The organism is Mycolicibacterium chubuense, assembly GCF_001044255.1.
In the GTDB taxonomy this organism is placed as follows: domain Bacteria; phylum Actinomycetota; class Actinomycetes; order Mycobacteriales; family Mycobacteriaceae; genus Mycobacterium; species Mycobacterium chubuense.
In genome coordinates this window covers 97825-153565 of sequence record NZ_JYNX01000038.1, presented here as the reverse complement: position 1 = coordinate 153565, position 55741 = coordinate 97825, and the positions used below count along the sequence as shown (strand labels likewise).

Here is a 55741-nt window from a genome sequence, read left to right as displayed (position 1 = left end):
GCTGGTGGTCGTCGTCGCCGTCGCAGGGTTGGCGGTGTGGCGCATCCGCGGCATCTTCGGCTCGCACACGCTGCCGACGTACGCGGACAGTGCCTCCTCCGATGCGAACAGGTCCGACCCCAAGGTCGTGCGCTACGAGATCTTCGGCAACCCGGGCGCGACCGCCGACATCAACTACATCGACGACGAGGGCGACCCGAACCAGATCGTCGGCGCCGCCCTGCCGTGGGCCATCGAGGTGCAGACCACGTCCCCGGCGATGGTGGGAAACGTTGTCGCCCAGGGTGACAGCGACTACCTCGGCTGCCGCATCCTGGCCGACGGCGTCGTCAAGGACGAGCGCACCGCTTCGGACGTGACCGCCTACGTCTACTGCTTCACCAAGTCGGCATGACGGTCGTTTCGCGGTGGATCCGCCGGCTGGCGGTCCCGATCATCCTGGCCTGGCTGCTGGTCGTCGTCGCGCTGACGCTGCTGGTGCCCCAGCTCGAGGTGGTGGCCGCGCGCAACGCGGTGTCGATGAGCCCCAGCGACGCGCCGTCGATGCAGGCCATGGCCGACATGGGCCGACTGTTCGGCGAGTCCGAATCCGATTCGATCGCGCTGGTCGTGCTCGACGCCGACCAGCCGCTGGGTGAGGACGCGCACGCCTACTACGACACTCTCGTCGATCGGCTCGAAGCGGACCGCGCCCATGTCCGAAACGTCCAGGACACCTGGGGTGACCCGCTCACCGAGGCCGCGGCCCAGAGCTCCGACGGCCGGGCCGCCTACGTCACGCTGTACCTGGCCGGCAACATGGGCGAGACCGCGTCCAACGAGTCGGTTCAGGCGGTGCGGGACATCGTCGGCGGCCTGTCGCCCCCGCCGGGCGTGCGCGTACACGTCACCGGCCCCGCGGCGCTGACCGCCGACGTCAACATCGCCGGCGAGAGCAGCATGGCGCGGATCCTGGCCGTCACGTTCGCCGTCATCGTGGTGCTGCTGCTGTTCTTCTACCGCTCCGTGACCACCGTCGTGCTGCTGCTGATCATGGTCGGCGTCCAGATGTCGGTCGCGCGCGGCGTCGTCGCCGCGCTGGGCAACGCCCAGATCATCGGGCTGTCCACCTTCGCGGTGAACCTGCTGGTGTCGCTGGCCGTCGCCGCGGGCACCGATTACGCGATCTTCCTGGTCGGGCGCTACCAGGAGGCGCGCGCCTCGGGCGCCGACCCCCTGCATGCCTACGACGAGATGTTCCGTGGCACAGCGCATGTGGTACTCGGGTCGGGGCTGACCATCGCCGGGGCGATGTTCTGCCTGAGCTTCACCCGGATGCCGTACTTCCAGAGCATGGGCATCCCGTGCGCGGTGGGCATCGTCGCCGGCGTGGCGGTCGCGCTGACCCTCGGCCCGGCGATCATCACCGTGGCGAGCCGCTTCGGCATGCTGGAACCCAAGCGCGCGTTGCGGATCCGCGCCTGGCGGCGGATCGGCACCACGGTGGTCCGCTGGCCCGGCCCCATCCTGGTCGCCTCGCTGGCGCTGGCCCTGATCGGGCTGGTGGCGCTCCCGGGCTATCAGACCAGCTACGACGACACCCGCTACATCCCGGCATCCATTCCCGCCAACGCCGGATTGCAGGCCGCCACACAGCATTTCTCCCTGTCCCGGATGAGCCCGGAGGTGCTGATCGTCGAGGCCGACCACGATCTACGCAACCCGTCGGACTTCCTGATCCTCGACCGCCTGGCCAAGCGCGTCTTCGCCGTGGAGGGAGTGGCCCGGGTGCAGGCGCCGAGCCGGCCCGACGGCGCGCCGATCGCGCACACGTCGATCCCGTTCCTGATCAGCATGCAGGGCGTCGGTCAACAGCAGAACATGAAGCTGATGAAGGACCGCATCGCCGACATGCGCACGCAGGCCGACGGCATCGCCAAGACGATCGACACGATGAAGACGATGTACGGACTGATGACGAGGTTCTCGGGCATCACCACCGAGATGATCGACGACATGGCCGAGATGCGCGACACCGTGCACCAATTGCGGGACATGGTGGCGAATTTCGACGACCAGTTCCGGCCGATCCGCAACTACTTCTACTGGGAACCGCACTGCTACGACATCCCGTTGTGCTGGTCGTTCCGCTCGCTGTTCGACTCGATGGACGGCATCGGCACGATGACCGACACGTTCGACAAGGCCGTGGTGAACATGGACGAGATGAAAACCCTACTGCCGCAGATGCTCGCGACGTTCCCGCCGATGATCCAGACCATGGAGAGCATGCGGCAGATGATGCTGACCACCTACGCCACGATGGGTGGGTTCTACGACCAGATGGACGAACTCACCCGCAACTCGACCGAGATGGGCAAAGCGTTCGACGCCGCCCGCAATGACGACTCGTTCTATCTGCCGCCCGAGGTGTTCTCCAACAAGGACTTCCAGCGGGCCATGGAGAGCTTCTTCTCACCCGACGGCAGGACCGTGCGGATGCTCGTCGCGCACCGCGGCAACCCGACCACCGAGGAGGCGCTGCGCCGCGTCGAACCCATCAAGATCGCGGCGATCGAGGCGCTCAAGGGCACCCCGCTCGAAGACGCGACGATCCAGCTCGGCGGCACCGCGGCCACGTTCAAGGACATGTCGGACGGCTCCCGGTACGACCTGATGATCGCGGTCGTCTCGGCGCTGGGCCTGGTGCTGATGATCATGCTAGTGCTCACCCGCAGCCTGGTCGCGGCCCTGGTGATCGTCGGCACCGTCACGCTGTCGCTGGGCGCGTCGTTCGGCATCTCGATCCTGATCTGGCAGCACATCGTCGGCATCGAGCTGCACTGGATGGTGCTCGCGCTGTCGATCATCGCGCTGATCGCGGTCGGATCGGACTACAACCTGCTGCTGGTCTCCCGGTTCAAGGAGGAGGTCGGCGCGGGCATCAGGACCGGCATCATCCGCGCCATCGGGGGGACCGGTTCGGTGGTCACGGTCGCGGGGGTGGTGTTCGCGCTGACGATGGCGTCGATGGTGGTCAGCGACCTGCGGATCATGGCGCAGGTCGGGACCACGATCGGGCTGGGACTGCTGTTCGACACGTTCGTCGTGCGGGCCTTCATGATGCCGGCGATCGCCACCCTGCTGGGCCGCTGGTTCTGGTGGCCGGTGCCGGTCCGCTCCCGGCCGGCCCGCATAACGACTGGACCTGTTTCGCCGCGGCGCTAAACTGGGGCGTCGAAGGACTCGATCAGCACAGGAAGCAGGCAGAAAAGCCCACGTGACGCCCCGCGAGACGAACGCTGGCTCGGACGCATCACAGGTCCGCAGCACCATTACCGTTCCGCCCGACCTGGTCGTGGGCCTGCTGGGCCGCTCCGACGAGAATCTGCGGGCACTCGAGACGCTGCTCTCCGCCGACATCCACGCCCGCGGCAACGCCGTGACCCTGTCCGGTGAACCGGCAGACGTCGCGCTGGCCGAGCGGGCGATCTCCGAGCTGATCGAGATCGCCGGCAGTGGCCAGCGGCTGACGCCCGATGCGGTACGCCACAGCGTCGCGATGCTCACCGGTATGCAGGACGGCACGGTCGACGAGTCGCCGGCCGAGGTGCTGACGCTGGACATCCTCAACCGGCGCGGCAAGACGATCCGGCCCAAGACGCTCAACCAGAAGCGCTACGTCGACGCGATCGACAACCACACCATCGTGTTCGGCATCGGCCCGGCCGGCACCGGCAAGACGTATCTGGCCATGGCCAAGGCCGTCAGCGCCCTGCAGACCAAGCAGGTCAGTCGCATCATCCTGACCCGGCCCGCGGTGGAAGCGGGGGAGCGTCTCGGCTTCCTGCCCGGCACGCTGAGCGAGAAGATCGATCCGTATCTGCGCCCGCTGTACGACGCGCTGCACGACATGATGGACCCCGAGCTGATCCCGAAGTTGATGAGCGCCGGGGTCATCGAGGTCGCGCCGCTGGCCTACATGCGCGGCCGCACGATCTCCGATGCGTTCATCATCCTCGACGAGGCGCAGAACACCACCGCCGAGCAGATGAAGATGTTCCTGACCCGGCTCGGCTTCAACTCGAAAATCGTTGTCACAGGCGATATCACGCAGGTGGATCTACCCGGCGGCGCGCCATCGGGGCTCAACGCCGCGACACGCATCCTCGCCGGCATCGACGACATCCACTTCGCCGAGCTCACCAGTGCCGACGTGGTCCGGCACCGGCTGGTGTCCGAGATCGTGGACGCCTACGCCCGGGCCGAGGAGCCGAGCCTGATGAACCGGGCGCAGCGACGCTCGGGCACCGGGAACCGGCCGAGGCGGTAACGCGAACCATGACCATCGAGGTGTCCAACGAGTCGGGCATCGACGTCTCCGAGTCCGAACTCGTCAGCGTCGCGCGCTTCGTGATCCGGAAGATGGACGTCAACCCCGCCGCCGAGCTGTCCATGGTGCTGCTCGACTCCGCGGCCATGGCCGATCTGCACATGCGCTGGATGGATCTGCCGGGTCCCACCGACGTGATGAGCTTCCCGATGGACGAGCTCGAACCCGGCGGGCGGCCCGACGCCCCCGAGCCGGGTCCGGAGATGCTCGGCGACATCGTGCTGTGTCCCGAGTTCGCCGCCGGCCAGGCCGCCGACGCCGGCCACACCCTCGGTCAGGAACTGGCGTTGCTGACCGTGCACGGCGTGCTGCATCTGCTGGGCTACGACCACGCCGAACCCGACGAGGAAAAAGAGATGTTCGCGCTGCAGCGGCAGCTGCTCGAGGAGTGGGTGGCCGAGCAGGTCGAGGCCTACCACCAGGACCGGCAGAACGAGAAAGACCGCAGGCTGCTGGACAAGTCCCGATACTTCGATGATTCGAACGACGGCGATGATCTGAACCACGGCGACACTCCGTGACCGGGCTCGGACAGCTGATCGGCGCGATCTTCCTGATCGGCTTCGCCGGCCTCTTCGCCGCGATCGACGCGGCCATCAGCACCGTGTCCATCGCCCGCGTCGAGGAGCTGGTGCGCGACGAGCGCCCCGGCGCCGTCCGGCTGGCTCAGGTGATGGTCGACCGGCCGAGATACATCAATCTCGTTGTGCTGCTGCGCATTGCGTGTGAAGTCAGCGCGACGGTGCTGCTCGCGGCCTACCTCGACGACTACCTCGGTGTCAGTGGCGGCCTGATGACCGCCGCGGCGATCATGACGGTGATCAGCTTCGTGGCCATCGGGGTGGGTCCGCGCACCGTGGGCCGGCAGAACGCGTACACGATCGCGTTGGTGTCGGCCCTTCCGCTGCAGGGCATCTCGGTGGTGCTGGCCCCCGTCAGCCGGCTGCTGGTGCTCATCGGTAACGCGCTGACGCCGGGCCGCGGGTTCCGCAACGGACCGTTCGCCTCGGAGATCGAGCTGCGCGAGGTCGTCGACCTGGCCCAGCAGCGCGGCGTGGTCGCCGACGACGAACGTCGGATGATCCAGTCGGTGTTCGAACTCGGCGACACCCCGGCCCGCGAGGTGATGGTGCCGCGCACCGAGATGGTGTGGATCGAGAGTGACAAAACGGCGGGGCAGGCCACGTCGTTGGCGGTGCGCAGCGGGCATTCCCGCATCCCGGTGATCGGGGAGAACGTCGACGACGTCGTCGGCGTGGTCTACCTCAAGGACCTCGTGCAACGCACCTACTCCTCGAGGAACGGCGGCCGGGACACCAAGGTGTCCGACGTGATGCGCAAGCCGGCGTTCGTGCCCGACTCCAAGCCGCTGGACGCGCTGCTGCGCGAGATGCAACTCGACCGCGTGCACATGGTGCTGCTGGTCGACGAGTACGGCGCGATCGCCGGGCTGGTGACGATCGAGGACGTGCTCGAGGAGATCGTCGGCGAGATCGCCGACGAGTACGACACCGACGAGGTCGCGCCGGTCGAGGAACTGGGTGACCGCCAGTACCGGGTGTCGGCACGGCTGCCCATCGAGGATCTGCGCGAGCTCTACGACCTGGAGGTGGACGAGGACCTCGACGTCGACACCGTCGGCGGCCTGCTCGCCCTCGAACTGGGCCGGGTGCCGCTGCCGGGCGCCGAGATCACCTGGGACGGGCTGATGCTGCGCGCCGAGGGCGGACCGGACCCCCGCGGCCGCGTCCGTGTCGGCACCGTGCTGGTCAGTCCCACCGAACCCGAATCGGAGCCGGACAGCGACGGACAGGAAGGACGGGAATGACCGAACTCGATACCGAGGACGCCAAACTCGTCGTGCTGGCGCGTGGCGCGATGGGCCGCGCCGAGGCCGCGAGCGGCGCGGCGGTGCGTGACGCCGACGGCCGCACCTACGCGGGTGCGCCGGTGACGCTGGCCGCGCTGGAGCTGACCGCGTTGCAGGCCGCCGTCGCGGCGGCGGTGTCCAGCGGCGCGACGGGTCTGGAGGCTGCGGTGCTCGTCGGCGGCGCGGACGACGACCCCGGCGTCGCCGCGGTACGCGAACTGTCCGCCGATGCGGCGGTCATCGTCACCGACAGGGCCGGCAACCCGCGATGAGCGACGAATTCCGGTCCGGGTTCGCCTGTTTCGTCGGGCGGCCCAACACCGGCAAGTCCACGCTGACCAACGCACTGGTCGGTGCCAAGGTCGCGATCACGTCCAACCGCCCGCAGACCACCCGGCACACGATCCGGGGCATCGTGCACCGTGACACCTTCCAGATCGTGCTCGTCGACACCCCGGGTCTTCACCGGCCGCGCACCCTGCTCGGGCAGCGGCTCAACGACCTGGTCAAGGACACCTACTCCGAGGTCGACGTGATCGGGCTGTGCATTCCCGCCGACGAGAAGATCGGTCCCGGAGACCGCTGGATCTACGAACAGATCCGCGCCGTCGCGCCGAAGACCACCCTGATCGCGATCGTCACGAAGATCGACAAGGTGTCCAAAGACGCTGTCGCGCAACAGCTGATGGCGGTCAGCGAGCTCGTCGGCCCCGACACCGAGATCGTGCCCGTGTCGGCCACCTCGGGTACCCAGCTCGACGTCCTCACCGACGTGATCGTCGCGCAGCTGCCGCCCGGCCCGGCGTTCTACCCCGACGGAGAACTCACCGACGAACCCGAAGAAGTGCTGATGGCCGAGCTGATCCGCGAGGCCGCGCTCGAAGGGGTGCGCGACGAGCTGCCGCACTCGCTGGCGGTGGTGATCGACGAGGTCGAACCCCGGGAGGGGCGCGACGACCTGATCGACGTCCACGCGATCCTCTACGTCGAACGCGACTCCCAGAAGGGCATCGTGATCGGCAAGGGCGGCGCCCGGCTGCGCGAGGTGGGCACCGCCGCGCGCACGCAGATCGAGAAGCTGCTCGGCACCAAGGTCTATCTCGACCTGCGCGTGAAGATCGCGAAGAACTGGCAGCGCGATCCCAAACAGCTCGGCCGGCTGGGTTTCTAAGTCGGCTGCCCGTACACCGCGACCACCACGGTGCGGTCCAGGCTGTTCTCCGACCACACACCGATCTGGGTGTTGGCGCAGTTGCTCATGATCGCCATGTAGTCGGGCCGGTAGTACCACTGGTTCAGGATCTCGATGCCGCTGATGGCCAGCGCCGGGTTGATCGCCACCGTCTCCGAGACCGTACCGACGAAGCCCGCCTTGTTGGCACGGTCCTGTGCGGTCGAGCCGTCGGAGCCGATGTCCCCGTCGAGTGCGCGGTTGTTGAGCACGTCGTTGGTGTGCCACTGCGCGGCCAGCCGCAGCTGCGGGTTGATCTTGATCTCGGTCGGGCAGCCGTGCTGCTTCTGGATCGTGAAGACGTTGACCACGACGCTCTCGTTGAGGCGCTTGTTGTCGGCGTGCGCGGCCGGAGTCCCGACGATCGCGCCCGCCACCAGCGCCGCGGCAGGCAGCGCGCGCAGGATCGAGAAGGCGGTCACAGCCGGGAGACTACGCGACCTCGTCGGCGACCGAGTGCGGAGCGGGCAGATTGGTCTCCGCCGGCGGGGCCGCGGCGCGGGTGTCCCACCAGGTCTCCGGCTGATGGACCGCCCAGCCGTTGACCGCTTCCAGGGCGGCCGCCAACGACACCAGCAGCGGTTCGCTGTGCGCCGGGCCCATCAGTTGCACGCCGATCGGCAACCCGTCGGTGGTGAACCCCGCCGGCACGTTGATGGACGGCCAGCCCAGCAGATTCCACGGCCACGTGGCGGGGCAGGCGCGGATCATCGCCCGGTCGGTGGCCAGGCCGCTGCGCCCGTCGAACGCGTCGACCCGGGGCGGGGGCAGTGCGGTGGTCGGGGCGAGCACCACGTCGGCCAGGTTGAAGATCCAGCCGATCCGCTGCCGGGTGACCGCCTCGTGGGCGCGGGCCTTGCGCAGGACGTGCTCGGACAGCAGCCGCCCCATCCGGGCGTTGGCCACCGTGCGCTTGTCCCAGACCACGCGGTGCCCCAAACGGTCCACCCAGTGCGGGATCCCGGCCGTCGAGCGGGCCAGGAAGTTCCACGACATGCGCAGGTCGTAGTCGGGGTCGGCGGCGACGATCGTGTGGCCGAGCTGTTCGAGTTGCTGCGCGACCGCCTCGAGCGCCGCGCGGATCTCCGGGTGCAGCGTCGCCCGGAACACGGTGTACGGGAACTTCGTCGACAGCGCGACCCGCAGCGGACCGGGCGCGCGCGACACGTGGTCGGACACCTGCACCGGCGGCGGGGTGTGCAGATCACCCGGGGCGTTGCCCGAGGCCGCATCGAGCACCAGCGCGGCATCGGAGACCGTGCGGGCGAGCACCCCGTTGACCGTGATCCCGTTGAACGCCTCGGCAAGTGGCCAGGTGGAGATCCGTCCGCGCTGCGGTTTGATGCCGACCAGGTGCGTCCACGCGGCGGGGATGCGCACGCTGCCCGCCCCGTCGGAGCCGATCGCCGCGGCCACCAGACCCGCCGCGACGGCCGCGGCGCTGCCGCCCGACGATCCGCCCGGGGTGTGCTCACGCGACCACGGATTGCGGGTGTGTCCGAACGCCGGCCCGCTGGTGAACGGCCACTGACCCAGCTCGCAGGTGTTGGTCTTACCGACGATCACCGCGCCGGCCGCGCGCAGGCGCCGCACCACCTCGGCGTCGGCGTCGGCCTCGGTCACCTCACCGTCGGCGCCGAACCGGGTCGGCACGCCGGCGACGTCGACGTCGTCCTTGACCGCGATCGGGATGCCGAGCAGGGGGAGTGCCGAATTGCTATGTCCGGCAGCGCGTTTGCGATCGGCGGCGGCAGCCTCGGCGAGCGCGGACTCGCGGAGCACCACACGGAAGGCGTTGAGGGTCGGCTGGCTCGCCTCGATCGCGTCGAGAGACCGGCGGACCAGGTCGACGGACGTCGTACTGCCGCTGGCGAGGGCGAAGAGCTGGTTTCCCAGGGTGGGGAAGCGGGTGCGGGGAGCGGGAGTTGCGGCCATCACTGTCCAGAGTATCGGCGCTGCGAACTCGGTTTCACCCGCGAACAGTGGAAGACTGTCCAGATGCGTCTGTACCGCGACCGGGCGGTGGTGCTGCGTCAGCACAAGCTCGGTGAAGCCGATCGGATCGTGAGTCTGCTCACTCGCGATCACGGGCTGGTGCGCGCGGTGGCCAAGGGGGTGCGGCGCACCCGCAGCAAGTTCGGGGCGCGGCTGGAACCGTTCGCGCACATCGATGTTCAGCTCTATCCCGGCCGCAATCTCGACATCGTCACCCAGGTGGCCGCGATCGACGCGTTCGCCTCGGACATCGTCAGCGACTACGGCCGCTACACCTGCGCCTGCGCGATGCTCGAGACCGCCGAGCGGATCGCCGGGGAGGAACACGCGCCCGCGCCCGCCCTGCACCGACTCACCGTGGCCGCGCTGCGCGCGGTCGCCGACGGGGCCCGCCCCCGCGAACTCGTGCTCGACGCCTACCTGCTGCGCGCGATGGGGATCGCCGGATGGGCGCCGGCGCTGACGGAGTGTGCCCGGTGCGCCGCCCCGGGCCCGCACCGGGCTTTTCATGTCGCCGCGGGCGGCAGCGTGTGCGTGCACTGCCGGCCGTCGGGCTCGGTGACCCCGCCCCAGGGGGTGGTCGATCTGATGGCGGCGCTGTACGAGGGCGACTGGGAGCATGCCCAGACGTCCACTGCGTCGCATCGCAGCCAGGCCAGCGGACTGGTGGCCGCGCACCTGCAGTGGCATTTGGAACGACAGTTGCGAACTTTGCCCCTCGTGGAGCGGGTGGACCGGAAGAGCGGGCAGACCATCAGGCAGGATGTGGCGCATGGCAACGGAACGGACCGGGAGGCGGAAGGGCAAGAACAGCTACCCTCAGCTGCCCCCGGCGCCTGACGACTATCCGACGTTCCCGGACAAGTCCTCCTGGCCGGTGATCTTCCCGGAGTTGCCCCCCAAGACCAACGGCAAGTTCGCCCGCCCGCCGCAGCACACCTCCAAGGCGGCAGCGCCGCTGATCCCGGCCGACCAGGTGCCCCAGCACGTCGCGGTCGTGATGGACGGCAACGGACGGTGGGCCACCCAGCGCGGGCTCGGCCGCACCGAGGGCCACAAGATGGGCGAGGCGGTGCTCATCGACATCACCTGCGGAGCGATCGAGCTCGGCATCAAGCACCTCACGGTGTACGCGTTCTCGACCGAGAACTGGAAGCGCAGCACCGACGAGGTCCGCTTCCTGATGGGCTTCAACCGCGAGGTGGTGCGCCGGCGCCGGGAGAACCTCAACGACATGGGCGTGCGGATGCGCTGGGTGGGGTCGCGGCCCCGGATGTGGCGCAGCGTCATCAAGGAATTCGACATCGCCGAGGAGATGACCGTCGACAACGACGTCATCACGATCAACTACTGCGTCAACTACGGCGGCCGGACCGAGATCGTCGAGGCGGCGCGTCAACTGGCCCAGGAAGCGGTCGAGGGCAAGATCAATCCGGCCCGCATCAGCGAGGCGAGCTTCGCCAAACACCTGCACCGCGCCGACATCCCCGATGTGGACCTGTTCATCCGGACGTCGGGGGAGCAGCGGGCGAGCAACTTCCTGCTGTGGCAGGCCGCCTACGCCGAGTACGTCTTCCAGGACAAGCTGTGGCCCGACTACGACCGCCGTGACCTGTGGGCGGCGTGCGAGGAGTACGTGCACCGCAACAGGCGCTTCGGCAGGGCGTGATGGAGCTCGCCGAGCGTCTGCCCGCGGTGCTGGCCGAGATCCTGCCGGTGCAGCGCGAGGACGACGGCGCGCTGACCGTCCAGCACGAGCAGACCTTCGCCTCGCTGCGGGTGGTGACGATCGCCGAGGGTCTGGAGATGGTGTCCCTGACGCAGGTGCTGGCCTGGGATCTGCCGCTCAACGCGGCGATGCGCGCCGAGGTCGCCAAGCATGCGCAGGACACCCTGCTGGGGACGGTGTCGATGGTGGAGAAGATCGGCGCCAAAGGCTCGGGCGGGCCGAAGAAGACCGGCGATGTGCTGCTGCGGTACAACTTCCCGGCCGCGGGGCTGGCCGACGACGCGCTGCGCACCCTTGTGCTGATGGTGCTGGCGATCGGCGCCGATGTGCGCCGCGCGCTGGTGGCCTAGGGTCGTTGGCGTGCGTATTGGTCTGGTCGTCGTCGGGATCGTGGTCGCGCTGTTCGGCCTGCTGTTCACGCTGCAGGGCGTCGGAGCGGTGGGCGGCAGCCCGATGAGCAATACCACCACCTGGTCGGTGCTGGGCCCGATCATCGTCATCGTCGGGGTGGTCGTCGCCGTCGCCGGCTGGCGCCGTCGGCGCTAGCGACTCGAAGCGCCGCAGCTCCCACAGATCCCGAAGATCTCGATGGTGTGGCTGACATCGGAGAAGCCGTGATTGCGGGCGATCTCGGCCGCCCACGTCTCGACCTCACCGCCGGAGATCTCGACCGTCGACCCGCATTGCCGGCACACCAGGTGATGGTGATGCTGCTCCGAACAGAGCCGGTACACCGATTCGCCGGTGTCGGTGCGCAGCGTGTCGACGGCGCCGGCGGCGGCCATCTGCTGCAGCGTGCGGTACACCGTGGTCAGGCCGACGCCCTCGCCCCGCTTGCGCAGCTCGTCGTGCAGTTCCTGGGCGGAGCGGAAGTCGTCGATGTTCTCCAGCAGCGCGGTCAGCGCGGCGCGTTGCCGGGTCGCGCGGATCGCCCCGGTCACGGTTGGTGCTCCTCGTTCTCGGCCGAGTGCGTCACCGCGGCGACGACGATCTCGGCGAGATGATCGTCGACCAGGCGGTACACCACTTCCCGGCCCGAACGCTCACCGGCGACCACGCCGGCCGCCTTCAGGATCCGCAGATGCTGGCTCACCAACGGCTGCGGCACATCGAGCGCGTCGACCAACTCGTGCACGCAGCGGGCCTCCTGGTGCAGCTGCAGCACGATCGCGATGCGCACCGGTGCGGCCAACGCGCGCAGCAGATCGCCCGCGGTGTCGAGGACCGCGCGCGGCGGGAGCGCGGGCGCCGGGGCGCCGGCATGATCGTGCCGCTGCTCCCCGATACTGGAAACGATTTTCATTAGGATTCACGATACATGCGTGCCTGTGCATGTCAATCGGCATGTGAGGCGCGGGGCGGCGCAGCGGCCCCACTACGCTGTGGAGCCGTGGCCCGAACTTCCTCGATCATCGACACCGTTGCAAACCTGGCCAAGCGGCGCGGGCTGGTGTTCCAGTCCGGCGAGATCTACGGCGGCACCAGGTCGGCGTGGGACTACGGGCCACTCGGCGTCGAACTCAAGGAGAACATCAAGNCGTGCAGGGCATCGGCGGTGCACTGCTGGAGAACCTGGCCAAGCGGCGCGGGCTGGTGTTCCAGTCCGGCGAGATCTACGGCGGCACCAGGTCGGCGTGGGACTACGGGCCACTCGGCGTCGAACTCAAGGAGAACATCAAGCGGCAGTGGTGGCGGTCGGTGGTCACCAGCCGCGACGACGTCGTCGGCCTGGACAGCGCCATCATCCTGCCGCGCGAGGTGTGGGTGGCCTCCGGCCACGTCGAGGTGTTCAACGATCCGCTGGTGGAGTGCCTGAACTGCCACAAGCGGCACCGGCAGGACCACATGCAGGAGGCGTACTTCGAAAAGGGTGGGGCGAAGAAGGGCTTCTCCAGTCCCGATTCGGTGCCGATGACCGAGGTCGTCTGCCCGGACTGCGGCACCAAGGGCCAGTGGACCGAGCCGCGCGACTTCAACATGATGCTCAAGACCTACCTCGGTCCGATCGAGACCGAGGAAGGGCTGCACTATCTGCGGCCCGAGACCGCGCAGGGCATCTTCGTCAACTTCGCGAACGTCGTCACCACGGCGCGCAAGAAGCCGCCGTTCGGTATCGGCCAGATCGGCAAGAGCTTCCGCAACGAGATCACCCCGGGCAACTTCATCTTCCGCACCCGCGAGTTCGAGCAGATGGAGATGGAGTTCTTCGTCGAGCCGGACACCGCCAAGGAGTGGCACCAGTACTGGATCGACACCCGGTTGGCCTGGTACGTCGATCTCGGCATCGACCGGGACAACCTGCGGCTCTACGAGCATCCCAAGGAGAAGTTGTCGCACTACTCCGACCGCACCGTCGACATCGAGTACAAGTTCGGTTTCGCGGGCAACCCGTGGGGCGAGCTCGAAGGTGTGGCGAACCGGACGAACTTCGACTTGTCCACGCACTCCAAGCATTCCGGTGTCGACCTGTCGTTCTACGACCAGGCCAGCGACACCCGGTACGTGCCGTACGTCATCGAGCCCGCAGCGGGTCTGACCCGCTCGCTGATGGCGTTCCTCGTCGACGCCTACCACGAGGACGAGGCGCCCAACGCCAAGGGCGGCGTCGACAAGCGCACCGTGCTGCGGCTCGACCCGCGGCTGGCGCCGGTGAAGGTGGCGGTGCTGCCGCTGTCCCGGCACGCCGACCTGTCGCCCAAGGCCCGCGACCTGGCGGCTGAGTTGCGCCGCTCCTGGAACGTCGAGTTCGACGACGCCGGCGCGATCGGCCGGCGCTACCGCCGCCAGGACGAGATCGGCACGCCGTACTGCGTGACCGTGGACTTCGACTCCCTCGAAGACCACGCGGTGACGATCCGCGAGCGCGACGCGATGACCCAGGAGCGTGTCGCGATCGACGCGGCGAGCGACTACCTCGCGACGCGACTCAAGGGCTGCTGAGTCTCTCCTTTCCCGGCGAGCGTGCGTGTCTGCAGCCGACACGCCATGCATTTCGGCGACTTCGCGCACGCTCACGCCGCCTGCGCGCGCTCGAGGGCGATCTCGATGCGCCGCAACATGTCCCATGAGCGCACACGGAGGTCGTCGAACACCACCGACAGCAGCCACCATCCCGCCTCGTTGAGCGCCGCACGCTTCTGACGGTCGCGCCGAAATTGCTCCTGGTCGCTGTGCCAGTCGAAGCCGTCGTACTCGACGGCGACGCGCAGTTCCGGCCACGCGAAGTCGAGGCGCCACGTGCGGCCGTTGCGGTCGACCAGTTCGTACTGCAATTCCGGGGCAGGCAGACCGCCGTCGTGCATCACCAGTCGGGTCTCGCTCTCCATGGGCGATTCCGCCCGAGCGTCGGCGAGCGGGATCAACTCCCGCGCCGCGACGATGCCGCGTCTGCCCGCCTGCCCGGCTGCTGCGGCGAGGAGTTGCCGACGGTCGCAGGTCCCCGTACGGAGCGCCGCGTCGAGGGTGGCGAGGGCGCGGGGGCGACGCAGTGATCGCGCCACTTCGACCGCTGTCCACGCGGCGGCGGTGGCGGGCCGCCCGTCCACCAGGGTCAGCGGTGCGCCGTCGCGCCGGTGCACCACCAAGCCGTCGCTGTCGCGGAGTTGATGGCCGGGCGGGGTCAGCACGTGCAGGTCATCAGTGTCCTGAACGTCGAACCCGAAGGCGGCCGCCGCGGTGCCCAGGCAGATCGCGACCGGCACACCGGCGCGCAGGTCGAGGCCACGCAATCTGGTCATCGCGTCGGGCACGGACGGGCTGTAGACGCCGGGCCACACCTTGATCAACTCTCCGCTGAGGATGTCTCGGTCCAGCCGGCTCCGGCTGAGGTGCTCGAGCAGCTGGGCGGTGGTCGCGACGCCGTCTTGGGCGGCGAACAGCGACTGAAGTTCGGTCATGACGACGATCGTGCGCACACCCGCGGGCGCCCGAGTGACACCGGATGGGTCGTCTGTGGATAACAGTGCGGTTGGGGATGACGAGCGTGCGCGAACTCAGGGAATCACTCGGCGTGTTGCCTGCAGACACGCACGCTCGCGGCAGAACCTAGAAGCGGCCGCCGCCGCCGCTCATCCCGCCGCCTCCGCCGCCGAAGCCACCGCCGAAGCCGCCGCCACCGAACCCACCACCGAACCCGCCGCCGCCGAAGCCGCCGCGCATCGCGCCGGAGAGCACGTTGCCGAGGATGATGCCGCCGATGACGGCACCCATCTGGCCCCCGCCGCCACCGCCGTACGGTCCGCTGTAGTGGCGCTGGGCGGCGACGACGTCGTCGTTGGCCAGCGACTGCGCCTGCGCGGCGAGCATCGCGGCGCCGTTGGCGTGGGCGATCGCCTCGTTCAGGTTGACCGCCCGTTTGTCCTGCGCGGCCTGCAGCTGGCGCACCGCCTCGGACAGTCGCGTGCGCGCCTCGGGGCCGATGACGCCGCGGCGTGTGTCGATGTAGTCCGACACCGCGCGCACCCGCGACTGCGCGGTGAACAACGCCTGGTCGTAGGTGCGCGTCAGCCGCTCGGTGGTCTCGCGCTCCTGCGCGACGTCGTGAAGCAGCCGGTCGAGTTCGGCGTCGGCCTGCGTCAGCCGCGTGAACGCGCCGAGCGGATCGGCGGCGCCCGCGCTCTGGGCATGCGAGACCGCCTGCACGGCGGCGTCGCGGGCCGCGCTGAGCTGGGTCGCCACGGCGATACTGCCCTGCGCCAGTTGAGCACCCGCGGCGGTGATGCCGTTCTGCGCGTCGGCGATCGCAGCGGGGAGCCCGGCCACCGCCCGGTTGATGTCGGTCGACGCGCTGTCCACCGCGTCGAGCAGTGTGCGGGCCTGCCCCAGCGCGGCCTCGGCCCCATGAATGGCGTCGACGAGGCCGCCCTGCCGGTCGGCCGGGCGGGCCACCAGGTCGCGGGCGGTGTCGATGTTCTGCTCGGCGAAGGTCAGTCGCTGCCGGGCCTCGTCGATGTTCTCGGCGACCGACACCAGGGCCGTCTCGGCGAACTGCGCCTTCAGCCGCGCCAATGTCTGGCCGGCGGGGTCCAGCCGCGCGGTCAGGTCCACCACCTGCTGGGTCAGTGTGTCGAGCCGGCTCGGGGCGTTGATCACCAGATCGCGCAGCTGGGCGAACGCCTCACGCTGGGCCTCGAGTTCCTGGTCGGCCTTCGCGGCGGCGACCACCACACGGGTCAGCAGGTCGCGGCGCTGCAGCGGTGTCTCGGGGACCGCGTCGTCGAGGATGTGCCGGACGTTGAGCGCCTGCGCCAGCGTGGTCTTGGCGCTCGCGACCGCGCGGCTGAACGCCGCGGTGTCCTGCTCGCCGAATTCCTCGACCGCCAGCGCCAATTCGCTCTCGCTGGTGCGCACCTCGTTGTCCACCTCGACCACGATCCGGCGGGACAGCTCGTCGAGCGCGTCGAGGGACACCCCGGCCAGCGCGGCCGGATCCGACGGGTCCACCCGCTCGGCGGCGGCGATCTCGGCCTCCCGGCGGCGCCGCCGTCGACGGCGCTGCCAGAAAACCAGCACCACGAGCGCCACCACGATGACGCCCAGCGCGATGACCATCCCGAGCCAGCTGCCCGAACCGCCCGAACCGCCCGTCTTGTTCAGGCCGTTCGCGGCGGCGACGGCGGCGCCGGCCCAGTCGCCGTCGCGCAACAGGGGTTCGACCTCGTCGCGGCGGAGCGTGTCGATGTCGACGCCGCCCAGCGCGCCCGTCGGCACGAGAAACGCATAGGCGCGGTCGACGGTCGCCACCGCGAGGATCGCGTCCTGGTCACCCAGATCGCTGCGCTGGCGGGTGCTCTGCGCCCAGGCCTGCGCGTCCTGGCCGGAGAAGTCGTCGACGTAGACCACCCACAGCCGGATGCGCCGGTCGTTGTACAGCCGGTCGATCGCCCCCTGCACCTCACCGGTACCCGCGGCGTCGAGCGCTCCCGCCCGGTCGGTGAGGTAGGTCGGCAGCCGCAGCGGCGGCTCGGCCGCCGCGCCGGGGGCGAGCAGGCCCGCAGCGATCCACAGGACGCCGAGCAGGCCGAGCCATCGGGCAATGCGCATGTACGTCAATGTAGTGGGCTGCACCGGGAGGCGAGCGTGCGTCGGGAACGCTGCGCCGTGCTGGCAGACTGTGGTTCGGTGAACCCACGACAGCAGGACCGCTATGACGCGTCCGACCGCCAGCGGCTGGTGGCCGAGCCGGCGAAGAGCGCCGCCCTGCCCGGGACAGACACCGAGCACCGCTCCGACTTCGCCCGCGACCGCGCTCGTGTGCTGCACTGCGCGGCTCTGCGCCGGCTCGCCGACAAGACCCAGGTGGTGGGCCCGCGCGAGGGCGAGACACCCCGGACCCGGCTGACGCACTCGCTGGAGGTGGCTCAGATCGGCCGCGGCATGGCCATCGGGCTCGGCTGCGATCCCGACCTCGTGGACCTGGCCGGCCTGGCTCACGACATCGGCCATCCGCCCTACGGGCACAACGGCGAACGCGCCCTCGACGAGATCGCCAAGACGTACGGGGGTTTCGAGGGCAATGCGCAGAACTTCCGGATCCTCACCCGGCTGGAACCCAAAGTGCTTGACGCACAAGGGCGTAGCGCAGGTCTGAACCTGACCCGGGCCGCCCTGGACGCGGTCACCAAGTATCCGTGGCCGCGGGTCGGGGAACGCCGCAAGTTCGGCTTCTACGGCGGCTTCCCGGGCGACGACATGGCCGCGGCGGACTGGGTGCGCGCGGGCGCGCCCGCCGAACGGCCGTGCCTGGAGGCCCAGGTGATGGACTGGGCCGACGACGTCGCGTACTCGGTGCACGACGTCGAGGACGGCGTCATCTCCGGACGCATCGACCTGCGGGTGCTGGCCGACGCGGACGCGGCCGCGTCGCTCGGGCACGTCGGCGCGGGATCGTTTCCGACCTTGACGCCCGAGGACCTGATGGCCGCCGCCGAACGGCTCTCGCAGGTCCCCGTGGTGGCGGCCGTCGGAAAGTTCGACGGCACGCTCGCGGCGTCGGTGGCGCTCAAGACTCTCACCAGCGAGCTGGTCGGCCGGTTCGCCAATGCGGCCGTCACCGCGACCAGGGCCGCGGCGGGGCCGGGGCCGCTGCGCCGCTTCGATGCCGATCTCGAGGTGCCGACCCTGGTGCGCGCCGAGGTCGCGGTGCTCAAGACGCTTGCGCTGCACTTCATCATGTCCGACCACCGGCACCTGCAGATCCAGGCCGATCAGCGCATCCGTGTCCAGGAGGTCGCGCTGGCGCTGTGGGGCCAGGCGCCGGGCAGCCTGGATCCGCAGTTCGCGGCCGAATTCGTCGCGGCCGACGACGACGGCGCCCGGCTGCGCGTGGTGGTCGATCAGATCGCCTCCTACACCGAGGGCCGGTTGGAACGAGTGCACGAGGCGCGCACCCCGCGGCCTCTAGACTGACCGCGTGGCGGGCGACGGGACGAGGGCACGGGGCAGGATCCCCGACCGCGACATCGCCGCCATCCGGGAACGCGTCAGCATCGACGACGTCGTCGGCGACTACGTTCAGTTGCGCCGCGCCGGCGCGGATTCCCTCAAGGGGCTGTGCCCCTTCCACGACGAGAAGTCCCCGTCGTTCCACGTCCGCCCCAACCACGGCCACTTCCACTGCTTCGGGTGCGGCGAGGGCGGCGACGTCTATGCGTTCCTGCAGAAGATCGAACACGTCAGCTTCGTGGAGGCCGTCGAGCTGCTCGCCGACCGCGTGGGCTACACCGTCACCTACACCGGCGGCTCGACCACCAACGTTCAGCGCGATCGCGGCAGCCGCAGCAGGCTGCTGGCCGCCAACGCCGCCGCGCAGGAGTTCTACGCCGAGGCCCTGCAGAGCCCGGAAGCCGCGCCGGCCCGCCAGTATCTGATCGACCGCAACTTCGACGCCGACGCCGCAGCGAAGTTCGGGTGCGGGTTCGCCCCGTCGGGTTGGGACTCGCTGACAAAACACTTGCTGCGTAAGGGTTTCGAGTTCAAGGAGCTGGAAGCCGCCGGTCTGTCGCGGGAAGGCCGCCGCGGGCCGATGGACCGCTTCCACCGCCGGCTGCTGTGGCCGATCCGGGCCAGCGGCGGTGAGGTGATCGGTTTCGGGGCGCGACGGATCTTCGACGACGACCAGATGGAAGCCAAGTACGTCAACACCCCCGAGACGGTGCTGTACAAGAAATCGGCGGTGCTGTTCGGCCTCGATCTGGCCAAGCGCGACATCGCCAAGGCGCACCGCGCCGTCGTCGTCGAGGGCTACACCGACGTGATGGCCATGCACCTGGCGGGGGAGACCACCGCGGTCGCGTCGTGCGGCACCGCATTCGGCGACGGTCACCTCGGGCTGCTGCGGCGGCTGATGATGGACGACAACTGGTATCGCGGCGAGTTGATCTTCGTGTTCGACGGCGACGCCGCGGGGCAGGCGGCGGCGCTCAAGGCGTTCGACGGTGACCAGCAGGTGTCCGGGAAGTCGTTCGTCGCGGTGGCCGCCGACGGCATGGACCCCTGCGATCTGCGGCTGAAGTCGGGTGACGGAGCGCTGCGGGACCTGGTGGCGCGACGGATCCCGATGTTCGAGTTCGCGATTCGCAGCCTGATCCCGGCCGGCGACGTCCTCGACAACGACCCGCAGGCTCAGGTGGATGCGCTGCGCCGGTGCGTGCCGCTGGTCGCCCGGATCCGGGACTACGCGCTGCGTGACGAGTACGCCCGCCGGCTGGCCGGCTGGACGGGATGGCGCGACGAGGCCCAGGTGCTGACCCGGGTGCGCGAGGAGGCCGCCAAGCGGGGTATGCCGGACCGGACGCGCCGCCGCGCGGCGGCGGAGCCGGCACCCGCGTCTCGGTCTCGTCCAGCCGCGCCCACTGCAGACCGGCCCAATCCGGCCGACCCGACGCTGTGGCCGCAGCGGGAGGCGCTCAAGTCCGCGCTGCAGTATCCGGCGCTGGCCGGTCCGGTGTTCGACTCACTGGCCGCCGAGAGTTTCACCCACCCCGGGTACGCGGCGGTCCGGTCGGCGATCGAGGCCGCCGGCGGCACATCCGGCGGATTGACCGGGGCGCAGTGGATCGAGGCGGTCCGCGACCAGGTGGCGAGCCCGCCGGCGGCCGGCCTGGTCAACGAATTGAGCGCGGAGGCGATCAACGCCGACGAGGACAAACTGCCCCGCTACATCGGCGGCGTGCTGGCTCGGCTTCAGGAGGTCTGGATCGGCAGGCAGATCGCCGAGGTGAAGTCGAAGTTGCAGCGGATGTCGCCGGTGGAGCAGGGCGACGAGTACCACGCGCTGTTCGGCGACCTGGTGGCGATGGAGGCCTATCGGCGCAGCCTGCTCGAACAAGCCAGTGGCGACGACCTGACTGCGTGAACCGGCTCGCCGGGTTATGGTGTGTCTGCTGTCATGGGAGTCGGGGAGAAGGCGAGTTGTCGATGCTGGTTCACACCATGCGGGCTCACGCAGCCCGGCTGATCGTCGGCGCCGTCGCGGCCGCGGCCGTCGCCGTCCCGCTGTACGCCTCGCTGAGCAGCCCCGATGCCACGGCGCAGGCCGGCCCGCGCTGCCTTGCCTGGTTCGGCAACAAGGACGATGGCCAGTGCCTGGGCTACTCGAACGGCACCGGCGGGCAGATCGGGACACCGTCGATCGGATTCGGCGGTAACGGGCTGGAGTTCAGCACGGGCCCGCTGTTCCCGGGGACCACGATCAATCGGGGCATCGGCTAGCGGCTCTCGCCCGCGGCTTTCCTCTTCTTCTCCGGCCGGCCCGGTTCGAACACCTCGGTGCCGGCGTCGATCGGCGTCACCTGCACCATCGTCGGGTCCGGCGATACCCGTTCGGCGATCTTGCGTCGGCTCGCGTCGATGACGGCCCGCGCCGCCGGGCTGCCCGTCACCGCGCGGTAGGTTCCCGCGAGCTGCTCGTAGCGCTGCCTGCCGGCCTTGGTGCCCAACACGTAGCCGACGGCCGCAACGGCGACATACCCGATCACAGGGCTCCTCCAGAACTGTCTCGCGTGACGGCGCAACCGAATCCCACGCCGTCCATCCCCTCCCATCCTGCCTCACGGAAGGGGCTGCGCGCCCGGCCGGGAACGCATTGGCGACCGCGGCCGGACGTAGGCTAGAGTGCTCTCTGGCCCGCGGCACAGCGCCCGCGGGAGGGCAATCCCCTGTAGCTCAATTGGCAGAGCATTCGGCTGTTAACCGAAGGGTTGCTGGTTCGAGTCCAGCCGGGGGAGCCGAGATACATCCCGCCTGAACACGAAAGAGGGGCCACACCCAGCGTGGGTGTGGCCCCTCTTCGTGTGGCTCCTAGCTGTTGCGAGCAGCCTTCTCTCGCGTCTCCTGAGCCTTCGCCTCTGCGCGGGCGGCTTCGGCTTCAGCCTCTTTCTTCGCCACGTCCTTCTGAGCCTCGGCCTTGTCCTGCTGCGCCTTGCCCTCCTCCTGGAGGCTGTCGCGGTTCAGAACGATTCCGAGCACCTGCTTGACGATGCCCACCGCGCCGTTGATGATGCTGTTCACCGCGGCGAGCGGACCGCTGTTGCTATCAGCCATGTCGATATCTCCTTGTCGCTTCGTCATCCTGTCCCTGTACTCGTACCCCCGCGCTAGCTCTTGCAAGCGCTCAGCTAGCAGTTGTGAGGGGGGTCACGTCGCGACGCCACGAAGCAGTCCCGGTCAGGCCGACCCGTCGTCCTGTCCAAACCTCTCCCGCGGTGATCGGCACGGGATGTAATGGGGTCCACCGCCGGAAAAGAGTCAGCCATGACCCACGTGCCCGACCATCTGCCCTCACCGGACGACTTTCGCCGGAAGTCGGCCCACGTCGACCGCGAGTTCTCCGATGCCCGGCGCTATCTCTCGGCCCTGCACCGCGAGGACAACGACGCGCTGCACGCGCTGATGGTCGAGATCCACGGCAGCGGCCGGGCCATGAAGATCCTGGCCGCGATGGCCGTGCAGGCCCTCGACTTCGCCGAGCTGGCCGTCGACCGCCTCGGGGGTGATGTGCAGAGGTGGCTCGACGAGTCGGTGATGGCCCAGGACGTCGGGGAGAACGAACGCGACCAGACGGAGCTCGGCGGCGAGGGCTGACGGGAATCGGTCGGCGCCGTCACTGTTTGGGTCGGTACTCCAAGATCTCGAAGGTGAGGGGCGCAGTTGAAGGTCCCGGGCAGTTCCCGGAGCCTGTCGCGGATCTCGGCTTCGGTCATCCCACGACCCACGCGGTACACCCGGCCGAACCTCTATTACGTGTCCTGAGCGCCCGGGTGTAGCTCTGAGGACGACGAGATCGCCAGATCGTGTATTGGTACCCACGGTCGTAGAGCGTCAGATCCTCGGCCATGGGGGACGCCGCCAAGACCATGAGGGGCTGCCCATTCTCCTTGTGCACGATGACGCCGGCGAAGACGTCGACGTCCTTCATCACGCACGGGAAGAACCAGCCCTGGTCGAGTCGCGGGCCGCGCCGAGCACCGCTTCGTCCGGCGAGAGTTTCGTCAGCGCGATCTCGCGAGCCGCCGACTCATCGAGCATGTCCCGCAGTCTAAATCGCGCCTGCCCATGTGGAACTCATACGTCGAGCCCGCCGGATCCGTCGCCGTGCCACACCCAGCCCCGCGACACAACCGGTGCGGTTAGTGTCCGGTACTCCGCGATGCGTGCGTAAGGGTCGCCGGCGTCAAGGCGGACCCGCCCGGCGTATCCGTACGCAGCGGCCACGGACGGTTCGGTGAGATAAATGCCGGCCACAGCCTCCGTGATTACCGTGAACTCCGCCGGCATGTCGTGACGCGCTGCGGCGGCGGAGAGCAACGACGAATTCCACAATGCCTTCAGCGCGCGCAGAGTGCGCTCGCCGAGCGCGGGATGTACTCGTCGTAGCCGGTCCAGACCAACGGTGCCGATACTCATCGCGCTCGGCGCTGGGAATTCTGGCTCCGCGGGGATGAGTTCGTCTGCGATGTTTGCGAACAACTCGCGGAGTTCGGCAAGAATTGCTTCGGTCATCAGGGCGTCTCCTGATTGCTTCGGCGGGCGATGAGCCGCTCGGTGTTGCGGAGTGCCAGCGCGACAACGGTCGCGGTCGGGTTCAGTCCTGATGAGGTGGGCCAGATGCTGCCGTCGAACACGAGCAGGTTGGGAATGTCATGAGAGCGTGCTTCGGGGTCGACGACGGAATCATCGCGATCAGTCCCCATTCGCGTGGTTCCGAGCATGTGCCAGCCGGTATTGCGAATACGGGACGCTGTGACGGTGCCGGCCGCTCCCGCCTCGAGCCAGGATTCGCGGGCCCGATCCTCATGCCAGCCAAGAAGTTTGGCGCTGTTCTCGGACAGCCGATAGTCGATCTTCGGAGCGGGTAGCCCGTACGTGTCTGTGACTGTGGCGCTCATCGTCACCGTATTGGATACTTCGGGTAGGTCCTCGCACGTGATCGACCAGAGTGCGGAGTGCCCGAGACGCGACCTTACGGTGTCGTGAAACGATGGACCCCAGAAATCTGCTCTGCCCCAGGGGTATTCGCGAATCATCATCAAGGGACCCCCGGTGGGCATGAGTCCCCACTTCGCGCCTCGGACATGCCCCCGCGATTCATCCGTCTCGTAGAACTGCATGGAGTAAGCCTGCTCGCCCCAGGCGCCTTGGGTCGAACCGATCGGATCGGCGAAGACGCCGACAACGGTACTGGTCGGATGCATCATGAGGCGCTTACCCACCAGGCCACTCCCGTTGGCCAGGCCGCCGTCCTTGTTCCCCGAGTTGAGGAGTAGCCAGGGGGTGTGTACGCCGCCGGCAGCGAGAATGACGACGCGGGCAGCTTGAAACTGCTCGATGCCGGCGGCGTCGAAGTAGGTGACGCCGCGCGCAAGTCCATTCGCGTCGGTCTCGATTCGCGACACATACGAACGCGTGCGAAGTTCAACGCCGTTGGCGATCGCCACGGGCCAGTGGGTCACATCGGTAGTCGATCGGGAACCGTCTGGGCTGCCGTACATTTCGGTGCCCATCTCAGTGCAGGGGCTCAGCGGGCCATAGGGTACGGTCGCGATCGCGTTCGAGCCTGGCCACCAATGCCAACCGAGACGGTTGTGTGCCGCGGCTGTGAGCTCACCCCACTTACGGATCCGTACCGGCGGCATCGGATAGTCGGTGCCCGGTACCGCCGGGTCGCCGTTGAGCCCGGAAATTCCGAAGTCGCGCTCGATGCGGCGGTAGTACGGTACGAGTTCTCGGTAGTCGACCGGCCAATCATCACCAACGCCTTCCAGGCTGTAGGTTCTGAAGTCGGATGGCATGTTTCTGTGCCACTGAGCCGCATACCCTATTGCCGAGCCGCCTACGCCGTTCCAGAGCAGGACTCCCACGTCGGAATCCGTCTCGTCAATAGGTTGATCCCACGGTCGGGCGCGGTCACCCGGACGGGTCTGCCAATCCCGCCCCGGGAAGAGTTCGAAGTCTGACTCGTCGCCGCGCATCGTCGAGTTATCCGGCCACTCGCCCCGTTCGATGACGACCACCCCGAAATCCGACTCCGCGAGCCGCTTGGCGGCGGTGGCGCTCGCGGGGCCGGCCCCGACGATCACTACGTCGACCGCCTCGTTCCGTTCGTAGGTCTTCATCCAACTCCAGTTCGCCTGTTGCGCCCGCAGTCGATGCGAGCCCCGCATCAAATAATTTATACAACTAGGTGATCATCCGCAGGGGAAGCTTCACCGCCGAGGGTGAGGAGCAGCACCACGACGGCAGTGCCAGACACTCACGGTCGGTCTGTCGACCGCCCGGCTGCCACGGCGCGCCTGCCTATTGTTGAACGCATGCGACTGTCGCGGGCCCTGGCGGCGCCGATCATGGTGGGACTGCTGACCGCCGCATGCGGCTGGAGTCCGCCGTCGCCGGCGCCGACGAGCACCGCGGCGTGCGGGCCCGGTCCGGCCGCGGCCGCGCTCAGTGACGAGATCTCGCTGCTTCCGCCGGCCCCGTGGACCGAGGCGGCGCGGGGGCACGCGGCGGACTGCCGCCTCACCTGGGTGGTGGTCAGCGCCGGTAGCGCCTCCGACAGCCCGCAGCAGGTGCTGTTCTTCGACGGCGAGAAGGGCGTCGGCTCACCGACACCCGACCCGCGCCCGTACATCACTGTCACGGCCCAGGGCGACCACGATGCCGTCGTGCAGTATCAGTGGCGCCAGGGCTCCGAACCGGCGTGCTGCCCCACCGGGATCGGATCGGCGCGGGTGACGCTGGAAGACGGCAGGCTCACCATCCTGGACCCGATCCCCGGCCCGTAGGCGTCAGATCACGCCCGCGCTGGTCGCGTCCTGGCGGACGTGGTCGTCGGCGTCGGGGATGTGCTCGGGGTGCAGCATCTCCGCGTAGCGCAGCGGCTCCGGGATGCCGAAGCCGTCGACGAGCAGCTCGGCGTAGGGCCGCAGCCGCTTGCAGCGATCGTTGATGGCGCGAGTGACCGCCTTGGCGCGCTCGGTGGACAGGAAGCGGTGCTCGACGAACCACGCCTTGTCCTCCTCGATCACGGTCAGCGCGTACAGGTCGCACACCAGGCCGAGGATCTCGCGGGCGGTCCGGTCCTGGCAGCCGTCGATGCCCGCGACGAACGCCTCGAGGACGATCCGGTCGATGTGGGCCTGCGCGACGTGCAGCACATGGTCCTGCACGGAGTTGAACGCCTCGAACGCGCTCATCTCCTTGGACTTGCTCTGCAGGCGCCGCGCGACGGACGCGGTCATGTACTCCTCGCGGTCCTCGAGCATCTTGACCTGGGTGCCACGGTTGAAGAGGCTGCCTTCTTCCTCGTTGTCCTCGCGGCTGTCCAAGATGGTCTGCATGATCGTCTGTGCCGCAGTGCGTTTCAGCACCCGCTCGCCGGCGAACCGGGCCGCGAACCCGACCCACTCCACCGGGCTCATGCCCTTGATGTCGTCGGCGTAAGCGGTCAGCAGCTCCTTGGCCACCAGCTGGAACAGCACGTGGTTGTCGCCCTCGAAGGTGGTGAACACGTCGGTGTCGGCCTTGAGCGCGATCAGGCGGTTCTCGGCGAGATAGCCTGCGCCACCGCAGGCTTCGCGCGCCTCCTGAATGGCCCGGGTGGCATGCCAGGTGTTGGCGGCCTTGAGTCCCGCCGCCCGGGACTCCAGCTCGCGCTGCTCCTCGGGATCCGGATCGTCGGCGGTCTGCAACTCGTGACACTTGGCGACCAGCTCGTTCTGCGCGAACTGCAGCGCATACGAGCGGGCGATCAGCGGGAAGAGGCGACGCTGGTGGACGAGGTAGTCCATCAGCAGGACCTCGCCGCCGTCGGGATCGGAGAACTGGCGGCGCTGCAACGCGTAGCGCGTCGCGATGTCGAGGGCGACCCGGGCGGCGGCCCCGGCACTGCCGCCGACGGTCACCCGCCCGCGGATCAGCGTGCCGAGCATCGTGAAGAACCGCCGGTTCGGGTTCTCGATCGGCGAGGTGTACGTGCCGTCCGCGGCGACGTCGGCGTACTTGTTGAGCAGGTTGTCGCGCGGGATGCGGACGTGGTCGAACTGGAGGCGGCCGTTGTCGACGCCGGGCAGGCCGCCCTTGTAGTGGCAGTCCGAGCTGGTGACGCCGGGCAGATCGTTGCCGTCGTCGTCTCGGATGGGCACCACGAAGCAGTGCACGCCGTGGCCCTCGCCATCGGGGGTGATCAGCTGCGCGAAAACTGCTGCCACACGGGCGGTCTCGGCCGCACCGCCGATGTAGTCCTTACGGGCCGACGGGGTGGGGGAGTCGATGACGAACTCCTCGGTGGCCGGATCGTAGGTGGCCGTCGTCTCGATGGACTGGACGTCGCTGCCGTGCCCGGTCTCGGTCATCGCGAAACAGCCGAGCACCTCGAGGTTGATGAGCTTCTGGACGTAGGCCTGGTGATGGCGCTCGGTGCCCAGGTTCTCGATCGCGCCGCCGAACAGGCCCCACTGCACACCGGCCTTGACCATCAGCGACAGGTCGCTCATCGCGAGCATCTCGATCTGCGTGACGGCGGCGCCGACGTCGCCGTTGCCGCCGTGCTCCTTCTTGAACCCGTCCTCCGCCGCGCCGCGCGAGGCCATGATCTTCAACTGCTCCGCCACTTTCGTGCGGGCGATGACGGTGTTGGGCGTGTAGTGCGGACGGAAGATCTCGTTGCTGAGTTCCTTCCGCACCCGGTTCTTCACATCGCGCCAGCGTCCGTCGAGAGAATTCCGCAGATACTCCGCAGTGGTCGTCATACCTCGACGGTAGCCCGCAAAACCGTCGCGCAAACTGTGATGTCGCAAACCGTCACCATCGGAGATCTCGTCGGCGTTCGCGACGCGGCGTTAGATGATCGCCATGACCGACTCAGGGGCTGCCCACGTCGACGATCACCGGCATGCCGACGTCACCGGCGGTTGGCTGCGGGCCGCGACGTTCGGCGCGATGGACGGGCTGGTGAGCAACACGGCGTTGATCGCGGGCGTTGCGGCCAGCGCGGACGCGCACACGGTGGTGATCAGCGGCGTCGCGGGACTGCTCGCCGGCTCCTTCTCGATGGCGCTGGGCGAGTACACGTCCGTGACGACCGCCAACGAGCAGATCGACTCCGAGGTACACGTCGAGCGCGCGTCGTTCCGGCGCCAGCCCGAGGCCGAGCAAGCCGAACTGGTCGCCAAGCTCGTCGCGCTGGGGATGTCCGCCGAGACCGCGGCCAAGGCGTCCGAGGAGATCCACCAGGACGACCACAAGGCGATCAACTTCCACCTGATCCAGGAGCTCGGCGTCGATCCCAGGGAGAAGCCCTCGCCGTGGCTGGCCGCCGGATCGTCGTTCGTGATGTTCGCGGTCGGTGCGGTGATCCCGCTCATCCCGTACCTGCTGGGCTACGAACTCCTCTGGGCGGGGCTGGCTTTCGGCGGTTTCGGGCTGATGCTGGCCGGGGCTGCTGCAGCGCGCATCACCCGCCGGTCACCGGCGTGGGGATCGGCGCGCCAGTTGACGTTCNGAGACCGACGCGCTGCGCGCATTCTGCCCGGGCGCCGACCTCGAGGTGCAGATCGGTGCGATACCCGACGGCCGCGCGCCTCGGCGGTGAGCTCGTCGAGCTCGGTCTCCTCGTCGTCGATGTGGCTCAGGTGCGTCCGCGTCGTCGTCAGCACCACCGCGGCCAGCAGCACCGCGCCCGCGCCGACCCAGAACGGCAGGTGCACGCTGACCTGCTCGCCGAGGACACCGGCCAGCCACGGCGCCACCGCGGCACCACCGAAGCGCATGAAGCTGTAGGCCGCTGAGGCGACACCGCGTTCCACCGGGGCCGCTTTCATGACCGTCTCGGTGATCAGGGTGTTGTTGATGCCGATCCACAGACCTGCCACCACCACGCACGCGGCCAGCACCGGCTTGTGCTCGGTCCACACCGCCATCGCGGCGAGTGTGGCCGTCATCAGCAGCAGGTTGATGACCAGCGTCCGCACGGTGCCGAAGCGGTGCTGCAGACGCGGCGCGACGAACACGGACGTGAAGGCGAGCGCCAGACCCCAGCCGAAGAAGATCAGGCCGATCTCTTTGGCGCCCATGTCAAGGGGGAACGGGGTGAACGCGAGCAGCGTGAAGAAGCCGAAGTTGTACAGCAGCGCGGTCGTCGCGACCCCCAGCAGTCCGCGGTGTGCCAGCGCCCGGAAGGGGTCGGCCAGCGTCGTGGCCCGCGCGGCGGGCGGGGTCGACGGCAGCAGGAACGTGGTGACCAGCAGCGCGACGGCCATCAGCACCGAGACACCGAAAAACGGCCCACGCCAGGAGATCTCACCGAGTACTCCGCCGACCAGGGGACCGACGGCGATGCCGAGGCCCAGGGCGGCCTCGTACAGGATGATCGCCTGGGCGACCGAGCCGCGGGCGGAGTTGACGATCGTCGCCAGGGCCGTCGCGATGAACAGCGCGTTGCCCAGGCCCCACAGCGCCCGCCAGCCGACGATGCCCATCACGGTGTCCGACATGCCGGCCAGCCCGGCGCCGGCGATGATGATCACCAGGCCGATCAGCAGCGTGCGCTTGGGGCCGATGCGGCTGGACACCACGCCGGTGATCAGCATCGCCACCCCCATCACCGCCATGTAGCTGGTGAACAGCAGGGAGACCTGCGACGGCGAGGCGTTGAGGTTGTCGGCGATCGGCTTGAGGATCGGGTCGACGAGACCGATCCCCATGAAGGCGACGACGGAAGCGAACGCGACGGCCCAGACGGCCTTGGGTTGGCGCCACATGGGGCGAACCACTCCTTTCGGACGATTTAGCGTGCGGTGGTGCGGGGGGAGGTGGCGTCGGTGATCAGGCGACGCATGACGTCAACCGCCTCGGTGAGGCGCTCGCGGTCGGCCTCGCTGAGGCGTTCCAGATAGGGATCGACGGCGGCGCCGCGATCGGCCCGGGCCTGGCGCAGCGCCTTCTTCCCCTCGGGGGTGATCTTGATCAGCACGGCCCGCGCATCCTGCGGGTCCGCGGTCCGGGTCACCATGCCGGCGTCCTCGAGGCGACGCACCTGGGTGGTCATGGTGGGCTGCGAGCAGTGGTCCAGCGCGGCGAGGTCGGAAATGCGCGCCTCGCCCCGGTCCTCGATGGTGGAGAGCAGTCGGGCCTGGGCGAACGGGATCGGCATCCGCACCCGCTGGTTGGCCAGCCGGTTGAGCCGCGCCACCACCGAGAGCAGGTCTGCACCGAGTGTCGAGGACATGACCGCCATAGTTCCATAGAATTCCTATGTATTCCACCGTCCGTGCCGTGGCAGCGGTCACATGCCGGGCGTCGGGTCCGCGGACGGGCTGGCAGAATCGTGAAATGACCACGGCCGGCCCGCAGCGCACCCCGCGACGGTCGGGTTCCCTGCAGCCGGTCGAACTGGCTCAGGCCTCGGTGATGGCGGCGCTGTGCGCGGCCATCGCGATCATCGCCGTCGTCGTGCCCTTCGCGGCCGGACTCTCCCTGCTGGGCACCGTCCCGATGGGTCTGCTGGCCTACCGGTACCGGCTGCGGGTGCTCATCACCGCCACGGTGGCGGGCGGTCTGGTGGCCTTCCTCATCGCCGGCATGGGCGGCTTCATGACCGTCGTCAACTGCGCCTACATCGGGGGGCTGACCGGCATCGTCAAACGCCGCGGACGCGGCACGCCGACGGTGGTCGCCTCCTCGGTGGTGGCCGGCGCGGCGTTCGGCGTGTTCGCCGTCGCCGCGCTGACGGTGCTGAGCCGGTTGCGACACCTGATCTTCGATTCGATGACGGCCAACGTGGACGGAGTGGCCGCCATCATGGCCCGGGTGCCGCAGTTGGAGGGGGCCGCCGAGCGGCTCAAGGCCGACTTCGCGACCGCGCTGCACTACTGGCCGATCCTGTTGTTCGCGATCGGCGTGGGCACCATCCTGTGGGTCAGCCTCGTCGGCTGGTGGGCGCTGTCGCGCGTGATGACACGCCTGGTCGGGGTTCCCGACGTGCACAAGTTGGAGACGCCGATCGGCGACGGGCCGGTCGGCCCGGTGCCGTTGCAGCTGCACGACGTCCGGTTCCGGTACCCGTCGTCGGCCCAGGACGCGCTGGGTCCGGTGTCGATGACGGTGCAGCCGGGCGAACACGTCGCCGTCACCGGGGCCAACGGCTCGGGCAAGACCACGCTCATGCTGGTGCTCTCCGGCCGCGAGCCGACCGCGGGGACGGTGCAGCGGCCCGGGGCGGTCGGGTTGGGCCGCACCGGCGGCACCGCGGTGGTGATGCAGCATCCCGAGAGCCAGGTGCTGGGCACGCGCGTCGCCGACGACGTGGTGTGGGGCCTGCCGCCGGGGACGTCGATCGACGTCGACCGGCTGCTCGGCGAGGTCGGCCTCGACGGATTCGGCGAGCGCGACACCGGTGGGCTCTCCGGCGGTGAACTGCAGCGCCTCGCCGTGGCCGGCGCGCTGGCGCGTGAGCCCGCACTGCTGATCGCCGACGAGGTGACCAGCATGGTGGACCAGGACGGCCGCGAGGGTCTGATGTCGGTGCTGTCCGGGCTGACCCGCCGGCACCGCACCGCGCTGGTGCACATCACGCACTACAACGACGAGGCCGAGGCCGCCGACCGCACGGTCACGCTGAGCGGCAACGGCGCCAGCGCCGACAACCTCGCCGACCCGGAGATGGTCGAGACCGCCGAGGTGCCGGTGGCCTCGACAGCCCCGGATCGTCCTGCCGGGCGACCGGTACTGGAACTGCGCGGAGTCGGTCACGTGTACGGCTACGACACGCCGTGGGCGAAGACGGCGCTGAGCGGAATCGACTTCTCCGTGCACGAGGGCGACGGCGTGCTGATTCACGGGCTCAACGGCTCGGGCAAGTCGACGCTCGCGTGGATCATGGCCGGGCTCACCGTGCCGACCGTCGGGGAGTGCCTGCTCGACGGCGCACCGGTGTCCGAACAGGTTGGCGGCGTGGCGATCTCGTTCCAGGCGGCCCGGCTGCAGCTGATGCGCAGCCACGTCGCGCTGGAGATCGCGTCGTCGGCCGGCTTCTCGATGTACGACCAGGCCAAGGTCACCGAGGCTCTCAACACCGTCGGGCTGGACCCGACGCTGGCCTCACGCCGCATCGACCAACTCAGTGGCGGCCAGATGCGGCGCGTCGTGCTGGCCGGACTGCTGGCCCGCTCGCCCCGGGCGCTGATCCTCGACGAGCCGCTGGCCGGCCTGGATGCGGCCTCGGCGCGCGGATTGCTGCGGCTGCTCGAGGACCTGCGCCGGCGGCACGGGTTGACCGTCGTGGTGATCTCGCACGACTTCGCGGGGTTGGAGGACCTCTGCCCGCGCACCTTGCACCTGCAGGACGGCGAACTGGCCGCCGCTCCCACCAACGCGGGAGGGCTGCCGTGAGCGGCCGCAAGCAGCGCCGCCAGGTCGTTCTGCTGCGGCCGGTGCCGGGACGAACCGTGATCCACGACCTGTGGGCCGGTGCCAAACTGCTCATCGTCGCCGGCATCGGTGTGCTGCTGACGTTCTATCCCGGCTGGGTGCCGATCGCTGCGGTGGCGCTGCTGGTCGCGGTGGCCGCGCGCATGGCCCACATCCCGCGCGGGGTGCTGCCCACGGTTCCGCGCTGGCTGTGGTTCCTGCTGGGGCTGGGCGCGCTGACCGCCACGTTCGCCGGCGGCAGTCCGGTGATCGCCCTCGGCTCGGTCGAGATCGGCCTGGGCGGGCTGCTGAACTTCCTGCGCATCACCGCGCTGTCGATCGTGCTGCTCGGCCTCGGCGCGATGGTGTCGTGGACCACCAACGTCGCCGAGATCGCACCCGCCGTGTCCACCCTGGGCCGCCCGCTACGCCCGCTGCGCATCCCCGTCGACGACTGGGCGGTCGCACTGTCGTTGGCGCTGAGAGCCTTTCCGATGCTGATCGAGGAATTCAGCGTGCTCTACGCGGCACGCCGGTTGCGACCGCAGGACGTCGATGTGCACCGGCGGGCGCGGGGACGACGCTGGGCCGCCGAGCTGATCGATCTGCTCGCCGCCGCCATCACCGTCGCCTTGCGACGGGCCGACGAGATGGGAGACGCGATCACCGCGCGTGGTGGGGCCGGCCAGATCTCGGCCGCCCCGTCGCGGCCCGCGCGCCGCGACTGGGTGGCGTTCGCGGTCGTCATCGCCGTGTGCGCCGTGGCGCTGGCCGTCGAGCTCACCGTGTTTCCGACCAGCGCCGCGCGTAGCTGAGCCGATACGGTAGGGGCGTGACGGCGCCCCGAACAGTCGACGCGGACTTCCTCGCCCTGCCCCGCCAGTCCCTCGCCGACGCGGCGCTGACTGCGGCGCTGCACGCCGGTGCCAGCTATGCCGATCTGCGCATCCACGCGATCACCACCGAGACCGTGCAGTTGCGCGACGGCGCCCTGGAGAACGCCGTCGTCGACGACGAGATCGGCCTCGCGGTACGGGTGATCGTCGACGGCACGTGGGGTTTCGCGTCGCACGCCGAACTGAGCCCGGACGCGGCCGTCGAGACAGCGCGGCGGGCGGTGCGGGTGGCCACCACGCTGGCGGCGCTCAACGCCGAACGCATCGAGCTCGCGCCGGAGCCGGTGTACCGCGACATGACGTGGGTCTCGGACTACCGCATCGATCCGTTCGCGGTGCCCGTCGCGGAGAAGATCGCGGTGCTCGAGGACTACTCGGGCCGGCTGCTGGCCTCCGACGGGGTCGATCACGTGTCGGCGTGGCTGCACGCGGCCAAGGAGCAGACCTTCTACGCCGACACCTTCGGGTCCTCGATCACCCAGCAGCGGGTGCGGGTGCTGCCCAACCTGGACGCGGTCACGGTGGACGCGGCGGCGGGCACGTTCGAGACCATGCGCACCTTGGCGCCGCCGACCGGCCGCGGTTGGGAAGCCGTTGCCGGTGACCAGGTCTGGAACTGGAGCGGCGAGCTGGCGGCGCTGCCCGCCCTGCTGGCCGAGAAGGTCAAGGCGCCCAGTGTCGTCGCCGGACCGACCGATCTGGTGATCGACCCGTCGAACCTGTGGCTGACCATCCACGAATCCATCGGCCACGCCACCGAATACGACCGGGCCATCGGCTACGAGGCAGCCTACGCCGGCACCTCGTTCGCCACCCCCGACAAACTGGGCAGGATGGCCTACGGTTCGGCGGTGATGAACGTGACCGCCGACCGCACCGTCGAGCACGGCCTGGCGACCATCGGATTTGACGACGAGGGCGTGCGCGCGCAGAGCTGGGATCTGGTGCGCGACGGTCTGTTCGTCGGCTATCAGCTCGACCGGGTGTTCGCCCCGCGGCTGGGGGTGGCCCGGTCCAACGGCTGCTCCTACGCCGATTCGGCCCACCACGTCCCGATCCAGCGGATGGCCAACGTGTCGCTGCAACCTTCCCCCGACGACGTCAGCACCGAGGACCTGATCGCCCGGGTGAGCGACGGGATCTACATCGTCGGCGACAAGAGCTGGTCGATCGACATGCAGCGGTACAACTTCCAGTTCACGGGTCAGCGGTTCTTCCGGATCCGGGACGGCAGGCTGGACGGGCAGGTGCGCGACGTCGCCTACCAGGCGACCACCACGGACTTCTGGGGTGCGATGGAAGCCGTTGGCGGGCAATCGACCTGGCGCCTCGGCGGGGCGTTCAACTGCGGCAAGGCCCAACCCGGACAGGTCGCCGCGGTCAGCCACGGGTGCCCGTCGGCGCTGTTCCGCGGCATCGCGGTGCTCAACACGCGCGAAGAGGGCGGACGATGATCGGCGCGGCACAGGTCGTCGACCTCGCGCTCGCCGAGGCGGCGCGGCTGGGCGGGGCCGACGAGACCGTCGTGCTGGTCACCGATCGTGTCGATGCCGCGTTGCGGTGGGCGAACAACACGATGACCACCAACGGGGAATCGACGAGCCGGACCACCACCGTCATCTCCATCGTCCGCAGTGGTGACGACGCGCACGTCGGCTCCGTGCGCTCCAGCGCCGTCGATCCGGCGGTGCTCGGCGACCTGGTCGCCGCGTCGCAGCGGGCCGCGGCCGCGGCGCCTCCAGCCCGCGACGATGCGCCGCCGCTGCCCGGTGGTGACGCTCCGTCGAACTGGGACGCACCCGTCCCCGGCACCGGGGCCGATGTCTTCGCCGGTGTCGCAACCGATCTCGCACGCGGTTTCCAGGGCCGCGACACGTTGTTCGGCTATGCCCGCCACATCCTGGAGACCACGTTCGTCGCCACGTCGGGCGGGCTGCGCCGGCGCTTCACGCAGCCGACGGGCTCGGTCGAGATCAACGCCAAGCGTGACGGCGCCAGCGCCTGGGCGGGGGTGAGCACACCCGATTTCGCCGGGGTGTCCGCCGATGTGCTGCTCGAGGAGCTGAGCACCCGGTTGTCGTGGGCGCGCCGCACCGTCGAATTGCCGGCGGGCCGCTACGAGACGATCCTGCCCCCGTCGACGGTCGCCGACCTGATGATCTACCTGACGTGGACGATGGGCGGGCGCGGCGCGCAGGAGGGCCGGACCGCGCTCGCGGCGCCCGGCGGCGGCACCCGGGTGGGGGAGAGGCTGACCGATCTTCCGCTGACGCTGTACTCCGACCCGCACGCGCCGGGTCTGGAGTGCGCGCCGTACGTGGCCGTCTCGACGTCCTCGGAGCGGGCCTCGGTGTTCGACAACGGTATGGACATCGAGCGGGTCGACTGGATCCGCGACGGCGTGATCAACGCGCTGGCGTATCCGCGGGCGGCGGCCGCCGAGTTCGGCGCCCCGGTCGCCGTGGGTGCCGACAATCTGTTGATGACCGGAGGGTCGACGGCTCTGACGGACATGATCGCTTCGACCGAGCGGGGACTGCTGCTCACCACGCTGTGGTACATCCGGGAGGTCGACCCGTCGGTGCTGCTGCTGACCGGGCTGACCCGCGACGGGGTGTACCTCGTCGAGGACGGCGAGGTGACCGCCGCGGTGAACAACTTCCGGTTCAACGAGAGCCCGCTCGATCTGCTGCGCCGGGCCACCGAGGCGGGGGTCAGCGAGGCGACACTGCCCCGGGAGTGGGGCGATTGGGCCACCCGCGCGCAGATGCCGTCCCTGCGGATTCCCGACTTCCACATGTCTTCGGTCAGTCAGGCGCAATAATCACTCGGGTGAGCGACCACGCGCTGCCCGAACAGCTGGCCGATCTCGTCGCGCTGTCCTCGGGGGACAGCCGCGCCGACACCCTGATCCGGTTGACGTGCGGGCGCGCGCTGTCGCTGCCACCGCTGCCGGTGCCGGCCGACCTCGCCGACGGACGCTCCGATGCGGAGTTGGTGCTGGCGGCATTCGCCGAGCAGTTCTGCACCGACGTCACCGGCATCGGCGACAACCAGCGACGGTGCTTCACAGAAGCGTATGGAGACAACGCCTTTCGCGTCGTGGTCGCGGTGTTCATCGCCGATTTCGTGCCCCGGGTGTGGGCGGGCTGCGAGGCGCTCGGCCACGGAAAGCCGGGCTGGGTATCCGAGGTGGCCTGGGACGCCGACGGCGATCCGGTGGAGCAGCTGCTCGGCGGGTTCGTGCCCGCGGTGGCGCGGCTGCGCGAACTGGACGCGGTGACGACAGAAGTGGTGCGGCTGCGCGGAGCGGCCGCGCACAACTGCCGGCTGTGCAAGTCGCTGCGCGAAACGCATGCCCTCGACGCGGGCGGCTCGGAGAGCCTGTACCGCCAGATCGAGGACTTCGAGACGGCGCCGGACCTGACCAAGGCGCACAAGGCGGCGCTGCGCTACGTCGACGCGCTGATCTGGTCGCCCTCGCAGATCGACGACGCGGTGGTGGACGGGGTGCACAAGTACTTCTCGGAGAAGCAGTCGTTCGAGCTGACGCTGGACGTCATGCGCAACGCCGCCAACAAGATCGCCGTGTCGCTGGCCGCGGACGCCCCACGGGTGGCCGAGGGCACCGAGCGCTACGAGGTCGACGAGGCGGGACAGACGATATTCGCCTGACTCTAGGTGTGCGACCATGGTGGCCGCGTACATCGCGATGGGGCGGTAGCTCAGTCGGTTAGAGCCGTGGACTCATAATCCATTGGTCGCGGGTTCGAGCCCCGCCCGCCCTACCTCAGACGCCCGTTACGTCACGCCCTTGATCGGTGCGGGAACCACACCATCGCCCAGAGGCCTCATCTTGCCCTCATCAACCTCGAGAGACGTCGGGAACATTCCGTTCGGCGCCGTGAGTTCCTATCGTTTGAGATGAATCCCAATCTGGAAAGAGGCAACGACCATGGCCGCAGATCTGCCTGACACAGCCATCGAACTGCGGTCGCTGGTGACATCAGCGGGCACCCTCGAACTCTCGCTGCAGGACGTTGACGTACCCACCCCGGGCGACAACGAGGTGCTGGTACGGATCGAGGCCTCGCCGATCAATCCCTCCGACCTGGGTCTTCTCGTCGGCGGCGCCGACATGTCCAAAGCCACGGTGAGCGGCACACCCGACCGCCCCATCGTCACCGCCCCGCTGCCAGACGGCGCCGTCAACGCCCTCGCCGCGCGCCTCGACCAATCCCTCCCCGTTGGGAATGAGGGAGCGGGCACTGTCGTCGCGGCCGGATCATCCGACGCAGCCCAAGCCCTTCTCGGCAAAACGGTGGGCATCGCCGGCGGTGCGATGTACTCCCAGTACCGCGCAGTCGATGCACGATCGGCTCTTGTTCTGCCCGACGGCGCCACCGCGCGCGACGGGGCATCGTCGTTCGTCAACCCGCTGACCGCACTCGGCATGACGGAAACCATGCGCCGCGAAGGACATTCAGCCCTCGTGCACACCGCCGCCGCGTCCAACCTCGGGCAGATGCTGGTCAAGATCTGCCAGAAAGACGGCATCCCGCTGGTCAACATCGTCCGCAAGCCCGAGCAAGAGGACCTGCTGAAGTCCCTCGGCGCAGAACACGTCCTCAATTCCACGTCGCCGTCCTTTGAGTCCGATCTGGTCGAGGCGCTCACCGCGACCGAGGCGACCATTGCGTTCGATGCCATCGGCGGCGGAACCCTGGCCAGCCAGATCCTCAATGCGATGGAAGAGGCGGCCAGCGCGACCGCGGCAGAGTACTCACGCTACGGGTCGAACGTCCACAAGCAGGTGTATATCTACGGCGGGCTCGACACCAGCCCGACGATCCTGACCAGGAACTTCGGTATGGCGTGGGGGATCGGCGGATGGCTGCTGACGCCATTTCTGGCGAGCGCAGGCGCCGAGACCATTGGTCGGCTGCGCGCTCGGGTGGCCGCCGAGCTTGCAACGATCTTCGCAAGCAGCTATTCCCGCGAGGTGTCTCTCGCCGGCATGCTCCAACCCGAGGCGTTCAACGAATACGTGAAGCGGGCCACGGGGGAGAAGTTCCTCGTCACGCCGCAGGCTGCCCACTAGACGCTTGCGGCAGAACGCCCCTGGGCGGAGAGCCCAGGGACGTTCTCAACATGTCCCGCAACAGCCTCAGCAGGATAATCCGCGGGTTCGAGCCCCGCCCGCCCTCCCTGACACCCTGTCCTACACTCGCGCTGTGGACGTCAACGGAGCAAGCGCAATTGTCACCGGCGGAGCATCAGGTATCGGCGCCGCCACCGCCCGGCTACTGGCATCGCAGGGTGCCCGGGTCGTCATCGCCGACCTGCAGGCCGAACGCGGTCAAGAACTGGCTCACGAGATCGGCGGCGTCTACGTCAGCGTCGATGTCACCGACACGTCGCAGATCGAGGACGCGGTGAACACGGCCATCGATCTCGGACCGCTTCGCGTTCTGGTCAACTCCGCCGGAATCGGTTGGGCGCAAAGGACGATCGGTAAGGACGGCGAGTTCTCCTCGGCGCACAACCTGGACGCCTACAAGAAGGTGCTCGCGATCAACCTGGTCGGAACCTTCGACTGCATCCGGCTGGCGGCAACGGCGATGAGCCGACTCGACCTCACGGACTCCGGTGAGCGCGGCGCGATCGTCAACATGACCAGCGTGGCAGCCTTCGACGGCCAGATCGGCCAGGCCGCCTACTCGTCGTCGAAGGGCGGCGTGGTGGGACTGACCCTGCCGGTGGCCCGCGATCTCGCCGCTGTCGGGATCCGCGTCAACACCGTTGCTCCGGGCCTGATCGACACGCCGATCTATGGCGAGGGACCGGAATCGGAGGCGTTCAAGGCGAAGCTCGGCGAGTCCGTTCTGTACCCGCGACGCCTCGGCAAGCCGGAGGAGCTCGCGTCGATGGTCGTCGAACTGATCACGAACTCCTACATGAACGCCGAGGTGGTCCGCGTCGACGGCGGAATCAGGATGCCACCGAAGTAGCCACGCCCGTCAATGGCGTCGCAGCGTCTCCCAGTCGTTCTCGGCTTCCAACTGGGCGATGAGCCGCGACGTCTGTTCGCGCATCAGCAGTGTCACGCCGATGCCGATCACGACGGCCAGTACCAAGGCGATCCAGGAGAACCGCGAGAGCCAGCGCTCGGCGGCAACACCCGCGAAGTAGATGACGGCGGTGGTGCCGCCGGCCCACACCACCGCGCCGCCGGCGTTGGCGGCGAGGAAGCGGGGGTAGCGCATCCGCATCGCACCGGCCAGCGGGCCCGCGAAGATGCGCAGCAGCGCGATGAACCGGCCGAAGAACACCGCCCAGACGCCCCACCGTTGAAACAGTCCTTTGGCCAGCGCGACATGTCCGGGCCCGAAGTGTTTCGGGAAGCGGTTGCCGAGTCGTTCGAACAGCGACATCCCGAACCGGCGCCCGATCGAGTATCCGATCGTGTCGCCGATGATCGCACCGATGGCGGCGGCCGCCGCCACGCCGACCGGGCTGATGTCGAGTGTGTGGCGCGACGACAACAGCGCGGCACTGACCAGTGCGATCTCGCCTGGTAGGGGGATGCCCAGGCTCTCGATACCGATGACCCCGCCGACCAGCAGATACACCGCGATCGGCGGGATCGCCTGCAACAGGGCCTCGACGTTCATACCGGTGCTACAGCTGCCAGTCGTTGGAGCCGTCGTGCCGGGAGTACGTGCCGCCACTGGAGTTCTTCACGACGATCGGGTCGCCGGCGCCGAAGTTGTCGTAGAACCACTGGGCGTTGGCCGGGCTGATGTTGATGCACCCGTGGCTGACGTCGCGCTTGCCTTGGTCGGCCACCGACCACGGGGCGCTGTGGACGAAGTCGCCGCTGTCGTCGAAGCGGACGGCCAACTCGACCGTCGTCTTGTACCCGTAGGTGGAGTCGACCGGTACGCCGTAGGTCGAGGAGTCCATCACCACCGACGGCATCTTCTCCTGGACGTAGTAGGTGCCGTTCGGCGTCTGGTGGCCGCCGGCGGCCATCCCCATCGACATCGGGATCGTCTTCTCCACGGTCCCGTTGCGGGTGACGGTCAGTTGGTGGGTCGTGTCGTCTGCTGTGGCGATGAGGCTGTCACCGGTCTGGAAGCTGAACACGGCGCCACCGGCATCGACGGTCACCGTGGTGTGTGCGGGCCAGAAATCCAGCGGCCGCCAGCGCAGCTGCGTCGGTGTCATCCAGTAGAACTTGCCGGGAACCGGCGGATTCGAAGAGACGTGGACGGCGGTTTCGGCGGCGACGGAGTTGTCGACGAGCCCCGGGAAGTCGATGATGATCGGCTGGGCGACGCCGACGGTAGAACCGTTGACCGGGGCCACTTTCGGCGGACCGAACGGCGCCACACCGACGAACGGCGTCGGGTCTTGTCCCGCTGGAGCGCCGGGGGCGGGTTGGGCGACCGCGGTTCCTGCGCCCACTGCCAGGATCGCGAGCACCATCGAAACAACGCCTGCTGCCGTGCGCGCGGCGAAGGCCCTCCTCCACGTCCAGTCCGACATCCACGTCCTTCCGTCGTGGCAACAGTGTTCCACAGCGGTGCTTCAGATCTCGGCGTCTCGCGACGTCAGCCTGACCGAAGACACCGACTGCGTACCGCTGAGCCCCTTGAGCTCCACCTCGACGGGCTCGTCGAATCCGATGTCGGCGGTCCCGATCGCCGTGCGTAGCTCGTCGCTGACGAGGATCTGGCCGCCGGCCGCGAGATCGGCGATCCGCGCCGCCATCGCGACATTGCGGCCGAACAGATCGTCACCGCGCCGAACCGACGTGCCGGCGTGAATGCCGATCCGCACCCGGATTCCGTCGTAGCGCGCCGGGTCCTCGAGCAGCGTCCGCTGTATCGCCATGCTGCACTGCACCGCGTCGGCAGGATCGGCGAAGGCGATCATGAAGCCGTCGCCCTGGTTCTTGACGACGTAACCGTGGTGGTCGGCGACCTGTCGCTGGATGAGCGCGTTGTGTCGTTCGAGGAGCTTCACCCATTCGCGGTCCCCGAGTGATTCGTTGCGTTGGGTGGAACCTTCGATATCGGAGAAGACCAGCACCACGCGACCGTCGGAGGTGATGCGGGCCAGGTCCGGCCGCTCGACGCGCGCCCACGCCGCGAGCTCGTCGACCGAGCTCCGGACGGGGCCGACGATGCCGTGCCGGATCAGCGCGTCGGCGTTACGCAGTGTGTGCGTCACGGTCCTGACCGCCAGCGGCGCCACTGCAGGTCGCCTTCTCCGCCCGTCGCCAGGCGGACGCTCACGCTTGCGCCGCAACTCTTTCCGGGCATTCTTGAGCTGGCGTCGCGACACGGTGAGCAGCACGCCGAGCGTGATCAGCCCCGCCGAGAGGATCAGGGTGATGACCAGCAGCGCGATGTCCACGCGCTCAGTATGGAGGACACCCGGCCGGGTTCTGGCCTTCCGTCAGACCGGCAGCGAATGCGGCAGACCGACGCGCGTCATCACGACGTTGTCGAACCGGGTGACGGCGCTGATTCGCTCGCCCGTCAGGTCGAGGGCAACCAGACTGTTTGCGCGGGTCGCGACAAGTGCGTAGCACCGATGCCGAAACACGCTGCGGTAGCACGGCTCAACGGCGGAAAAGCCGTGATACTCGAGCGGAACCGACGGCGTCGTCAGCCGCACGTCGGCGGTCAGCAGGCCGACCAGCGCGTCGACGCCACCGGTCGGCCTTCGGGAATCGAGCGCGGCGCGGGCACACTCGAGTGCGCTGTTGACGGAGTCCACGATGCTGTTCAGCATCGCGGCCACCTCGGCGGCCCGGTGCCCGAGGGCTTCCCGCGGGATCAGAGCCAACAACTCTCGAACACAGACGGTTTGAAGATCACCATCACCACGGTCATGCCGCGGATGACGCCCACGGCGAGGTCGGGAGGGCGGGGATCCGGGCATACGCGCAAGCCGGCAGCCGCTCAGAGGACGAATTCACCCGCGATCTGGGACCTCTGATCATTCCCCAGATCGTGGGTGCGGCCGTGGTCGATCTGGTGTGGTCCGATCCGGCCACTTTCGCACCGGCCTGTCTGCTGACCGGCCCGGGCTGCTCGCCGCTGCAATGAACCGTGAGCAGTCTTTGCACTCGCAAATATACAAATCACCGCCGGCGTCAGTTCAGTTACTTAGCCTGTAGCCCCGACTCAGTGCTGTTTGCCGCCCGTCACCAGGATGTCCCAGATCTGGGACACCGTTGCGGGCGAAGCTGACGCGTCGTCGTTCCGGCCGGTTCGTTTGCTGAATACGAATCAAGAAGCGCCGGAACCGTTTAGCTGTCGGTGCCCGGGGCTATCGAACCCCCGGGAGCAGTGGCGTATTCGCGTCAGGCAGGCAGATCCTGTCCTCCCGGGTTGACGCGCTGGCCGATATGTCGGGGGCCGGATCGCTGCTTTCCTGCACCACAAACAAGGAGCACATCCATGACGTCACGCTTAACCCGACTGCTCGCCCTGGCAGTCAGCGTCGCGATGATCGCGTTGGTCGGTCTGGTCACCGGCAGCACCGCATCCGCCCAACCACCCGGCGTGGGCAAGAAGAACGTCGTCCAGGTGCAGGGCACCGGTCCGGACGGAGTGAAGTTCAACGGCCAGTTCGTGGCGACCGCCGCGAAAGAGGTCACCAAGCAGGACGGCCCGGCGGCATCCGACGAGAACGGCGCGACCTCGTCCAACACGGGTGTGGCCCTGACCGGTCAGCTGGTCGGCAAGCTGGTCAAGCCGGGCGGGGGTCAGCCTTCGGGTGCTCCGGGCGCCGCGCAGGACGTGAACATCTCGACCTTCGCGATGCCCGTCTCCGCGATCAACTTCCCGCCGGCGGCGCAGGCGGAGCCCTCTTCGTCCACGCCCGGCCAGGGTGGTGTCCAGTTCGCCAGCCAGCAAGCCAGCTGCTCGGTGCTCGACCTGGTGCTGGGGCCGCTGGACCTGAACCTGCTGGGCCTGCGGGTGCAGCTGAATCAGGTGCATCTGGAGATCACGGCGATCCCGGCCGGTGGCCTGCTGGGCCAGCTGCTCTGTGCACTGGCCGGTCCTGAGGGAGTCCTCAGCGGAATCCTGCAGAACATCGTCAACCTGCTCAACCAGATCCTCGGCCAGCTGTAGAGGATCAGCCGATCACGTCGCCGCCCGTGCCCGCAGGGGTACGGGCGGCGACCCCGGTCACGACCACCTCGACGCTCTTCGCGCCGGCATCCGACGCGATGAGCAGTACGGGCGCCCCGGGTGCCGAGACGACATGGCCTCCCGTGACGGACACGGAATAGCCTGCAGGAAAAGCGATCTGGGGAACGGTGATGACGGTCTGCGAACCTGCCGCGAAATCGCCTGTGCCATCGGCCTTCCGGGTGCTGTAGCGCAGAGTCATCGTGCCGTCGGTGAACGACCACGACTGAGGAACTCCCGAGATCACCTGGGGGTAGGGCTGCGCCAGCAGCGCGAGTTTCGCGGCGTCGACGTTGTCGTTCGCGGGCGGCAGCGCCGGATCGCGGACCAGCCACTCGGTGTCGGGGGAGCCGGTGACGTCGCCGACACCGCTGTAGGCCCATTCGATCCAGCCCAGCAGCCTGTCCTGCGCACCCGCCATCTCACGGGCCAGGATGGTCAGGTCGTCGGTGGCGCCGAATTCGGTCAGCAGCGCGGGCATGTCGTGTCGCTTGGCGTAGCGCTGAGCCGCGGTCCCCATCCGGTTCGCGATGAACCCGCAGATCGGCGTCAGCCCGCCGCAGTACCCGTGATAGGACAGCACGGTGTTGGGATCTTCGACGGGTCCCAGGCTGACGTGCAGCGACAAGACCATCGGGATCTCCGAGACGCCCGGGTTCGGTGGTTCGAGGTAGACCGTCGTGGTCGGGTCGACGCTGCGGATGGCGGCGATCACCTGGTTGTACAGCGGGGTCAGTTGCTGGCGGCCGAAGAAATCGTTGCCGAGGGCGGCGCGCAGCCACTGGCTGCCCGGCCACGGCTCGTTGATGATCTCGTATCCGATGACGTCGGTGTTGCCGCTGAACCGGGCCGCGACCTGCTGCCACGTCAGCGCGAAGTGATCCGACAGGCCCCGCCCGTCGGGCGCGGACGCGTTGTCCCAGAGCATGTCCCACGCATTCCACTGGGCGGGATTGGTGAAGTAGTTGCCCGGGAAGCCGTTGCTCGGATTGGGCAGTCCGCCGTCCTGCGTTGCCCAGTCCGGGGCGCCCTCACCTTGGAATTCCTCGCTGTAGTTGTCCTGATGCATGTCGAGGACGGTGTGGATTCCGTGGGCGGCCAGCGTCTGCACGGTCTGCTCGATCGAGTCGAGGTAGGCGGCGTCGTAGACGCCGGGCTCGGGCTCGATGGCGCTCCAGATGACGCCGAGGCGAACCACGTTGAACCCGTTGGCCGCCAGGAACGCGGCGTCGTCGTCACCGAACCCGCTGGCCGCCGGGGTGTACGGCGCGATCTTGTACACCTCGTTGAGGCCGCGCAGCAGGACGACCTGGCCGTCGCCGTTGGTCACCCAGGTGCCCGTGGTGCCCAGCGGCGGTAGCGTCCCGCGCGTCGGAGTCGTGAGGGCCCCGCCGGGACGCCCGACGGCGCCGTGGCTGCCGAGCCGTCCGGCGGTACCGCCCGCGCCGCCGAGGGCGGGCAATCCCGAACCCGCGCCGCCGTCGCCACCCACTCCGCCGATGCCCAACAGGAAACCGCGCCCCGCGCCGCCCGACCCGCCGGCACCACCGGCGAGTGCGTCGCTGCCCTGTCCGCCGCGTCCACCGGCCCCGCCGACCCCCATCACGGTGCCGCCCTCACCGCCGGCCCCTCCGTCGGCACCTGCGCCGCCTTCACCGCCCCGCCCGCCGACACCGAACGCTCCGGCGCTGCCGCCTTGTCCGCCCGAGACACCCGCGATCGTGCTGTTCCATCCCGCGCCACCGTCGCCGAGCAGCCAGCCGCCGTCACCGCCGTCGGGATGGTCGGCGGTGCCGGCCGTTCCGTTGCCGATCACGTACGAGCGGAACACCCTGTTGATGTAGGTGTCGACGACGAGCCCGACGTCGCTGGTGATCCACGCCTGCGCCAGCGTGTGGATCGGGGTGAAGACGACCGCGTCGACCAGGGTCGGCACGTCGGCCGCGCGCTGGACGGTCAGCGCGTCGGCACGAGTGCGAACCGGGGTGTCCGGCTCGGGGTCGGTCCCGAGCTCACGCCGGGCCGCCGCGGCCGTGAGCCAGGCGCCGGGGCCGGCGCCTTCCGGCCGCTTCGGTTTCCGACGGGCGGGTGGTTCCGTCTCCGCCCCGGTGGGGCCGTCGTCGATGCGCACGCGCGCCCGTCGTGCAGGCTGGCGTACCGGTTCGGCGCCCTCGGTGGCACGGGATTCGTGCCGGTTCCGGTTCGCGATCCGCGCGAGGGGCCGCGCGCTGTCGCGCTCGTTCGGACCGGTCGCGGTGCTGCTCTGCGGTCCCGCCGCTGCCCCCGACGCCTGGCTGGACTCGGCACCGGTGTCCGCAGAAGCCACCGCGAGACCACTGCTCACCGCCAGCCCGATGCCCAGGGCCACGGCGAGCCCCCCGACGCGACCGATGCATGACGCCCCTGTCATGACCCTCTGTATAGGTCACCGGTGACCGCCCCGGCGGCGAATCGCCGAACGGCTGTAACGCCTGGCGCCTACGCTGACACTGAACCGTGTGACGTCACGGCATATTTTCCAGCGTCGTCGGCGTTCTACAGTGCGCCGACTGGCAGAACCGGGGCAAGATACTCTCTTGCGCTGGTCGAGACGACGGCGGAATGTCAAGATCTAGTCGCTACCCGGGAAAACTGGGGACGCTCGCGGCTCGACGAACAGATGGGGAACAGAATGAGATCACCGACCAGTCGCCTGTCGCTGGTTGCCGGCGGTATCGCCCTCTCGGCGATGGCGTGGCTGGCTGTGGGGTGTAGCTCGAACGAGAGCAACGCGCCGGAGACCTCCACCACGACGACAACGACGACCACGACGACGACCGCCACCACGCCGGCGACTCCGCCGCCGCCCCCGCCGGCCGCGCCGACGGAGAACGCACCCCGGACCGCCGGTGGCAACCCCTTCACCTCGATCCCGCCCAACGCGGGAGACAACGGCAGGAACCCGGGGGCGCCCCGCGCGCCACAGTGACCGTGGTGACCCATCGTCACTGAACGGCACGCCGGTCTCGCGGCACTGGTGGTGAGCGTCCTCGTACTGCTCACCGCCAGTGTCGGGCCGGGGCCGGACTCCCAGCGCGGCGGGCCCGGCGAGGTGATCGGCGGGCCCTACGCCGCGCTGCTGGCGCATTCGGTCGATCTCGGACCCTCGCACGACCGCACCGCACAACTCATCGTCGAGCTGCGTGACGGCGGCCCACCGCGCACCCTGCAGAGCTGGGCCGGCAGCCGGTCGCTGTCAGTGCGGTGGCGTCCGGGACAGCAGTGGGCGGTCGTCGAGGGCGGCGCGCAGACAGTGGCGCGCGCTTTCGGCGTCGACGTCCACGACTTCCGCGAACGCCACGGTCGGGTGTTCTACGCGTCGCGCCACCAACCCGCCGTCCCTGACGCGCTGGCCGGTGAGGTCAGCGGCGTCGGCCGCATCCTGGGCTACACGCCCTACCGCACCTCGCAGCCGCGGCAGTTGCCGCTCGACGTCCCCGAATTCGGGCTGACGCCCGCCGCGTTGCGCACCACCTATGAGGCCGACGGACTGTTCGGCGACGGGTACACCGGCGAGGGGCAGACGATCGCGATCTTCGCGTTCGGCGGCTTCGATCAGGCCGACCTCGACGCGTTCGCGACCCGATACGCGTTGCCGCGGTTCACTCCGACGGTGATCGGCGGATCGCCCGGTCCATCGAGCGCGGAGACGACGATGGACCTGTCGATCGTGCACGCCATCGCGCCCGATGCGCAGAAGGTGGTGGTCAACGCGCGCCCGACGGTCGAGGGTGACGGCGCCTACGTCAAGATCGGCCAGATGATGGAGGACGTCGACCGGCAGTTCCCCGGCGCGGTGTGGAGCTTCTCGATCAGCTGGGGTTGCGACAAGCTGCTCACCGCAACGGATCTCGCGCCCGCGCGGTCGGCGTTGACGGCGGCCTCCACCCGTGGCACCACGGCGTTCATGGCCAACGGCGACCTCGCCGGACTGGAATGCAAGAGCGGCGACGACTGGTCGTCCGCACCGGCGGCCGACAACGTAGGACTCAATTCGGTTGCCTCACTTCCCGAAATGGTCAACGTGGGCGGAACGACCCTGTCGACCGACGCCCGTGGCGGCTGGCTCGGTGAGCAGACGTGGTATGACATCCCGCTCTCGCTGGGCACCAGCGGGGGAGTGTCGGAGCTGTTCGATCTGCCCGGGTGGCAGGGCGCCGCGGCCGGCAACGTCGCCGCGGACCGCAACACCGGGCGGCGCTTGACCCCCGATGTGGCCGCGGTCGCCGATCCGTTCACCGGCGTCAGCTTCATCCTCGACGGCCAGCCGACCATCGGCGGCGGCACGTCGCAGGCCGCCCCGATCTGGGCCGGCTTCGCCGCGGTCATGAACGACTACCTGCTGTCCACCGGGGGCCGACGTCTGGGCGACCTGAACCCGCTGCTCTATCGCATCGCCGCGGGCGCACGCCTGCCGGCGTTTCGCGATGTGACCCTGGGCGGCAACGCCGTCGACAATGCCGCGCCGGGCTACGACCTCGTCACCGGTCTGGGCACCCCCAGGGTCGGTAACCTGGTCCGCGACGTCGCGGATCTGCAACGGGAGACCTCATGAGCGACGACGAACAACCGCCCACCACCGAGTGCCGGATCTGCCGCGTCGACGTTCCCGCGGGCACGTTCTGCGGTCTGTGCGGATGCCATCTGACTCCGCGCAAGTTCGAGGGCCCGGACTGGTTGCGGATCCGCAACTTCGGTGCCGCGCCGGGTGAAAGCGTGCTGTCGCCGTCACTGGTCAGCTCGCTGTTCCCGCAACTGACGCATCGCGGCGCGTTCCGGGTGGCCCTGGGCGCCATGCTGGTGTCGCTGGTGGCCTTCGCGCTGCTGCGCATGCCGGCGGCGCTGATCGCCGTCGGTGTCCTCGGTCTGCCCACCCTGTTCCTGATCTATCTGCGCGAGGCCGACGCGTTCCGTGACCTGCCGCCCCGCGTGCTGGCGCTGACCGCGGTGTTGGGCATCGGTCTCGGTGTCGGTTTCGCGCTGTTCACTGGTGCCGCGTTCGACCGGTCCTCCGGGTTCGCGCTCGGCGTCGGGATGACCACCCAGCAGATGCTGCTGGAGGGCATCGCGATCCCGTTGGCCGGCGCGGTGCTCATGCTCGCTCCCGTCGTCGTCATCCGCCTGATCGGGCCGCCCTCTCGGGAGTCCTTGGAAGGCTTCATGATCGGTGCGCTGGGTGCGCTGATGTTCACCGCGGCGGCGATGATGACCAGGCTGGTGCCCCAGCTCGACACCGGGCTCGTCGCCACCGCGCCGCTGAGCTTCTACGTCGTCGAAGCGGGCATCCGCGGCGTCGCGGTGCCGTTGACCTCCGCCGCGACGGGTGGACTGATCGGCGCCGCACTGTGGTTCGTGCGCCCGGAGAGCAAGAAGCATCAGCGCCCCGTTCTCGCCCGCGCGATCCTGGTGTTCTTCGCGGTGGCGATACTGCTGCTGAGCATCGCGCTGGGGCTGGTCGACGTCTCCCGCTCGCACCAGTGGCTGATGCTGGCGCTGTACACGGCCGTCGCGGCGGTGGCCGTGTTGCTGCTGCGGGTCAGCCTGCACCTGGCGCTGCTGCACGAGGCGCACGACGAGATCGCCGCCGACGAACCCGTGCTCTGCCAGAACTGCGGCCACGTGGTGCCCGACATGGCGTTCTGCCCGGGCTGCGGAGTCGCGGCGCGGGCGTCGTCGCGGTCCTCCCGCGCCCTGCGCCGTACCGCGCGCCCGCAACCCGTCGACGCTGACGGCGACGGCGACGTGCGTTGACCACCACCACGTTCTTTCCCGGCTACGCGGTCAGCGGGAAGCGCTACGAGGCGACGTCCATACGCCGCAGCTCGCACCGAAAGGTGTTGCTGCTATGGCTGATACCGGTCATCATCGTCGGCGCCGTGCTCGCCGCCATCTCGGCGAAGACCACCCCGGCGCCGGTGCGCTACGTGTGCCCGCCGGACTGCGGCCGGCCGCCCACCGGCACGCCCGTCGCCATCAATCCGCGCTTCACCGCCCCTGACGGATCCTTCTCGGTCTCCTATCCCGCCTCTGGCGCGGCCTACCGCATCACCACGCAGAACGAGGGCGTCACCGCGGAGTTCACCGGTGGGGAGGGCGGGACGATGCGACTGTTCAGCGAACCCGCTCGCGGCAGGGATGCGCGCCAGATCGCCACCGACCTGGTGGGCGCCCACGTTCCGGATCCCCGCACGGCCTACGAGATCCCCAACGCGATGGTGGGCTACCAGCCCGGCTACGGGGAGGCGATCGACTACTACCCGCAGGGCGGCACGAGCAGCTACTCCCGGATGCGGGTGATCGTGATGGTGGCGGTCAAGAACGATCTGGCCCTGGTCGCCTCGGTCGTCGGCCCGTACCACCAGTTCGGGCCGGACTTCGGCCCCGGCAAGCCGTCGGGCGCCAACGTCCAACTCGCCCTCGACATGGGCAAATACGTCAACAGCTTTTCGTGGCGGGGCGACCCACCCCGCTGAGGAGCGACGGTGGCCAAGGCCGTCGATCGCGGTTACGTTCGAGGGGTGACCGCTCCGACCGAGGCCCGATGTGGGAACTGCGGCCGAACGTCACCGGTCGTGTCGTCACAGCCCACCTGGTCGGCCGGGTCCGACCGGGTCAGCCGCTGGTTCCTCGACGTCGAATGCGCCGACTGCGGTCGCCAGTACGGTTGGCTCGCGGACTGATGAAGGGCGCGTTCGTCATCCGGGCACGGGCCGACCGTCCTAAGATGTCAGCGACGACAGGGGGCTGGATGTGAACCGATCGGTGATGACTGGTCTGTGCGGGGCGACCGCGGTGGCCGCGCTACTGGCGCTGGCGCCGCCGGCCGGCGCCGACACCGCCGCGTTCCTCGCCGGGCTGGAACCGGTGTACACGTCGCTGACCCGCGAGCAGCTGCTGAACGCCGGCTCGATCTCGTGCGCGATCCTCGACGCAGGACAGCCAGCGCCGGTCGCGGTCGAGACCCTCTACCGGCAGATGGGTATCGCACTGGCGACCGGTAGCGACATCGTCAGCGCCGCCGCCCTCAACCTCGGCTGCTGAGCGCGACTCACCAGCCCATCGAGCCCGGCACCCCTTTGAAGGGGCCGGCGATCCAGCTGTTGATCCAGCCGCCGTAGAACCCGCCGGGTTGCGGCACGACGTCCTCCCCGTTGACGGTGCACCGGTCCACCGCGGCAGCCATCACGGCCACCGCCCCGGCGATCGCGGTGAACCCGCGCGTCGGCGACCGATACGTCCACGCCGCCCGCGGCGCCACGGCTGTCGGCGTCACCAGGTCGAAATAGCTTGCCTGCCCCTTCCATTCGCACCAGGACGCCCCGTCGGCGGGACGCAGCACGCCGTCGCTGAAGCTTTCGGCCGGCAGGTAGTAGGTGGGGGGATGGCTGGTTTCGAGCACCCGCCAGGCGCGGTCGGTGGACGCGATCACCTGACCGCCCAGTTCGACGGTGATCGACCCGGCGAACTCCTCGAGACGTGGGGGACGGGGATAGTCCCACACCGACTCCTGTCCAGGTCGGGGCTTGTCCGGTACGGGCATGCCGCCGAGTGTAGGCCGAAATTCTGCCTCCCCTGTTTCGATCACCGCCCCCGGGGGGCACGCTGGACCCATGACCATCCGAGACCATCAGCGTCAGCGCACGTTCTTCGGGCACCCGATCGGACTGACCAACCTGTTCGGCGTCGAGTTGTGGGAACGATTCTCCTTCTACGGGATGCTCACGATCCTGGCGTACTACCTGTACTACTCCGTGACCGACGGCGGCCTCGGGCTGCCGCAGAGCACCGCCACCGGAATCGTCGGCGCCTACGGCGGATTGGTGTACCTGTCCACCGTGCTCGGCGGCTGGGTGGCCGACCGACTGCTGGGCATGGAGCGCACCGTCTTCTACGGCGGTGTGGTGGTGATGATCGGGCACATCGCACTGGCCGTGCTGCCCGGACTGACCGGTGTAGGCGTCGGGCTGGTGTGCGTGGCACTGGGTTCGGGCGCGCTCAAGGCCAACGCGTCGTCGCTGCTCGGCACGCTCTACGACAAGGGTGACGCGCGCGCCGACGGCGGTTTCACGCTGTTCTACCTGGGCATCAACCTGGGCGCGTTCATCGGGCCGCTGATCACCGGGTTGCTGCAGACCCACGTCGGATTCCACTACGGTTTCGGCGCGGCCGCAATCGGGATGGCCCTGGGCCTGGCGCAGTACGTGGCGTTCCGGCGCAACCTCGGCGAGCACGGCCGCGACGTACCGAACCCGTTGCCGCGCAACGCCATCGGTAAGACCGTCGCCGTCATGGTCGCCGGCCTGGTGGTGATCGGCATCGCGATCGCGCTGAAGCTCGTCACGCTGGCCAACCTGTCGCAGGTGACCACCGGCGTCATCGTCGTCGCATCGGTGGTGTATTTCGCGGTCATGCTGCGCAGCGGCCACGTCACCACCGAAGAGCGGGTCCGGGTCCGCGCGTTCATCCCGCTGTTCATCGCCAACGCGGTGTTCTGGTCGCTGTTCCAGCAGATCTTCACGGTGCTGGCCGTCTACTCCGACGAGAGGATGAACTGGTCGATCTTCGGCTGGACGGCGCCGTCGAGTTGGATCGGCTCCATCGAACCGGTGTGGATCATCCTGCTCTCGCCGCTGTTCGCGCTGCTGTGGACCCGGCTGGGCAACCGCGCGCCCACCACGCCGCGCAAGTTCGCCTACGGCGTCATCGGCATGGGCCTGGCGTTCCTGTGCTTCGTGCCGCTGGCCGGCACGACGGGCAAGGCGACGCCCGCCTTGCTCGTGATGGCGATCATGGCCGTGTTCGCGGTGTCCGAACTGCTGCTCTCCCCGATCGGCCTGTCGGTGACCACCAAGCTGGCTCCGGAGGCGTTCCGCGCACAGATGATGGCCCTGTACTTCTTCTCGGTCGGCCTCGGCACCGCGATGTCCGGGGTGCTCGCCGGCTACTACGACTCGTCGCGGGAGTTCGCCTACTTCGGCATCCTGGGCGTGGTCGCGGTGGCCGCCGGTGCCGTGGTGTTCGTCATCTCGCCGTGGATCAGCCGCCAGATGGAAGGGGTGCACTGAGCGCGACCGTGGTCACCTCGGTCAGGTTTCCGTCGTCGGTGGGCTGCTCGAAGACCACCTCCGCGTGACGGCCCGTCGCGTTCAGCGAGGCGATGGTGTTGCCGAAGAGCGGTCCGCTCAGGTTGCGCCATGACACCGGCAGCTCCGGCGAGCCTGCGCGGCGCGCCCAGCGTCGGGTGAGCCGGGCCGCCGGTGCCGACCAGCCCAGCTTGAACGCGGGCTTGACGAAGGCCGGCACGTAGTTGTGCACCGGCGAGCAGACCAGCTGATGCACCCGCGTCGGCGTCGGCACGCCGAAATCGGCGCGCGCGGCGTAGCTGTGGTGGACGTCGCCGGACAGCACCGAGATCGTGGCGGGCCCCTGCGGCGACGACGCGGCGGCGGCGATGAGCTCGCCGAGCCGCAGGAACGACGCGAAGAACGCCGGCCAGTGCTCGAGATCGGCGGTCTGCCTGATCTTTTCGCCGAGCCGCCCGCGCAGCCCGTCGCGGCCGGCCGCGATCTCGTTGACGGTCTGCAGGTCGGCGAGCGCGGGTGGCAGCAGCCACGGCAGCGACGACCCGATGATCAGGTGGTCGACGCTGTCCAGGTCGTCACCGACCTGCTGCTCGACCCACGCGAACTCGCGGTCGCCCAGCATCTTCCGTTCCCCGCCGTCGAGGATGCGGGCGTTGCGGGAGTCCACCATGACCAGCCGGCTGCGGCCCAGGTCCCAGCGGAAACTGAACCGCAGCCCCTTGTCGCCGTCGACCTCGCTGTCGGCGCGGTCGGCCAGCTCGGCGAGCAGTGGCCAGCAGTCCCCGTCGGCGGCGAGCACCTTCTGGTAGTCCTCATCGGTGTCGAGTTCGCCCGGGCTCAGATTGCCCAGGTGCTGGTACACCCAGTACGAGGCCAGGCCGGCGCGGATGCGGTCGCGCCACCAGGGCTCGGCGTTGATGTCGGCCCGCCACGTCGCCGAGGTGTTCCAGTCATCGCGAATGTCATGGTCGTCGAAGATCATCGCGGTGGGCAGCGTGGACAGGATCCACCGGATCTCCGGATCGCCCCAGGTGTGCCGGTAGAGGCCCACGTACTCGGAGAACGAGACCACCTCGTCGGGCGGGCGGCTGTTGGTGGAGCGCCGCCCTGATCGACGGCCGGCGAGATGACGGCGCGCCTCGGGGGTCAGTTCGTCGGCGTAGACCTGATCGCCGAGCAGCAGCAGCGCATCCGGCCATTCGTCGACCGGCATCGAGGTCAGCCGGGTGGCGTAGCAGTCCAGGGCATCCAGGCCGAGCTTCTCGTCGAGCTTGGCGTCGCCGGTCTTGGGATAGCGGCACGATCCGAAGATCACCTTCAGCCGGTCGGCCGTCTCCGGCCCCCGCGTTCTGATCACGCTCGGCGGGAACGGGGTGTCCGCCTCCGGCCAGCACTTGGTGCCGTCGACGTGCACCTCGTAGGCGGTGGTGGAGTCCGGGGTCAGCCCGCTGACTGGAACGAGGGCGTAGTGGCAGCCCTGCACCTCGAACGTTCGGGTGCGGCAGCCCAGCACCTCCACCTCGGCGGAGGCGTCGGTCTGCACCCACACCGTTGCGGTCGTGTCACCGACGTGGCGCAGCACCGGACCGAGCAGAAGGGTCACCGTGACAGCCTAGAGGGGGCCCGCAGCGGTCACCGCCCCAGCTTCTTCTTGATCAGGTCGGTGACGATCCGGGTCGGTGGCACGGGACGGAACGCCCGCGCCGCGGCGGTGAGCGCGTCGCGTGCCTGCACGCTCAGCTCGAGGTCCGCTGCGGCGACGTTGAACTCGAGTTGAGCCACGCTGGACGCGCCGGGGATGGCGACGACGCCGGGCAGGGCGATCAGCCAGGCCAGCGCGACCTGTGCCGGCTCGGCGCCGAGGTCGGCGGCCACATCGCGCAGGATCTGCAGCAGCGGCTCGATGCGGCGCAGGTTCTCGGGCGCGAACAGAGGGTTCACCGCCCGCACGCCGCCGGGCCGGTTGTGCTCGCCGTACTTACCACCGAGCAGGCCCTGCGCCAGAGGGCTGTAGGCGATGACGATCCGGTTCTCCCGTTCGGCGAACGGAACCAGATCGTCGAGCGCGTCGGGATGGGCGAGGGAGAAGTGCACCTGATTGCTCACCACGGGCCGCCCCAGCGCGGCATCGGCCTTGCGCCAGCGCGCCAGCGAGTAGTTCGACACCCCGGCCGCGCCGATCAGTCCGCTGTCGAGCAGGTCGCGCATGCCGGGCATGATCACCGAATCCGGCACCACCGGGTTGGGCTGATGGATCTGGTAGAGCGGGATGCGGTCGAGCTGCAGCCGCTGCGCGCTGGCCCGGGCGCGCTGCTTGACCACCGCGGGGAACGGCGCCACCGGGAACACCTTGCTGGCGACGGCCACCTCGGCGCGCTGATCGCCGAGCGCCTCGGCGAGGATGCGTTCGCTGCGCCCGAAGCCGTAGACCTCGGCGGTGTCGAACAGCGTCACCCCGAGGGCGAGGGCGCGGGAGACGATGTCGCGGGCCGCGCCCGCCGCGTACGTGTCGCCGTAGCCCCACTCCCGCGAGCCGAACTGCCAGGTCCCCAGGCCGATCCGGCTGACCCGTCCGACCCCGTCCACGTCGATGTATTTCATGGCTCCACGGTAGGTGACACCGGCGCCGGCGAATCCTCCGCAGATGGCCGCATCCGAAGTCGGTGGTGGTAAATTCCCCGCTACAGCACACCTTCGCGGAGGGGGGTCACCGTGGCCCGGTGTGACCGACCGCAGAAGCGCTGGTCGACCTCGACGCTGTCCACCGGCGTGGCGCTGATCGGGATCGGCATCGGACTGGCGGCCGGACCGGGCGTCGCCGCGGCCGCTCCCACCGACTCCGCCGACACTACGGCGTCCGCGGCCGCCGCAGGCGCCGATACCAGCACTGACACCGATACCAGCACCGCGCACGCCGCTCCCGACACCGAGCCGGCCTCCCGTGCCACCGAGCCCGCCGACACCGAGCCCGCCGACACCGAGAACCTCACCGAGGCCGGGTCCCGAATCACGTCGACGGCAGGCGGCCGTCACCGTCGTGCCGCCCGACACGTCGAGGCGCGGGCCGAGAAGGCCGACGCACCCGCGACGCCGGAACGGTCTGCCATCGAAGGACCGGAGACGCCCGAGTCGGCAGCACCGGCGGTCACCGCCCGCCCCGAACCGGCGGCCGCCCGCACGACCGAGGCCGTCACCGTCGACACCCCGCCGGAACGGCCGACACTGCGCAGCGTGGTGAGCGCGCGACCCGTGACGGTGAAGAGCATCGCCACCGACGTGCTGACGTGGTCCGGGCTGCGCCCGCTGCCCGACGGGCTGCCGCTGCCCAGCGCCCCGGCCTCAGCCCTGGTGCAGTCGCTGTGGTTGGCGGTACGGCAGTCGCAGTACACCCTGCACAACCAGCGACCGACC

54 protein-coding genes, 2 tRNA genes and 1 pseudogene (2 of these 57 running past the window's edge) are annotated in these 55741 nt (G+C 69.1%); 35 read left to right on the top strand and 22 right to left on the bottom strand.

Annotated features, from left to right (window positions below; all coding sequences use genetic code 11):
- The 7 genes in view from MCHUDSM44219_RS16110 to era are tightly spaced (at most 52 nt apart) and all read left to right on the top strand, a layout consistent with a single transcriptional unit that may run on beyond the window.
- A protein-coding gene (locus MCHUDSM44219_RS16110; RefSeq protein ID WP_082162236.1) for an MmpS family transport accessory protein crosses the window boundary here: on the top strand, positions 1–394 show its 3' portion. The gene continues 26 nt to the left of window position 1, outside the view; 394 of the gene's 420 nt are visible here — the last part of the coding sequence; its start codon lies off the left edge, out of view; the stop codon is at positions 392–394.
- Complete coding sequence (locus tag MCHUDSM44219_RS16105) at positions 391–3207, top strand: MMPL/RND family transporter (RefSeq protein WP_048419243.1); 2817 nt, start codon at positions 391–393, stop codon at positions 3205–3207. Before MCHUDSM44219_RS16110 ends, MCHUDSM44219_RS16105 begins: the two co-directional genes overlap by 4 nt.
- Positions 3208–3259: 52 nt before the next feature.
- The gene (locus MCHUDSM44219_RS16100) at positions 3260–4312 is read left to right on the top strand and encodes a PhoH family protein (RefSeq protein ID WP_048419242.1); all 1053 of its coding nucleotides are present in this window, start codon (positions 3260–3262) and stop codon (positions 4310–4312) included.
- 8 nt (positions 4313–4320) lie between these two features.
- Complete coding sequence (ybeY, locus tag MCHUDSM44219_RS16095) at positions 4321–4893, top strand: rRNA maturation RNase YbeY (protein WP_048419241.1); 573 nt, start codon at positions 4321–4323, stop codon at positions 4891–4893.
- On the top strand, positions 4890–6200 hold the full coding sequence (locus MCHUDSM44219_RS16090) for a hemolysin family protein (RefSeq protein WP_048419240.1): 1311 nt from the start codon (positions 4890–4892) through the stop codon (positions 6198–6200). The genes ybeY and MCHUDSM44219_RS16090 overlap by 4 nt, the downstream gene beginning before the upstream one ends.
- Entirely contained in the window at positions 6197–6514 is a 318-nt protein-coding gene (locus MCHUDSM44219_RS16085; protein WP_048419239.1) for a cytidine deaminase-like protein, read from the top strand. Before MCHUDSM44219_RS16090 ends, MCHUDSM44219_RS16085 begins: the two co-directional genes overlap by 4 nt.
- Complete coding sequence (gene era / locus MCHUDSM44219_RS16080; RefSeq protein WP_048419238.1) at positions 6511–7413, top strand: GTPase Era; 903 nt, start codon at positions 6511–6513, stop codon at positions 7411–7413. The genes MCHUDSM44219_RS16085 and era overlap by 4 nt, the downstream gene beginning before the upstream one ends.
- Here era and MCHUDSM44219_RS16075 read toward each other — a convergent pair.
- The gene (locus MCHUDSM44219_RS16075; protein WP_048419237.1) at positions 7410–7895 is read right to left on the bottom strand and encodes a CAP domain-containing protein; all 486 of its coding nucleotides are present in this window, start codon (positions 7893–7895) and stop codon (positions 7410–7412) included. The genes era and MCHUDSM44219_RS16075 overlap by 4 nt on opposite strands.
- Positions 7896–7905: 10 nt before the next feature.
- Entirely contained in the window at positions 7906–9408 is a 1503-nt protein-coding gene (locus MCHUDSM44219_RS16070) for an amidase (RefSeq protein ID WP_048419318.1), read from the bottom strand.
- A gap of 63 nt (positions 9409–9471) precedes the next feature.
- Between MCHUDSM44219_RS16070 and recO the strand changes: the two genes are divergently transcribed.
- Genes recO through MCHUDSM44219_RS16050 form a run of 4 tightly spaced genes read left to right on the top strand, consistent with a single transcriptional unit; the run spans position 9472 to position 11743 of the window.
- Positions 9472–10308 carry a DNA repair protein RecO gene (gene recO, locus MCHUDSM44219_RS16065; RefSeq protein WP_048419236.1) on the top strand — a complete coding sequence of 279 codons (837 nt, stop codon included), beginning with the start codon at positions 9472–9474 and terminating at the stop codon, positions 10306–10308.
- Positions 10241–11137 carry a decaprenyl diphosphate synthase gene (locus tag MCHUDSM44219_RS16060; protein WP_048419235.1) on the top strand — a complete coding sequence of 299 codons (897 nt, stop codon included), beginning with the start codon at positions 10241–10243 and terminating at the stop codon, positions 11135–11137. The genes recO and MCHUDSM44219_RS16060 overlap by 68 nt, the downstream gene beginning before the upstream one ends.
- Positions 11137–11547, top strand: a complete 411-nt coding sequence (locus MCHUDSM44219_RS16055) for a hypothetical protein (protein ID WP_048419317.1) — start codon at positions 11137–11139, stop codon at positions 11545–11547. The genes MCHUDSM44219_RS16060 and MCHUDSM44219_RS16055 overlap by 1 nt, the downstream gene beginning before the upstream one ends.
- A gap of 10 nt (positions 11548–11557) precedes the next feature.
- Positions 11558–11743, top strand: coding sequence for a hypothetical protein (locus tag MCHUDSM44219_RS16050; RefSeq protein ID WP_048419234.1), 186 nt, complete (start codon positions 11558–11560; stop codon positions 11741–11743).
- Here the strand turns inward: MCHUDSM44219_RS16050 and MCHUDSM44219_RS16045 are convergent.
- Together MCHUDSM44219_RS16045 and MCHUDSM44219_RS16040 are read right to left on the bottom strand one after the other, a co-directional pair.
- Positions 11740–12138 (bottom strand): Fur family transcriptional regulator, encoded by a 399-nt coding sequence (locus MCHUDSM44219_RS16045; RefSeq protein ID WP_048419233.1) that lies wholly within the window; start codon positions 12136–12138, stop codon positions 11740–11742. The two genes, MCHUDSM44219_RS16050 and MCHUDSM44219_RS16045, sit on opposite strands and share 4 nt — an antisense overlap.
- Positions 12135–12500, bottom strand: a complete 366-nt coding sequence (locus MCHUDSM44219_RS16040; RefSeq protein ID WP_048419232.1) for an ArsR/SmtB family transcription factor — start codon at positions 12498–12500, stop codon at positions 12135–12137. The genes MCHUDSM44219_RS16045 and MCHUDSM44219_RS16040 overlap by 4 nt, the downstream gene beginning before the upstream one ends.
- A gap of 245 nt (positions 12501–12745) precedes the next feature.
- On the opposite strand from MCHUDSM44219_RS16040, the gene MCHUDSM44219_RS16035 reads away from it, so the two are divergent.
- The gene (locus MCHUDSM44219_RS16035; protein ID WP_048419316.1) at positions 12746–14137 is read left to right on the top strand and encodes a glycine--tRNA ligase; all 1392 of its coding nucleotides are present in this window, start codon (positions 12746–12748) and stop codon (positions 14135–14137) included.
- A 71-nt stretch (positions 14138–14208) separates the two neighbouring features.
- Here MCHUDSM44219_RS16035 and MCHUDSM44219_RS16030 read toward each other — a convergent pair whose 3' ends face one another.
- Positions 14209–15093, bottom strand: coding sequence for a type IV toxin-antitoxin system AbiEi family antitoxin (locus MCHUDSM44219_RS16030; RefSeq protein WP_048419315.1), 885 nt, complete (start codon positions 15091–15093; stop codon positions 14209–14211).
- A 148-nt stretch (positions 15094–15241) separates the two neighbouring features.
- On the bottom strand, positions 15242–17239 hold the full coding sequence (locus MCHUDSM44219_RS16025; protein ID WP_048419231.1) for a TPM domain-containing protein: 1998 nt from the start codon (positions 17237–17239) through the stop codon (positions 15242–15244).
- 78 nt (positions 17240–17317) lie between these two features.
- Between MCHUDSM44219_RS16025 and MCHUDSM44219_RS16020 the strand changes: the two genes are divergently transcribed.
- From MCHUDSM44219_RS16020 to MCHUDSM44219_RS16010, 3 genes are all read left to right on the top strand, one after another.
- A complete protein-coding gene (locus MCHUDSM44219_RS16020) occupies positions 17318–18604 on the top strand; it encodes a deoxyguanosinetriphosphate triphosphohydrolase (protein WP_048419230.1) in 1287 nt (428 codons plus the stop codon).
- Positions 18605–18608: 4 nt separating this feature from the next.
- Positions 18609–20552: a DNA primase gene (gene dnaG, locus MCHUDSM44219_RS16015; RefSeq protein ID WP_048419229.1), complete on the top strand. Its 1944-nt coding sequence runs from the start codon at positions 18609–18611 to the stop codon at positions 20550–20552.
- 77 nt (positions 20553–20629) lie between these two features.
- Positions 20630–20908 carry a DUF7155 family protein gene (locus tag MCHUDSM44219_RS16010; protein ID WP_048419314.1) on the top strand — a complete coding sequence of 93 codons (279 nt, stop codon included), beginning with the start codon at positions 20630–20632 and terminating at the stop codon, positions 20906–20908.
- Here MCHUDSM44219_RS16010 and MCHUDSM44219_RS16005 read toward each other — a convergent pair.
- On the bottom strand, positions 20905–21174 hold the full coding sequence (locus MCHUDSM44219_RS16005; protein WP_048419228.1) for a hypothetical protein: 270 nt from the start codon (positions 21172–21174) through the stop codon (positions 20905–20907). The two genes, MCHUDSM44219_RS16010 and MCHUDSM44219_RS16005, sit on opposite strands and share 4 nt — an antisense overlap.
- 176 nt (positions 21175–21350) lie before the next feature.
- Between MCHUDSM44219_RS16005 and MCHUDSM44219_RS16000 the strand changes: the two genes are divergently transcribed.
- Positions 21351–21423: transfer RNA gene (locus MCHUDSM44219_RS16000), tRNA-Asn, on the top strand.
- A 73-nt stretch (positions 21424–21496) separates the two neighbouring features.
- Here MCHUDSM44219_RS16000 and mbp1 read toward each other — a convergent pair.
- On the bottom strand, positions 21497–21739 hold the full coding sequence (gene mbp1, locus MCHUDSM44219_RS15995) for a microaggregate-binding protein 1 (RefSeq protein ID WP_048419227.1): 243 nt from the start codon (positions 21737–21739) through the stop codon (positions 21497–21499).
- Positions 21740–21949: 210 nt separating this feature from the next.
- Here mbp1 and MCHUDSM44219_RS15990 point away from each other — a divergent pair, with 210 nt between their 5' ends.
- Positions 21950–22279 carry a hypothetical protein gene (locus tag MCHUDSM44219_RS15990; RefSeq protein ID WP_048419313.1) on the top strand — a complete coding sequence of 110 codons (330 nt, stop codon included), beginning with the start codon at positions 21950–21952 and terminating at the stop codon, positions 22277–22279.
- 480 nt (positions 22280–22759) lie between these two features.
- Here MCHUDSM44219_RS15990 and MCHUDSM44219_RS15980 read toward each other — a convergent pair whose 3' ends face one another.
- Both MCHUDSM44219_RS15980 and MCHUDSM44219_RS15975 read right to left on the bottom strand, forming a co-directional pair.
- Positions 22760–23197 carry a hypothetical protein gene (locus MCHUDSM44219_RS15980; RefSeq protein ID WP_048419225.1) on the bottom strand — a complete coding sequence of 146 codons (438 nt, stop codon included), beginning with the start codon at positions 23195–23197 and terminating at the stop codon, positions 22760–22762.
- Complete coding sequence (locus MCHUDSM44219_RS15975) at positions 23197–24810, bottom strand: GMC family oxidoreductase (protein ID WP_048419224.1); 1614 nt, start codon at positions 24808–24810, stop codon at positions 23197–23199. The genes MCHUDSM44219_RS15980 and MCHUDSM44219_RS15975 overlap by 1 nt, the downstream gene beginning before the upstream one ends.
- Before the next feature lie 195 nt (positions 24811–25005).
- On the opposite strand from MCHUDSM44219_RS15975, the gene MCHUDSM44219_RS15970 reads away from it, so the two are divergent.
- The gene (locus tag MCHUDSM44219_RS15970; protein ID WP_048419223.1) at positions 25006–25476 is read left to right on the top strand and encodes an LppP/LprE family lipoprotein; all 471 of its coding nucleotides are present in this window, start codon (positions 25006–25008) and stop codon (positions 25474–25476) included.
- A 3-nt stretch (positions 25477–25479) separates the two neighbouring features.
- Here MCHUDSM44219_RS15970 and MCHUDSM44219_RS15965 read toward each other — a convergent pair whose 3' ends face one another.
- Positions 25480–27441: an acyl-CoA dehydrogenase family protein gene (locus MCHUDSM44219_RS15965; RefSeq protein WP_048419222.1), complete on the bottom strand. Its 1962-nt coding sequence runs from the start codon at positions 27439–27441 to the stop codon at positions 25480–25482.
- Between the two features lie 94 nt (positions 27442–27535).
- Between MCHUDSM44219_RS15965 and MCHUDSM44219_RS29010 the strand changes: the two are divergent.
- Positions 27536–28192 (top strand): annotated as a pseudogene (locus MCHUDSM44219_RS29010) (VIT1/CCC1 transporter family protein); the annotation flags it as partial.
- A 1-nt stretch (position 28193) separates the two neighbouring features.
- On the opposite strand, the gene MCHUDSM44219_RS15955 reads toward MCHUDSM44219_RS29010, so the two are convergent.
- Positions 28194–29451 (bottom strand): MFS transporter (locus MCHUDSM44219_RS15955; protein WP_131722321.1); only part of this gene is annotated, 1258 nt, incomplete at its 3' end.
- 26 nt (positions 29452–29477) lie between these two features.
- Positions 29478–29918, bottom strand: coding sequence for a MarR family winged helix-turn-helix transcriptional regulator (locus MCHUDSM44219_RS15950; RefSeq protein ID WP_048419311.1), 441 nt, complete (start codon positions 29916–29918; stop codon positions 29478–29480).
- 104 nt (positions 29919–30022) lie between these two features.
- Between MCHUDSM44219_RS15950 and MCHUDSM44219_RS15945 the strand changes: the two genes are divergently transcribed.
- The 8 genes from MCHUDSM44219_RS15945 (at position 30023) to MCHUDSM44219_RS15910 (ending at position 39005) form a co-directional block, all read left to right on the top strand.
- Complete coding sequence (locus MCHUDSM44219_RS15945) at positions 30023–32080, top strand: ABC transporter ATP-binding protein (protein WP_048419220.1); 2058 nt, start codon at positions 30023–30025, stop codon at positions 32078–32080.
- Positions 32077–32913 carry a CbiQ family ECF transporter T component gene (locus MCHUDSM44219_RS15940; RefSeq protein ID WP_048419219.1) on the top strand — a complete coding sequence of 279 codons (837 nt, stop codon included), beginning with the start codon at positions 32077–32079 and terminating at the stop codon, positions 32911–32913. Before MCHUDSM44219_RS15945 ends, MCHUDSM44219_RS15940 begins: the two co-directional genes overlap by 4 nt.
- Before the next feature lie 17 nt (positions 32914–32930).
- On the top strand, positions 32931–34448 hold the full coding sequence (locus MCHUDSM44219_RS15935; protein ID WP_048419218.1) for a TldD/PmbA family protein: 1518 nt from the start codon (positions 32931–32933) through the stop codon (positions 34446–34448).
- Positions 34445–35818: a metallopeptidase TldD-related protein gene (locus tag MCHUDSM44219_RS15930; RefSeq protein WP_048419217.1), complete on the top strand. Its 1374-nt coding sequence runs from the start codon at positions 34445–34447 to the stop codon at positions 35816–35818. The genes MCHUDSM44219_RS15935 and MCHUDSM44219_RS15930 overlap by 4 nt, the downstream gene beginning before the upstream one ends.
- Before the next feature lie 8 nt (positions 35819–35826).
- Positions 35827–36669, top strand: a complete 843-nt coding sequence (locus MCHUDSM44219_RS15925) for a carboxymuconolactone decarboxylase family protein (protein WP_048419216.1) — start codon at positions 35827–35829, stop codon at positions 36667–36669.
- A gap of 39 nt (positions 36670–36708) precedes the next feature.
- Positions 36709–36782: transfer RNA gene (locus MCHUDSM44219_RS15920), tRNA-Ile, on the top strand.
- A 167-nt stretch (positions 36783–36949) separates the two neighbouring features.
- Complete coding sequence (locus MCHUDSM44219_RS15915) at positions 36950–38095, top strand: zinc-binding dehydrogenase (RefSeq protein WP_048419215.1); 1146 nt, start codon at positions 36950–36952, stop codon at positions 38093–38095.
- Between the two features lie 133 nt (positions 38096–38228).
- A complete protein-coding gene (locus MCHUDSM44219_RS15910) occupies positions 38229–39005 on the top strand; it encodes an SDR family NAD(P)-dependent oxidoreductase (protein ID WP_048419214.1) in 777 nt (258 codons plus the stop codon).
- A gap of 9 nt (positions 39006–39014) precedes the next feature.
- On the opposite strand, the gene MCHUDSM44219_RS15905 is transcribed toward MCHUDSM44219_RS15910, so the two are convergent.
- The 4 genes from MCHUDSM44219_RS15905 to MCHUDSM44219_RS15890 all read right to left on the bottom strand — a co-directional run bounded on the left by MCHUDSM44219_RS15905 (position 39015) and on the right by MCHUDSM44219_RS15890 (position 41808).
- Entirely contained in the window at positions 39015–39668 is a 654-nt protein-coding gene (locus MCHUDSM44219_RS15905; protein ID WP_048419213.1) for a DedA family protein, read from the bottom strand.
- A gap of 7 nt (positions 39669–39675) precedes the next feature.
- The gene (locus MCHUDSM44219_RS15900) at positions 39676–40485 is read right to left on the bottom strand and encodes a L,D-transpeptidase (RefSeq protein ID WP_413783614.1); all 810 of its coding nucleotides are present in this window, start codon (positions 40483–40485) and stop codon (positions 39676–39678) included.
- 102 nt (positions 40486–40587) lie between these two features.
- Positions 40588–41418: an adenylate/guanylate cyclase domain-containing protein gene (locus MCHUDSM44219_RS15895; RefSeq protein WP_236695483.1), complete on the bottom strand. Its 831-nt coding sequence runs from the start codon at positions 41416–41418 to the stop codon at positions 40588–40590.
- A gap of 42 nt (positions 41419–41460) precedes the next feature.
- Positions 41461–41808, bottom strand: coding sequence for a sigma-70 family RNA polymerase sigma factor family protein (locus MCHUDSM44219_RS15890; protein ID WP_131722320.1), 348 nt, complete (start codon positions 41806–41808; stop codon positions 41461–41463).
- Between the two features lie 662 nt (positions 41809–42470).
- Here MCHUDSM44219_RS15890 and MCHUDSM44219_RS28470 point away from each other — a divergent pair.
- The gene (locus tag MCHUDSM44219_RS28470) at positions 42471–43148 is read left to right on the top strand and encodes a hypothetical protein (protein ID WP_131722319.1); all 678 of its coding nucleotides are present in this window, start codon (positions 42471–42473) and stop codon (positions 43146–43148) included.
- Positions 43149–43152: 4 nt separating this feature from the next.
- Here the strand turns inward: MCHUDSM44219_RS28470 and MCHUDSM44219_RS31545 are convergent, their stop codons facing one another.
- Positions 43153–45618: a cellulase family glycosylhydrolase gene (locus MCHUDSM44219_RS31545; protein ID WP_082162234.1), complete on the bottom strand. Its 2466-nt coding sequence runs from the start codon at positions 45616–45618 to the stop codon at positions 43153–43155.
- Between the two features lie 194 nt (positions 45619–45812).
- On the bottom strand, positions 45813–46127 hold the full coding sequence (locus MCHUDSM44219_RS30010; RefSeq protein WP_157868770.1) for a hypothetical protein: 315 nt from the start codon (positions 46125–46127) through the stop codon (positions 45813–45815).
- A gap of 94 nt (positions 46128–46221) precedes the next feature.
- Here MCHUDSM44219_RS30010 and MCHUDSM44219_RS15870 point away from each other — a divergent pair, with 94 nt between their 5' ends.
- The 5 genes from MCHUDSM44219_RS15870 to MCHUDSM44219_RS15855 all read left to right on the top strand — a co-directional run bounded on the left by MCHUDSM44219_RS15870 (position 46222) and on the right by MCHUDSM44219_RS15855 (position 50288).
- On the top strand, positions 46222–47802 hold the full coding sequence (locus MCHUDSM44219_RS15870) for a S53 family peptidase (RefSeq protein ID WP_109777787.1): 1581 nt from the start codon (positions 46222–46224) through the stop codon (positions 47800–47802).
- Positions 47799–48998 carry a zinc ribbon domain-containing protein gene (locus MCHUDSM44219_RS15865; protein ID WP_048419210.1) on the top strand — a complete coding sequence of 400 codons (1200 nt, stop codon included), beginning with the start codon at positions 47799–47801 and terminating at the stop codon, positions 48996–48998. The genes MCHUDSM44219_RS15870 and MCHUDSM44219_RS15865 overlap by 4 nt, the downstream gene beginning before the upstream one ends.
- Entirely contained in the window at positions 48995–49720 is a 726-nt protein-coding gene (locus MCHUDSM44219_RS15860) for a hypothetical protein (RefSeq protein WP_048419209.1), read from the top strand. Before MCHUDSM44219_RS15865 ends, MCHUDSM44219_RS15860 begins: the two co-directional genes overlap by 4 nt.
- A 9-nt stretch (positions 49721–49729) precedes the next feature.
- Positions 49730–49927: a DUF7160 family protein gene (locus tag MCHUDSM44219_RS31835; protein ID WP_420094318.1), complete on the top strand. Its 198-nt coding sequence runs from the start codon at positions 49730–49732 to the stop codon at positions 49925–49927.
- An 85-nt stretch (positions 49928–50012) separates the two neighbouring features.
- Positions 50013–50288, top strand: coding sequence for a DUF732 domain-containing protein (locus MCHUDSM44219_RS15855; RefSeq protein ID WP_131722318.1), 276 nt, complete (start codon positions 50013–50015; stop codon positions 50286–50288).
- 7 nt (positions 50289–50295) lie between these two features.
- On the opposite strand, the gene MCHUDSM44219_RS15850 is transcribed toward MCHUDSM44219_RS15855, so the two are convergent.
- Positions 50296–50787 (bottom strand): DUF427 domain-containing protein, encoded by a 492-nt coding sequence (locus tag MCHUDSM44219_RS15850; protein WP_048419207.1) that lies wholly within the window; start codon positions 50785–50787, stop codon positions 50296–50298.
- A 70-nt stretch (positions 50788–50857) separates the two neighbouring features.
- Between MCHUDSM44219_RS15850 and MCHUDSM44219_RS15845 the strand changes: the two genes are divergently transcribed.
- A complete protein-coding gene (locus MCHUDSM44219_RS15845; protein WP_048419206.1) occupies positions 50858–52312 on the top strand; it encodes a peptide MFS transporter in 1455 nt (484 codons plus the stop codon).
- On the opposite strand, the gene MCHUDSM44219_RS15840 is transcribed toward MCHUDSM44219_RS15845, so the two are convergent.
- Both MCHUDSM44219_RS15840 and MCHUDSM44219_RS15835 read right to left on the bottom strand, forming a co-directional pair.
- A complete protein-coding gene (locus MCHUDSM44219_RS15840) occupies positions 52284–53933 on the bottom strand; it encodes an alkaline phosphatase D family protein (protein WP_048419205.1) in 1650 nt (549 codons plus the stop codon). The two genes, MCHUDSM44219_RS15845 and MCHUDSM44219_RS15840, sit on opposite strands and share 29 nt — an antisense overlap.
- Positions 53934–53962: 29 nt before the next feature.
- On the bottom strand, positions 53963–54931 hold the full coding sequence (locus MCHUDSM44219_RS15835; RefSeq protein ID WP_048419204.1) for an aldo/keto reductase: 969 nt from the start codon (positions 54929–54931) through the stop codon (positions 53963–53965).
- A gap of 111 nt (positions 54932–55042) precedes the next feature.
- Here MCHUDSM44219_RS15835 and MCHUDSM44219_RS31540 point away from each other — a divergent pair, with 111 nt between their 5' ends.
- Positions 55043–55741 carry the beginning of a M4 family metallopeptidase gene (locus MCHUDSM44219_RS31540; RefSeq protein WP_048419203.1) on the top strand. It continues 1851 nt past the right edge of the window, so only the first 699 of its 2550 coding nucleotides appear in the window; it begins with the start codon at positions 55043–55045; its stop codon lies off the right edge, out of view.

What these genes read in the sequence shown, in the direction of transcription:
- MCHUDSM44219_RS16105 (WP_048419243.1), top strand. Translation starts at nt 391, where the DNA reads ATGACGGTCGTTTCGCGGTGGATCCGCCGGCTGGCGGTCCCGATCATC.
- ybeY (WP_048419241.1), top strand. Translation starts at nt 4,321, where the DNA reads ATGACCATCGAGGTGTCCAACGAGTCGGGCATCGACGTCTCCGAGTCC.
- MCHUDSM44219_RS16085 (WP_048419239.1), top strand. Translation starts at nt 6,197, where the DNA reads ATGACCGAACTCGATACCGAGGACGCCAAACTCGTCGTGCTGGCGCGT.
- era (WP_048419238.1), top strand. Translation starts at nt 6,511, where the DNA reads ATGAGCGACGAATTCCGGTCCGGGTTCGCCTGTTTCGTCGGGCGGCCC.
- MCHUDSM44219_RS16070 (WP_048419318.1), bottom strand. Translation starts at nt 9,408, where the DNA reads ATGGCCGCAACTCCCGCTCCCCGCACCCGCTTCCCCACCCTGGGAAAC.
- recO (WP_048419236.1), top strand. Translation starts at nt 9,472, where the DNA reads ATGCGTCTGTACCGCGACCGGGCGGTGGTGCTGCGTCAGCACAAGCTC.
- MCHUDSM44219_RS16060 (WP_048419235.1), top strand. Translation starts at nt 10,241, where the DNA reads ATGGCAACGGAACGGACCGGGAGGCGGAAGGGCAAGAACAGCTACCCT.
- MCHUDSM44219_RS16055 (WP_048419317.1), top strand. Translation starts at nt 11,137, where the DNA reads ATGGAGCTCGCCGAGCGTCTGCCCGCGGTGCTGGCCGAGATCCTGCCG.
- MCHUDSM44219_RS16040 (WP_048419232.1), bottom strand. Translation starts at nt 12,500, where the DNA reads ATGAAAATCGTTTCCAGTATCGGGGAGCAGCGGCACGATCATGCCGGC.
- MCHUDSM44219_RS16030 (WP_048419315.1), bottom strand. Translation starts at nt 15,093, where the DNA reads ATGACCGAACTTCAGTCGCTGTTCGCCGCCCAAGACGGCGTCGCGACC.
- MCHUDSM44219_RS16025 (WP_048419231.1), bottom strand. Translation starts at nt 17,239, where the DNA reads ATGCGCATTGCCCGATGGCTCGGCCTGCTCGGCGTCCTGTGGATCGCT.
- MCHUDSM44219_RS16010 (WP_048419314.1), top strand. Translation starts at nt 20,630, where the DNA reads ATGCGGGCTCACGCAGCCCGGCTGATCGTCGGCGCCGTCGCGGCCGCG.
- mbp1 (WP_048419227.1), bottom strand. Translation starts at nt 21,739, where the DNA reads ATGGCTGATAGCAACAGCGGTCCGCTCGCCGCGGTGAACAGCATCATC.
- MCHUDSM44219_RS15990 (WP_048419313.1), top strand. Translation starts at nt 21,950, where the DNA reads ATGACCCACGTGCCCGACCATCTGCCCTCACCGGACGACTTTCGCCGG.
- MCHUDSM44219_RS15980 (WP_048419225.1), bottom strand. Translation starts at nt 23,197, where the DNA reads ATGACCGAAGCAATTCTTGCCGAACTCCGCGAGTTGTTCGCAAACATC.
- MCHUDSM44219_RS15975 (WP_048419224.1), bottom strand. Translation starts at nt 24,810, where the DNA reads ATGAAGACCTACGAACGGAACGAGGCGGTCGACGTAGTGATCGTCGGG.
- MCHUDSM44219_RS15970 (WP_048419223.1), top strand. Translation starts at nt 25,006, where the DNA reads ATGCGACTGTCGCGGGCCCTGGCGGCGCCGATCATGGTGGGACTGCTG.
- MCHUDSM44219_RS15965 (WP_048419222.1), bottom strand. Translation starts at nt 27,441, where the DNA reads ATGACGACCACTGCGGAGTATCTGCGGAATTCTCTCGACGGACGCTGG.
- MCHUDSM44219_RS15950 (WP_048419311.1), bottom strand. Translation starts at nt 29,918, where the DNA reads ATGTCCTCGACACTCGGTGCAGACCTGCTCTCGGTGGTGGCGCGGCTC.
- MCHUDSM44219_RS15945 (WP_048419220.1), top strand. Translation starts at nt 30,023, where the DNA reads ATGACCACGGCCGGCCCGCAGCGCACCCCGCGACGGTCGGGTTCCCTG.
- MCHUDSM44219_RS15930 (WP_048419217.1), top strand. Translation starts at nt 34,445, where the DNA reads ATGATCGGCGCGGCACAGGTCGTCGACCTCGCGCTCGCCGAGGCGGCG.
- MCHUDSM44219_RS15915 (WP_048419215.1), top strand. Translation starts at nt 36,950, where the DNA reads ATGGCCGCAGATCTGCCTGACACAGCCATCGAACTGCGGTCGCTGGTG.
- MCHUDSM44219_RS15905 (WP_048419213.1), bottom strand. Translation starts at nt 39,668, where the DNA reads ATGAACGTCGAGGCCCTGTTGCAGGCGATCCCGCCGATCGCGGTGTAT.
- MCHUDSM44219_RS15900 (WP_413783614.1), bottom strand. Translation starts at nt 40,485, where the DNA reads ATGGTGCTCGCGATCCTGGCAGTGGGCGCAGGAACCGCGGTCGCCCAA.
- MCHUDSM44219_RS28470 (WP_131722319.1), top strand. Translation starts at nt 42,471, where the DNA reads ATGACGTCACGCTTAACCCGACTGCTCGCCCTGGCAGTCAGCGTCGCG.
- MCHUDSM44219_RS31545 (WP_082162234.1), bottom strand. Translation starts at nt 45,618, where the DNA reads ATGACAGGGGCGTCATGCATCGGTCGCGTCGGGGGGCTCGCCGTGGCC.
- MCHUDSM44219_RS15865 (WP_048419210.1), top strand. Translation starts at nt 47,799, where the DNA reads ATGAGCGACGACGAACAACCGCCCACCACCGAGTGCCGGATCTGCCGC.
- MCHUDSM44219_RS15855 (WP_131722318.1), top strand. Translation starts at nt 50,013, where the DNA reads ATGACTGGTCTGTGCGGGGCGACCGCGGTGGCCGCGCTACTGGCGCTG.
- MCHUDSM44219_RS15850 (WP_048419207.1), bottom strand. Translation starts at nt 50,787, where the DNA reads ATGCCCGTACCGGACAAGCCCCGACCTGGACAGGAGTCGGTGTGGGAC.
- MCHUDSM44219_RS15845 (WP_048419206.1), top strand. Translation starts at nt 50,858, where the DNA reads ATGACCATCCGAGACCATCAGCGTCAGCGCACGTTCTTCGGGCACCCG.
- MCHUDSM44219_RS15835 (WP_048419204.1), bottom strand. Translation starts at nt 54,931, where the DNA reads ATGAAATACATCGACGTGGACGGGGTCGGACGGGTCAGCCGGATCGGC.